58 protein-coding genes (2 of these 58 cut by a window edge) are annotated in these 57,671 nt (G+C 46.5%); 29 read left to right on the forward strand and 29 right to left on the reverse strand.

From position 1 onward, the window contains the following. A protein-coding gene (locus NXS09_RS02590; RefSeq protein WP_259291000.1) for a BCCT family transporter crosses the window boundary here: on the reverse strand, positions 1-683 show its 5' end (the start). The gene continues 1,141 nt to the left of window position 1, outside the view; 683 of the gene's 1,824 nt are visible here — the first part of the coding sequence; the start codon lies at positions 681-683; its stop codon lies beyond the left edge, outside the window. Between the two features lie 391 nt (positions 684-1,074). Between NXS09_RS02590 and NXS09_RS02595 the strand changes: the two genes are divergently transcribed. Both NXS09_RS02595 and NXS09_RS02600 read left to right on the forward strand, forming a co-directional pair. Continuing rightward, positions 1,075-1,875: an NUDIX domain-containing protein gene (locus NXS09_RS02595; protein ID WP_259291001.1), complete on the forward strand. Its 801-nt coding sequence runs from the start codon at positions 1,075-1,077 to the stop codon at positions 1,873-1,875. Beyond that, positions 1,876-2,319: a hypothetical protein gene (locus NXS09_RS02600; RefSeq protein WP_259291002.1), complete on the forward strand. Its 444-nt coding sequence runs from the start codon at positions 1,876-1,878 to the stop codon at positions 2,317-2,319. It begins immediately after the preceding gene. A gap of 107 nt (positions 2,320-2,426) precedes the next feature. On the opposite strand, the gene tfpZ is transcribed toward NXS09_RS02600, so the two are convergent. The 3 genes from tfpZ to NXS09_RS02620 all read right to left on the reverse strand — a co-directional run bounded on the left by tfpZ (position 2,427) and on the right by NXS09_RS02620 (position 4,423). Then, positions 2,427-3,167, reverse strand: a complete 741-nt coding sequence (gene tfpZ / locus NXS09_RS02605; RefSeq protein WP_259291003.1) for a TfpX/TfpZ family type IV pilin accessory protein — start codon at positions 3,165-3,167, stop codon at positions 2,427-2,429. 79 nt (positions 3,168-3,246) lie between these two features. Further along, positions 3,247-3,735: a pilin gene (locus NXS09_RS02610; RefSeq protein WP_353617867.1), complete on the reverse strand. Its 489-nt coding sequence runs from the start codon at positions 3,733-3,735 to the stop codon at positions 3,247-3,249. Between the two features lie 169 nt (positions 3,736-3,904). After that, positions 3,905-4,423, reverse strand: coding sequence for a pilin (locus NXS09_RS02620; RefSeq protein ID WP_289623061.1), 519 nt, complete (start codon positions 4,421-4,423; stop codon positions 3,905-3,907). A 358-nt stretch (positions 4,424-4,781) separates the two neighbouring features. Between NXS09_RS02620 and NXS09_RS02625 the strand changes: the two genes are divergently transcribed. The 4 genes from NXS09_RS02625 (at position 4,782) to NXS09_RS02640 (ending at position 5,699) form a co-directional block, all read left to right on the forward strand. Beyond that, positions 4,782-4,991 (forward strand): hypothetical protein, encoded by a 210-nt coding sequence (locus NXS09_RS02625; RefSeq protein WP_259291004.1) that lies wholly within the window; start codon positions 4,782-4,784, stop codon positions 4,989-4,991. 7 nt (positions 4,992-4,998) lie between these two features. Then, positions 4,999-5,121, forward strand: coding sequence for a hypothetical protein (locus NXS09_RS02630; RefSeq protein WP_259291005.1), 123 nt, complete (start codon positions 4,999-5,001; stop codon positions 5,119-5,121). Positions 5,122-5,240: 119 nt separating this feature from the next. Then, a complete protein-coding gene (locus NXS09_RS02635; RefSeq protein WP_259291006.1) occupies positions 5,241-5,447 on the forward strand; it encodes a hypothetical protein in 207 nt (68 codons plus the stop codon). A gap of 84 nt (positions 5,448-5,531) precedes the next feature. Continuing rightward, positions 5,532-5,699, forward strand: a complete 168-nt coding sequence (locus tag NXS09_RS02640; protein ID WP_259291007.1) for a hypothetical protein — start codon at positions 5,532-5,534, stop codon at positions 5,697-5,699. A 442-nt stretch (positions 5,700-6,141) separates the two neighbouring features. Here the strand turns inward: NXS09_RS02640 and NXS09_RS02645 are convergent, their stop codons facing one another. Next, positions 6,142-7,560: a tetratricopeptide repeat protein gene (locus tag NXS09_RS02645; RefSeq protein ID WP_259291008.1), complete on the reverse strand. Its 1,419-nt coding sequence runs from the start codon at positions 7,558-7,560 to the stop codon at positions 6,142-6,144. A 274-nt stretch (positions 7,561-7,834) separates the two neighbouring features. Between NXS09_RS02645 and NXS09_RS02650 the strand changes: the two genes are divergently transcribed. Both NXS09_RS02650 and NXS09_RS02655 read left to right on the forward strand, forming a co-directional pair. Next, on the forward strand, positions 7,835-7,960 hold the full coding sequence (locus NXS09_RS02650) for a hypothetical protein (RefSeq protein WP_259291009.1): 126 nt from the start codon (positions 7,835-7,837) through the stop codon (positions 7,958-7,960). A gap of 292 nt (positions 7,961-8,252) precedes the next feature. Beyond that, a complete protein-coding gene (locus tag NXS09_RS02655; RefSeq protein WP_259291010.1) occupies positions 8,253-9,071 on the forward strand; it encodes an arylamine N-acetyltransferase family protein in 819 nt (272 codons plus the stop codon). Between the two features lie 94 nt (positions 9,072-9,165). On the opposite strand, the gene NXS09_RS02660 is transcribed toward NXS09_RS02655, so the two are convergent. Next, the gene (locus NXS09_RS02660) at positions 9,166-9,312 is read right to left on the reverse strand and encodes a hypothetical protein (RefSeq protein WP_259291011.1); all 147 of its coding nucleotides are present in this window, start codon (positions 9,310-9,312) and stop codon (positions 9,166-9,168) included. A gap of 1 nt (position 9,313) precedes the next feature. On the opposite strand from NXS09_RS02660, the gene NXS09_RS02665 reads away from it, so the two are divergent. After that, entirely contained in the window at positions 9,314-10,621 is a 1,308-nt protein-coding gene (locus NXS09_RS02665) for a short-chain fatty acid transporter (RefSeq protein WP_259291012.1), read from the forward strand. A gap of 69 nt (positions 10,622-10,690) precedes the next feature. Next, complete coding sequence (locus tag NXS09_RS02670; RefSeq protein ID WP_259291013.1) at positions 10,691-11,701, forward strand: LysR family transcriptional regulator; 1,011 nt, start codon at positions 10,691-10,693, stop codon at positions 11,699-11,701. Here NXS09_RS02670 and pcaF read toward each other — a convergent pair. From pcaF to NXS09_RS02685, 3 genes are read right to left on the reverse strand one after another with little or no spacing between them, the layout of a single operon-like run. Continuing rightward, positions 11,621-12,835, reverse strand: a complete 1,215-nt coding sequence (pcaF, locus tag NXS09_RS02675; protein WP_259291014.1) for a 3-oxoadipyl-CoA thiolase — start codon at positions 12,833-12,835, stop codon at positions 11,621-11,623. The two genes, NXS09_RS02670 and pcaF, sit on opposite strands and share 81 nt — an antisense overlap. Beyond that, on the reverse strand, positions 12,832-13,494 hold the full coding sequence (locus tag NXS09_RS02680) for a 3-oxoacid CoA-transferase subunit B (RefSeq protein WP_259291015.1): 663 nt from the start codon (positions 13,492-13,494) through the stop codon (positions 12,832-12,834). The genes pcaF and NXS09_RS02680 overlap by 4 nt, the downstream gene beginning before the upstream one ends. Further along, a complete protein-coding gene (locus NXS09_RS02685) occupies positions 13,491-14,168 on the reverse strand; it encodes a 3-oxoacid CoA-transferase subunit A (RefSeq protein ID WP_259291016.1) in 678 nt (225 codons plus the stop codon). Before NXS09_RS02685 ends, NXS09_RS02680 begins: the two co-directional genes overlap by 4 nt. 193 nt (positions 14,169-14,361) lie before the next feature. On the opposite strand from NXS09_RS02685, the gene NXS09_RS02690 reads away from it, so the two are divergent. The 3 genes from NXS09_RS02690 to NXS09_RS02700 all read left to right on the forward strand — a co-directional run bounded on the left by NXS09_RS02690 (position 14,362) and on the right by NXS09_RS02700 (position 17,670). Then, complete coding sequence (locus tag NXS09_RS02690) at positions 14,362-14,757, forward strand: nuclear transport factor 2 family protein (protein WP_259291017.1); 396 nt, start codon at positions 14,362-14,364, stop codon at positions 14,755-14,757. A 125-nt stretch (positions 14,758-14,882) separates the two neighbouring features. Then, on the forward strand, positions 14,883-15,911 hold the full coding sequence (locus tag NXS09_RS02695) for a YeiH family protein (protein WP_259291018.1): 1,029 nt from the start codon (positions 14,883-14,885) through the stop codon (positions 15,909-15,911). A gap of 223 nt (positions 15,912-16,134) precedes the next feature. After that, positions 16,135-17,670: a phospholipase D family protein gene (locus NXS09_RS02700; RefSeq protein WP_259291019.1), complete on the forward strand. Its 1,536-nt coding sequence runs from the start codon at positions 16,135-16,137 to the stop codon at positions 17,668-17,670. A gap of 105 nt (positions 17,671-17,775) precedes the next feature. On the opposite strand, the gene NXS09_RS02705 is transcribed toward NXS09_RS02700, so the two are convergent. Then, positions 17,776-18,558 (reverse strand): 1-acylglycerol-3-phosphate O-acyltransferase, encoded by a 783-nt coding sequence (locus tag NXS09_RS02705; protein ID WP_259291020.1) that lies wholly within the window; start codon positions 18,556-18,558, stop codon positions 17,776-17,778. A gap of 280 nt (positions 18,559-18,838) precedes the next feature. Beyond that, entirely contained in the window at positions 18,839-20,701 is a 1,863-nt protein-coding gene (gene ilvD, locus NXS09_RS02710) for a dihydroxy-acid dehydratase (protein WP_259291021.1), read from the reverse strand. Positions 20,702-21,486: 785 nt separating this feature from the next. Here ilvD and NXS09_RS02715 point away from each other — a divergent pair. The 9 genes from NXS09_RS02715 to NXS09_RS02755 all read left to right on the forward strand — a co-directional run bounded on the left by NXS09_RS02715 (position 21,487) and on the right by NXS09_RS02755 (position 28,584). Then, positions 21,487-21,750 carry a DUF4212 domain-containing protein gene (locus tag NXS09_RS02715; RefSeq protein WP_151052611.1) on the forward strand — a complete coding sequence of 88 codons (264 nt, stop codon included), beginning with the start codon at positions 21,487-21,489 and terminating at the stop codon, positions 21,748-21,750. A gap of 3 nt (positions 21,751-21,753) precedes the next feature. Continuing rightward, positions 21,754-23,523 (forward strand): sodium:solute symporter family protein, encoded by a 1,770-nt coding sequence (locus NXS09_RS02720; RefSeq protein WP_259291022.1) that lies wholly within the window; start codon positions 21,754-21,756, stop codon positions 23,521-23,523. A 142-nt stretch (positions 23,524-23,665) separates the two neighbouring features. After that, positions 23,666-24,157, forward strand: a complete 492-nt coding sequence (locus NXS09_RS02725) for a hypothetical protein (protein WP_259291023.1) — start codon at positions 23,666-23,668, stop codon at positions 24,155-24,157. Between the two features lie 143 nt (positions 24,158-24,300). After that, complete coding sequence (locus tag NXS09_RS02730; protein WP_259291024.1) at positions 24,301-25,497, forward strand: PIN domain-containing protein; 1,197 nt, start codon at positions 24,301-24,303, stop codon at positions 25,495-25,497. Positions 25,498-25,530: 33 nt separating this feature from the next. Further along, the gene (lpxK, locus tag NXS09_RS02735) at positions 25,531-26,556 is read left to right on the forward strand and encodes a tetraacyldisaccharide 4'-kinase (RefSeq protein WP_259291025.1); all 1,026 of its coding nucleotides are present in this window, start codon (positions 25,531-25,533) and stop codon (positions 26,554-26,556) included. Beyond that, positions 26,556-27,110, forward strand: coding sequence for a DUF2059 domain-containing protein (locus NXS09_RS02740; RefSeq protein ID WP_259291026.1), 555 nt, complete (start codon positions 26,556-26,558; stop codon positions 27,108-27,110). Before lpxK ends, NXS09_RS02740 begins: the two co-directional genes overlap by 1 nt. Before the next feature lie 5 nt (positions 27,111-27,115). Beyond that, entirely contained in the window at positions 27,116-27,298 is a 183-nt protein-coding gene (locus NXS09_RS02745; protein ID WP_151052601.1) for a Trm112 family protein, read from the forward strand. Next, a complete protein-coding gene (kdsB, locus tag NXS09_RS02750; protein ID WP_259291027.1) occupies positions 27,295-28,068 on the forward strand; it encodes a 3-deoxy-manno-octulosonate cytidylyltransferase in 774 nt (257 codons plus the stop codon). Before NXS09_RS02745 ends, kdsB begins: the two co-directional genes overlap by 4 nt. 195 nt (positions 28,069-28,263) lie before the next feature. Further along, on the forward strand, positions 28,264-28,584 hold the full coding sequence (locus tag NXS09_RS02755; protein ID WP_259291028.1) for a rhodanese-like domain-containing protein: 321 nt from the start codon (positions 28,264-28,266) through the stop codon (positions 28,582-28,584). Positions 28,585-28,627: 43 nt separating this feature from the next. On the opposite strand, the gene NXS09_RS10860 is transcribed toward NXS09_RS02755, so the two are convergent. From NXS09_RS10860 to NXS09_RS02800, 10 genes are all read right to left on the reverse strand, one after another. After that, positions 28,628-28,810: a zf-HC2 domain-containing protein gene (locus tag NXS09_RS10860; protein WP_491904497.1), complete on the reverse strand. Its 183-nt coding sequence runs from the start codon at positions 28,808-28,810 to the stop codon at positions 28,628-28,630. Between the two features lie 27 nt (positions 28,811-28,837). Further along, positions 28,838-29,413 carry a sigma-70 family RNA polymerase sigma factor gene (locus NXS09_RS02760; protein WP_259291029.1) on the reverse strand — a complete coding sequence of 192 codons (576 nt, stop codon included), beginning with the start codon at positions 29,411-29,413 and terminating at the stop codon, positions 28,838-28,840. A gap of 62 nt (positions 29,414-29,475) precedes the next feature. Then, positions 29,476-30,234, reverse strand: a complete 759-nt coding sequence (locus tag NXS09_RS02765; protein WP_259291030.1) for an HvfC family RiPP maturation protein — start codon at positions 30,232-30,234, stop codon at positions 29,476-29,478. Next, entirely contained in the window at positions 30,221-31,072 is an 852-nt protein-coding gene (locus tag NXS09_RS02770) for an HvfB family MNIO-type RiPP peptide maturase (RefSeq protein WP_259291312.1), read from the reverse strand. Before NXS09_RS02770 ends, NXS09_RS02765 begins: the two co-directional genes overlap by 14 nt. Positions 31,073-31,223: 151 nt before the next feature. Then, positions 31,224-31,514 carry an HvfA family oxazolone/thioamide-modified RiPP metallophore gene (locus NXS09_RS02775; RefSeq protein WP_259291031.1) on the reverse strand — a complete coding sequence of 97 codons (291 nt, stop codon included), beginning with the start codon at positions 31,512-31,514 and terminating at the stop codon, positions 31,224-31,226. A gap of 86 nt (positions 31,515-31,600) precedes the next feature. Further along, positions 31,601-31,888: an HvfA family oxazolone/thioamide-modified RiPP metallophore gene (locus NXS09_RS02780; protein WP_259291032.1), complete on the reverse strand. Its 288-nt coding sequence runs from the start codon at positions 31,886-31,888 to the stop codon at positions 31,601-31,603. A gap of 74 nt (positions 31,889-31,962) precedes the next feature. Beyond that, positions 31,963-32,433, reverse strand: a complete 471-nt coding sequence (locus NXS09_RS02785; RefSeq protein ID WP_259291033.1) for an HvfX family Cu-binding RiPP maturation protein — start codon at positions 32,431-32,433, stop codon at positions 31,963-31,965. 247 nt (positions 32,434-32,680) lie between these two features. Further along, complete coding sequence (locus tag NXS09_RS02790) at positions 32,681-34,105, reverse strand: efflux transporter outer membrane subunit (RefSeq protein ID WP_259291034.1); 1,425 nt, start codon at positions 34,103-34,105, stop codon at positions 32,681-32,683. A gap of 2 nt (positions 34,106-34,107) precedes the next feature. Continuing rightward, the gene (locus NXS09_RS02795) at positions 34,108-37,305 is read right to left on the reverse strand and encodes an efflux RND transporter permease subunit (RefSeq protein WP_259291035.1); all 3,198 of its coding nucleotides are present in this window, start codon (positions 37,303-37,305) and stop codon (positions 34,108-34,110) included. Positions 37,306-37,314: 9 nt separating this feature from the next. Then, positions 37,315-38,580: an efflux RND transporter periplasmic adaptor subunit gene (locus NXS09_RS02800; protein ID WP_259291036.1), complete on the reverse strand. Its 1,266-nt coding sequence runs from the start codon at positions 38,578-38,580 to the stop codon at positions 37,315-37,317. Positions 38,581-38,747: 167 nt separating this feature from the next. Here NXS09_RS02800 and NXS09_RS02805 point away from each other — a divergent pair, with 167 nt between their 5' ends. The 3 genes from NXS09_RS02805 to NXS09_RS02815 all read left to right on the forward strand — a co-directional run bounded on the left by NXS09_RS02805 (position 38,748) and on the right by NXS09_RS02815 (position 42,241). After that, positions 38,748-39,404, forward strand: a complete 657-nt coding sequence (locus NXS09_RS02805) for a TetR family transcriptional regulator (protein ID WP_259291037.1) — start codon at positions 38,748-38,750, stop codon at positions 39,402-39,404. Between the two features lie 169 nt (positions 39,405-39,573). Next, positions 39,574-41,481 (forward strand): arginine decarboxylase, encoded by a 1,908-nt coding sequence (gene speA / locus NXS09_RS02810; RefSeq protein ID WP_259291038.1) that lies wholly within the window; start codon positions 39,574-39,576, stop codon positions 41,479-41,481. Positions 41,482-41,551: 70 nt separating this feature from the next. Further along, positions 41,552-42,241, forward strand: coding sequence for an aspartate/glutamate racemase family protein (locus NXS09_RS02815; protein ID WP_259291039.1), 690 nt, complete (start codon positions 41,552-41,554; stop codon positions 42,239-42,241). A 213-nt stretch (positions 42,242-42,454) separates the two neighbouring features. On the opposite strand, the gene NXS09_RS02820 is transcribed toward NXS09_RS02815, so the two are convergent. Next, positions 42,455-43,192, reverse strand: coding sequence for a pirin family protein (locus tag NXS09_RS02820; RefSeq protein WP_259291040.1), 738 nt, complete (start codon positions 43,190-43,192; stop codon positions 42,455-42,457). 325 nt (positions 43,193-43,517) lie between these two features. Here NXS09_RS02820 and fghA point away from each other — a divergent pair, with 325 nt between their 5' ends. Together fghA and dapD are read left to right on the forward strand one after the other, a co-directional pair. Further along, positions 43,518-44,357: an S-formylglutathione hydrolase gene (gene fghA / locus NXS09_RS02825; protein ID WP_259291041.1), complete on the forward strand. Its 840-nt coding sequence runs from the start codon at positions 43,518-43,520 to the stop codon at positions 44,355-44,357. Positions 44,358-44,666: 309 nt separating this feature from the next. Continuing rightward, on the forward strand, positions 44,667-45,488 hold the full coding sequence (gene dapD / locus NXS09_RS02830; protein WP_259291042.1) for a 2,3,4,5-tetrahydropyridine-2,6-dicarboxylate N-succinyltransferase: 822 nt from the start codon (positions 44,667-44,669) through the stop codon (positions 45,486-45,488). A gap of 107 nt (positions 45,489-45,595) precedes the next feature. Here dapD and NXS09_RS02835 read toward each other — a convergent pair whose 3' ends face one another. Then, positions 45,596-47,047, reverse strand: coding sequence for a dihydrolipoyl dehydrogenase (locus NXS09_RS02835; RefSeq protein WP_259291043.1), 1,452 nt, complete (start codon positions 47,045-47,047; stop codon positions 45,596-45,598). Positions 47,048-47,356: 309 nt separating this feature from the next. Beyond that, positions 47,357-48,088 (reverse strand): glutathione peroxidase, encoded by a 732-nt coding sequence (locus tag NXS09_RS02840; protein WP_259291044.1) that lies wholly within the window; start codon positions 48,086-48,088, stop codon positions 47,357-47,359. Positions 48,089-48,439: 351 nt separating this feature from the next. On the opposite strand from NXS09_RS02840, the gene NXS09_RS02845 reads away from it, so the two are divergent. After that, the gene (locus NXS09_RS02845; RefSeq protein WP_259291045.1) at positions 48,440-48,976 is read left to right on the forward strand and encodes a C40 family peptidase; all 537 of its coding nucleotides are present in this window, start codon (positions 48,440-48,442) and stop codon (positions 48,974-48,976) included. A 75-nt stretch (positions 48,977-49,051) separates the two neighbouring features. Here the strand turns inward: NXS09_RS02845 and trpS are convergent, their stop codons facing one another. Then, entirely contained in the window at positions 49,052-50,062 is a 1,011-nt protein-coding gene (gene trpS / locus NXS09_RS02850; RefSeq protein WP_259291046.1) for a tryptophan--tRNA ligase, read from the reverse strand. Positions 50,063-50,378: 316 nt separating this feature from the next. Between trpS and clpB the strand changes: the two genes are divergently transcribed. Continuing rightward, positions 50,379-52,949 (forward strand): ATP-dependent chaperone ClpB, encoded by a 2,571-nt coding sequence (gene clpB, locus NXS09_RS02855; RefSeq protein WP_259291047.1) that lies wholly within the window; start codon positions 50,379-50,381, stop codon positions 52,947-52,949. A 63-nt stretch (positions 52,950-53,012) separates the two neighbouring features. On the opposite strand, the gene NXS09_RS02860 is transcribed toward clpB, so the two are convergent. The 4 genes from NXS09_RS02860 to NXS09_RS02875 form a co-directional block, all read right to left on the reverse strand. Continuing rightward, positions 53,013-53,657, reverse strand: a complete 645-nt coding sequence (locus tag NXS09_RS02860; protein WP_259291048.1) for an esterase/lipase family protein — start codon at positions 53,655-53,657, stop codon at positions 53,013-53,015. Positions 53,658-53,799: 142 nt separating this feature from the next. Continuing rightward, on the reverse strand, positions 53,800-54,582 hold the full coding sequence (locus NXS09_RS02865) for a DUF3726 domain-containing protein (protein ID WP_259291049.1): 783 nt from the start codon (positions 54,580-54,582) through the stop codon (positions 53,800-53,802). After that, entirely contained in the window at positions 54,579-56,279 is a 1,701-nt protein-coding gene (locus NXS09_RS10845; protein WP_259291050.1) for a hypothetical protein, read from the reverse strand. Before NXS09_RS10845 ends, NXS09_RS02865 begins: the two co-directional genes overlap by 4 nt. 12 nt (positions 56,280-56,291) lie before the next feature. Continuing rightward, on the reverse strand, positions 56,292-57,671 hold the 3' portion of the coding sequence (locus NXS09_RS02875; RefSeq protein WP_259291051.1) for a BCCT family transporter. The gene runs 255 nt beyond the window's last position; 1,380 of the gene's 1,635 nt are visible here — the last part of the coding sequence; its start codon lies off the right edge, out of view — the gene reads right to left on this strand; it ends in the stop codon at positions 56,292-56,294.

Below are 57,671 nucleotides of genomic sequence, written 5' to 3' on the forward strand. Positions count from 1 at the left end.
CTTTTGGCAAATTTTTCACCGGTAAGCGGCATTAGGCTTTGGCTCACCTTTAATACGGGCGAATTACGAACGTGGGCAAAATAGGCAATGGCAATGGCCGGTACCAGATAAATCGCCCATGCAATCGGCCCCCAGTGGAACAGTCCGTAAGTGCTGGCCCAACGGATTGCCGCTCTAGAACCGGGTTCGAGAGCAAAAGGCGGGCCTTGATAATAATAAACCCACTCTAAAATACCCCAATAAAGAATACTGGCACCGATACCGCCGCAAAACATCATGGCAGCCCAAGAGCCGGTTTTAAATTCTATTTCATCTTCCGGTTTGCCTAGCTTGATGCTGCCGATATCTGAAAAAGAGATATATATCACGAAAATAAAGGCAAGCACGCCGAATGCCAGGTAACCGACACCGAAATTATCGGTAACAAAGGTTTTCGTGGCGGCTACCCATTCCGCACCTTGTTCGGGAAAAGCAACCAGCGGCAGAGTGACAGCAAATAAAATGATTAATACGCCGAAAAAAGTAAATTTATCAATACGGGTATCCGGTGTATCTGAAACGCTGTGGGGCTGGAAGTTTTTATCGGCATCAAACATGCCCAAGTGGCGGTATGAGCGCCGGTTTTGGGCAGGTTTATAGCGGAAGCTGATTGTTTTTTTATCAGGTTGTTTTGGATTGGACAAAATAAAACTCCTTGAATAAATTTTTTGTGTTTTATGAAATTTTTATTGTGTTTTGTCAGATAGTGTCAAATAAAAAAGTTAAATTGTAATTAAAAATAAACATCGGGCATTATATCACAATTATATGCTTATGATTATTAACAAAAAATATTTTTATGACTCATGTAATGAAATTTATTTTCAGACGGCCTGAGTGTTTGGCCGGTTAACTTTGCTAGTCTATTTGGGCTTAGGCGGGGAAGCTTTATTATTTAAGTTAGGCATCGATAAGATATATAATTCCGGTCTTCAAAATATATTTGTTTTTTGAATATAAATCGGTTTGTATAGAAGTGACGGTAACGGCTCGTTTCGGTATATTCGGGCTAACAAAAATCAGAGAGCCAATACGATGGATGTTTCACGACCTTTAGTTCGCGTGGTAGCGGGCGTGGTTTTAGATGTGCAAGGCCGTTATCTGCTTAGTTCGCGGCCGGAGGGCAAGCCCTATGCAGGCTATTGGGAATTTGCCGGCGGCAAGGTAGAAGCAGGGGAAACCGAATTTCAGGCCTTGCAACGCGAGTTTGAAGAAGAATTGGGCATTCACATACACCGCGCCCGCCCGTGGCTGACCAAAATCCATGATTACGAACACGCCCGCGTACATTTAAGGTTTTACCGTGTCGAAGCAGAGGATTGGTCGGGCGAGCTTCAGGCACGGGAAGGGCAGGCTTGGTCTTGGCAGCGGGCGGGTGATTTCGATGTATCACCGATGTTGCCTGCCAACGGTGCGCTATTGGCCGCATTAGCCGTACCGACTACATTACAAGGCCGTCTGAAAACAGGGTTTTACGGTGAAAACAATATGGGCGAATACCGTGTTGTGCCGTTTGAATTGGCCGAGCCGCAGCATCAAAATGTTTTGATTAGCGAAGAAGCCTTGGCTAAACGCGGTAAAATGCCCGAAGCTAAAAGCGTGTGGGTGGTGATTTCCGATGCCGCCCAATGGCCGCGCGTTCAGGATGCCGATGTGGTGGTTTGGCAGGTTGGGCATCAGGCCGCTGCCGAAGCCGTGTGTGCATTATTGGAAAAAGGCGTTGCCGTGCCGCTGGTGGTGTTGGCCGATAGCGGTTTGGTGCGGCAATATCAAAAACTATGGCTGGCAGCAGGTGCGCATGCCGTATTGATGGATGATGAAACGGAGGCCGTCTGAATGGCTGTTAACCTTGGTTCAAACAAACAAAAAATTTTGATTGCCGTTTTATTACTGCTTTTTGCCGCAGTGAAAGTCGGCGGGCTATTGTGGTGGAAAAACAGCCAACCCGATGTCCGTGTAATGGCAGAATCGGAGTGTAATGTTCAAAAAGGCTGCCATCTGCCAAATGGTGCAGATGTGGCGTTTATCGGGCAGGTTTCGATACAAACCCCGTTTGATATTGTGATTCACAATGTGCCGTCTGAAACGCAAGAGGTTTATGTCAGTTTTTCCATGCGCGATATGGATATGGGCTTTAACCGCTATAAATTGGTGCGCCAAGAAGGTGGAAAATGGGCGGCCAACCAGATCCGCCTGCCGATATGCACGGAAGACCGCCATGATTATTTAGCCGATATTCATATCGGCGGGGAAGTGTTTCAGATGGTTGTGATGGCGTGAGATACAGAAGCTAGTTTGTAGGGGCGGATTGTATATCCGCCCGTTTGTTTAAATCCGGTTAATGTAATAGATATGGTTGGGCATTCAATCTATATTGAAAATATGATTTACCACGGATTCAAATCTACAATTCGATACCATTCCGGCTGCTTGTTGCTCAAAAGCACAACCATGTCTTTTCCACTTGATTTTAAAGGCATAAAAGTATCTGCTAACGGGAATTCAACCGTTAATGCATCTATATTGGTTGCAGTATTAAATTTTTTTAGATTATTAATGGGCTGTTTTTTATTGAGAATATTTTCTTTTCCTATATCAAGAGGTTGATAGAATATTGGCGATTGGGCTATAGAATACATACCGCCGCTTAACCCTTCTTCAAATAACACTTGATTTTGTGTTTCAATACTTTGGCTGTCGGGCATAACCTTAACCCATTTCGGGCCGCTCCAAGGGGCGGTTTGATATTCGGGCAATGCTTTATCTATATTCCGATTATCAATTTCATTAATACGGATTAACTCGAACCGATCTTTATTAAACACAATCCAAGCGGGTCGGCCTTCGGCAATGCTGTAAAAACCATACGAAAAAGCGGCGAATTGAATAAATATAATAACGGTTAAATCAAATAATAATGTTTTTTTGCCTTCTTTATAAACCAATAAAGAGAATAGAGGCCCGATTAATACATCAAGTGAGAGCATCATAAAGAAAATTTTGGCTAATCCCGCTGCCTTAAATAAAGGTGCCGGATACCACACTTGCGTTACCAATAAAGTGGTTAGAATGGCTAAAATAAAAGAAACAGCCAAATGGCTTAAAAAATAGCGAATACGTTTAGACATAATTATTAATATAATGGTTTCTAATGTTAATCAATTATTTCATGCTAAATATTTGTATGAAACAGTGAAATTTCAGTATTTAACGGCAGCTTGCCGGTAGATATAAGGCACGGATGCCATTTATTTCAGGGGCGGAACATTTCCATGCCCGAATTTCTTTTGCCGTTGCGCGAATAAAGTCTGCTGATATTGCCGGTTTGGTCATATCGGCATCGGTGTAAGGGATTAATTCAATTTTATTTGAGGGGCCTAATTCAGGGATATTATGCAGTGTGGCCGTAATCTTGCCATTGCTATCGGTATCTACATTGAATGTATATGCTGTTGAAGCATTATTGCCGCAACTGAAGCCATTTTCAGCTTTTGGGGCCTCAACAAAGCCAGACATAGATGCCTCTGTAACCGCTTCACGGCAATTGGCCAAGGCCATAATGCCTTCCGCCACTTTAGAGCGGATAGTGTAGGTTTGGTATATTGGTAATGAGATGGCGGCCAGTATGCCTATAATGGCAACCACCACCATAAGCTCGATTAAAGTAAACCCTCTATTATTAGTTTTATAATTCACTTCAGCCCCCTTTTTTATAATTAATGGCTAGCTATTTAAATGATTTCAAATAATATGGGATACTTTTCATTTTAGATAGCATGTTTGAATGTTATATATTGATTGCTATTTGATTATATAAAACCCTGCTTTTGAGCAGGGTTTGTTTATTTTAATGATAAATAATCAATTAACGGCATGATGAAGGCAGATATTTAGCTTCAATACCATTAGAGGCACCAGTTTCACATTTCCAACCGCGAACACCGCCTTGAATGAGGGAGGCACGATTGTAGTTTGCAGCTGTCATTTTTGTTTTTAGTCCATCATCGGCATAAGGAACCAATTGTAAATTGGTTTTATTACCCAATTGGCTAATATTTTGTGCTACTACGGTAATTGTGCCGTTATCTGCAGTATTAACAGATTTTACATATTGAGAATGAGCACCTGATGCGCCAGCGTTTCCTGTTCCGGCAACTGTTTCATCACACCCAAAACCATTTGCTGTTGCATTGCCGGCAAAACCGGTTTGAGAAGCTTCGGTAACGGCAGTACGGCATTGTGATGCAGCCAATACTACTTCAGATACTTTGGCGCGGGCAGTGTAATCTTGGTAAGCCGGCAGGGCGATGGCTGCCAAAATACCGATAATCGCTACCACGATCATCAACTCGATTAATGTAAAACCTTTTTGCATTGCTTTCATGTTTAAAACTCCAGTTAAAAAATTTAAAAAGTATTATGTTTATATTATGTAAACCGTAATGTGCTTGGCACGTTGTTGTTGCTACTGCTTTAATCAAAAGAAGAGGAATACTGCTTACCGTTTTCAGCGCTGCTGCTGCGTTGCCTGCTGCGGTTGCTAAGTATTAAGCAATGCTCGTGCCATTTTGTTAAATTTTGTGATTATTGTTTTTATTTTGTTGTTTTTATTCATTTTAAATTTTATGAAAAAAGAATTTAAATGATATTAGCGTTATGCTGATGAAATTTTTTTATGCAAAATGTGACATTTTTTGTCGGTTATGTGACTTTCTGCGCGGCATGAGGTTTATTTTTTTGTCATGCGACGTTTTTTGTCAGTTATGGTTGATTTTTGTTGGTATGGTTGGGATTGGGGATTTTGGACGGGTATGGTTTTGGTTGATGTGGTTGGTGATGTGGGCGCGGGCGGATATTTAATCCGCCCCTACGGTGGGGATCGTTTTGGATTGTGTTGTGGAATGAATATATTTTCAGACGGCCTGTGTCGGGTAGGCCGGATGGTTTGGTAGGGGCGGATTGTATATCCGCCCGTTTGTTTGGATTAGGGTGATGGTTGGGTTTTTATTGGGATGGTTGGGGTTTTGGCGGGTATGGTTTTGGTTGGTATGGTTGGGGAGTTTGGCGCGGGCGGATATTTAATCCGCCCCTACGGTGTGGGTTGTTTTGGATTGTGTTGTGGAATGAATATATTTTCAGACGGCCTGTGTCGGGTAGGCCGGATGGTTTGGTAGGGGCGGATTGTATATCCGCCCGTTTGTTTGGATTGGGGTGATGGTTGGGTTTTTATTGTGATGGTTGGGGTTTGGGCGGGTGTGGGTTTGGTTGATGTGGTTGGTGATGTGGGCGCGGGCGGATATTTAATCCGCCCCTACGGTGGGGATTGTTTTGGATTGTGTTGTGGAATGAATATATTTTTCAGACGGCCTGTGTCGGGTAGGCCGGATGGTTTGGTAGGGGCGGATTAAATATCCGTCCGTTTGTTTGGATTGGGGTGATGGTTGGGTTTTTATTGGGATGGTTGGGGTTTGGACGGATGTGGGTTTTGGTTGATGTGGTTGGGAGGGTGGCGCGGGCGGATATTTAATCCGCCCCTACGGTGGGGGCTGTTGTGGATTGTGTTGTGGAATGAATATATTTTCAGACGGCCTGAGTTGGGTAGGCCGGATGGTTTGGTAGGGGCGGATTGTATATCCGCCCGTTTGTTTGGGTTGGGGTGATGGTTGGATTTTTATTGGGATGGTTGGGGTTTTGGACGTGATTGATTTTGGTTGATATGGTTGGGAGTGTGGGCGCGGGCGGATATTTAATCCGCCCCTACGGTGTGGGTTGTTTTGGATTGTGTTATGGAATGAATATATTTTTCAGACGGCCTGTGTCGGGTAGGCCGGATGGTTTGGTAGGGGCGGATTAAATATCCGTCCGTTTGTTTGGATTGGGGTGATGGTTGGGTTTTTATTGGGATGGTTGGGGTTTGGACGGATGTGGGTTTTGGTTGATGTGGTTGGGAGGGTGGCGCGGGCGGATATTTAATCCGCCCCTACGGTGGGGGATTGTTTTGGATTGTGTTGTGGAATGAATATATTTTTCAGACGGCCTGTGTCGGGTAGGCCGGATGGTTTGGTAGGGGCGGATTATATATCCGCCCTTTGGTTTGGGTGATTAGGCGGCGGGGGATTGTTTTTGCCATTGTGCCAGTAGCTGCCTGAGCTGGGCGGCGTGTTCGTGGCCGTTGTTGATGGCGGTTTGCAGCCAGTGGCAGGCGGTTTGGGTGTTGGGCATAACGCCGTATCCGTGGTAATACAGGCAGGCGAGGTTGTATTGGGCGATGGTGTCGCCTTGGTTGGCGGCCTGTTCAAACCAGTAGGCGGCTTGGTCGTGGTCGGTATCGACGCCTTGGCCGTTGTAATACATCATGCCGAGGTTGGTTTGGGCTTTGCTGTGGTGCAGTTCGGCGGCCTGAAGATAGAGTTTGCGGGCGAGCAGGTAGTCTTGCGGGCGGTTGAGGCCGTAGTGGCAGGCGAAAGCGGCTTGGTAGGCCTGATCGGCTTTTTGAAACATTAAGGCGGCTTGTTTGGCTTCTTCGTATTCTTCTTTGTGGCTGAGGGCGGTATTGGAAAGTAGTTTGTGGTGGGCGGCCATGTCGCCGAGTTCGGCGGCTTTTTGATATTGGTGCCGGGCTACGGTGGCGTCGGCTTCGATGCCTAGGCCGTAGCGGAAGATGTCGCCGAGTAGGCGCAGGGCTTTGGCGTTGCTGCGGCGGGCGGCGGCCGAGGCATATTTGCGGGCTTTGATGTAGTCGCGTTCTACATATTTTCCGGTGAGGTAGAGTTCGGCCATTGTGGCTTGGGCGTCGCAGTCGTTTTTCTCGGCGGATTTTTCCAGCCAGTTAACGGCTTCGCTGTTGTCGAGTTCGAGCAATACTTCGCCGAGTGCGGTTTGGGCGGGCTGGAAACCTGCTTGGGCGGCGGGGGTGAAGTGTTCGGCGGCTTTTTGCAGGTCTTTGCCGACGAATTGGCCGTAGCGGTATTGGTTGCCGAGCAGCCAGTGGGCGGCGGTGATGTTTTGTTCGGCAGCTTGGGTGAGCAGTTCGTGGGCGCGGGCGAGATCGGGTTCGGCGGCTTGTTGGTAGTATTTTGCGAGATAAACTTGTGCTTCGCCGTGGCCTTGGTCGGCGGCTTTTTCCGCCCAATAAACGGCTTTGGGGTCTTTATGGTCGGCGTAGTATTCGAGCAGGCGTAGTTGGGCTTGTAGAATGCCTTGTTCGGCTAAGTCGGTATAGGCGGGGATTTGTTGCTGAAAGGGTTCGCCGTTGGCGGCGCGCAGTTGCAGTAGGTTGTAGCGGGCGTATAGATGGCCTTGTTCGGCGGCTTTTTCCAGCCATCGGGTGGCGGCGGGGTAGTCGGGCTTTCTGCCGACTGATCCGCTCAGTAGGCATCCGGCCAGTTGAAAGGCGGCTTCGGTGTGTCCGCTTTCGGCGGCTTGAAGAAGAAAGGGTATGGCTTGGGCGGTATTATTGGGGTTGTGCAGTAGGATATCGTGCCCTTTTTGATATAGTGATTCTGGCGTATTCGGATTCATTGCGGGATATGAGAGATATGTTTGGAAAACCGTATTGTATAGCAAGAAGCAGCTAACATGCTATTTTTAAAACGTTATTAATAAACCAAATGATTATTTTTATGAGTGATTAGCTTGATTGTGCGGCGGGTGTGTGGCGCGGGCGGATATTTAATCCGCCCCTACGGTGGGGATTGTTTTGGATTGTATTGTGGAATGAATATATTTTTCAGACGGCCTGTGTCGGGTAGGCCGGATGGTTTGGTAGGGGCGGATTGTATATCCGCCCGTTTGTTTGGATTGGGGATATGGTTGGATTTTTATTGTGATGGTTGGGGTTTTGGCGGGTATGGTTTTGGTTGATGTGGTTGGTGATGTGGGCGCGGGCGGATATTTAATCCGCCCCTACGGTGGGGGTTGATTTCAGACGGCCTATTGTTTGGAGGCCGTCTGAAAGGATTCGGCAGGCTTGTTTTATGGGGTGTGATTTTATAGTATCTGTATTGATATCGGATAAGGCGCTATTGAAACGCTATAAAAAAATTTGATATCTAAAACAAGAAGTCATCATAATTTAATAAATGCTTGGCTTTGGTTTTAGATAGTGCTAAAAAATGATTTCCAATCTCTGTAAATTTTCATGCTGTGTAAGTTTGATACTTTGGCTATATGGATAATGTGTAAATTCTAAAAGATAACAACTAGGAAATATGATGGATATTCAAAAAATTGCTGAAGGTTATTTAAAAGCTTTGAACATCACCGATGATATTAAAACGTTAGAAGATGTTTGCCGGTTGATGCGGGCACATCTAAAAGCTTTCTGTTTTGGCAATGCTAAAATTTTAGTGGGTGAAACGGTGCCGATTGATATTGAATCGGTCTATGAAAATTTAGTGGTGAAAAAAAGAGGGGGTTATTGCTTTGAACAAAACAAACTCATATACGAAGTGCTAAAAGCAAAAGGGTTTGAAGTCAGCCAACATTTAGCGCGAATAGTGAATAATGAAAAACCTAGAATTCCCCTGACTCACCGGGTAACGCTATTATATTATCAAGGCGACACTTATGTAATCGATGTCGGCGTTGGTTTTCGCAGCCCCTGTGTTGCACTCAAGCTTAATGCACCGCAGCCTACGATGAGCCACTTGGGTATTCAATATCATGCGCTTCCCGTGGATGAGCAAAAAGGCATTTATATGCTGCAAATGATTCAAAAAGGAGAGAAATTTAATATTAATCAGTTTGATTTAATTGAAAATATTGATTCAGACTTTGAAGTGAGCAACTTTTATTGCTACATGAATCCTAAAACCATATGGCGTAATCATTTGATTATATCCCGCTTGGGTGACGATGTTATTTATTCTCTGCGTGATAACCGTTATTTTAAAATTTACGACACGCATACGGAGCGGATGGAAATCAAAGAATTCAATCAATTTGCCAATATTATGGAAAAAGAATTAAACGCTGATTATACCCAAGACGAGCTAACGATATTATTCGATAACTATATTAAAGGCGATTAAATTGCCCAAATGATATGGCGCCTTTGCAAAACCCATGTAGGTCGGATACTCGAATCCGACACGGATACTGTTTTGTCGGATACAAGTATCAGACCTATGCTTGCTTGGTGGCGGCGTTCTCGTATGGATTGGAGGTTTGGGGTAATGGTAATACGCCGTTGCCTGATGAAACGGAATAAACAATAAACGGTGCGGTGCTGCCGGAATAAAAAATCAACAACCCGAAATAGAGGAGAATCATTATGATTGCTAATTTTTTAAGCAAAATAATGCAGCGCTATCTGCCCGATTCTTTCCTGCTGGCTATTCTGCTGACGGTGGTTATCTTTTTGGCGGGCATAATAGAGGCAGGGCACGGCCCTTTGGAAATGGCGGTTTTTTGGGGGCAGGGTTTTTCCAAGTTGTTTACTTTCGGTATGCAGATGGTGCTGGTGCTGTTGATGGGCTATGTGTTGGCGCTAACGCCGGCTGTGCACGGTATTTTGGATAAGCTGACCAATTTGGCGAAAACGCCGCGGCAGGCTTTATTGCTAACGGCAACGATTTCTTTTGCCGCCTGCTATTTGAATTGGGGCTTCGGCTTGGTGGTCGGTGCAATGGTGGCTAAAGAGATGGGCAGGAAAGTGGCCGGATTGCATTTTCCATTGGTTGTGGCGGCGGCTTATAGTGCCGAGTTGATACGCGGCCCTTCATCGGCGATTCCGCTGGTGGTGGCGACACCGCAGCATTTCCTGCATGAGCAGATAGGGCTGATACCGGTATCGGAAACGCTTTATTCTTCTTGGAATCTGATGTTGTCGGCCGGTGTGTTGGTGCTGCTGTTGCTGATGTATGCTTTTGTATCGCCGCCGGAAAACCCTGTTTCGCTTTCCGGTTCGGAAGCGGTAGAACAGAATAGGCCGTCTGAAACAAATCATCCTGCTACCTTTTCTGAAAAGCTGGAACAACATTATTTGTTTAATATAGTGTTGGCGGTGCTGCCCGTTTTGTATGTAGGCGGGCATTTTGCGGATAAAGGCTTCAATGTTAATCTGAATGTGGTGATTATGCTGTTTTTGGCGGCGGCTTTGTTGTTGCACCGTTCACCGGCGGCATTTATCGGGGCGACGAAAACGGCGATTACGTCCACGCAGGGCATTATTGTGCAGTTTCCGCTGTATGCAGGTATTGCGGGCATGATGACGGATTCCGGATTGGTGAATCTTACTGCCGAGTGGTTTGTATCGGTATCGAATACGGCCAATTTTCCGGCGATGACGTTTTTATCGGCGGGCTTGGTGAATATTTTTATTCCTTCCGGCGGCGGGCAATGGGCGATTCAGGGGCCTGTGGTGATTGAAGCGGCGAAAGAGCTGGGTGCGAATCTGCCGCAAACCATTATGGCATTTGCCTGGGGTGATGCGTGGACGAATCAGATTCAGCCGTTTTGGGCGCTGCCTTTATTGGGCGTGGCCGGATTGTCGGCGCGCGATATTATGGGCTATTGCGTGATGTGGTTGGTGTTGTCGGGCGTTTGGGTTATCGGGGTGTTTACATTCTTGGCAATGTAGCGGATGGGTTTGAGTGGTTACCGGTGTGTCGTATCGTTTTAGAAGAAGATTAGAAGAGGAGAAAAGCGGATGGATAAGCTGCAATGCATGGAAGCTTTTGTGCGAGTGGCGCAAAGCGGGAGTTTTATCCAAGCTGCGGAACAGCTCGGGGTGGCGCGTTCGGTGGTGAGTACGCGTATTCAGCAGTTGGAAAAGTTTGTCGACGCGCCGCTGTTTCACCGTAATACGCGCTCGGTGCGTTTATCGGATATCGGTGCGAAGTATTATGATGAATGTGTAGATTTGCTGAAACGTTTTGATGTTTTGGTGAATGCGATGGCGTTGGCGAAAAACGATTTAACAGGCAAGTTGCGCATTCATTTGGTGCCCGGCTTCGGCTTGGGCTATTTCAGCAAGAAATTATCGTTGTTTACCCATGCCTATACCGATATCGAGCTGGATTTGGTGGTGAGCGATAAGGTGGTTGATCCGGTTTCGGCCGGATTCGATGTGGCGTTTCAGATTTTTCCGCCTAAAGGCGAAAGTTTGGTCGACCGCAAGATTTTCCATGTGAACAGGGTATTTTGTGCTTCACCGGAATTTATTGAAAAATACGGCAAACCGGATACGCCTTATCAGTTGTCGCAATTTGAAATCGGCTATTACTCGGATTATCCCGAACGCAATAGGCTGAAGTTTCTGATTGACGGTAAATTGCAGGAAATTCCGGTTTCGGCACGCATTCAATCCACTTCCATCCATCTTCTGCATGATTTTGCTGAAACCGGCGGCGGTATTGTCTGCCTGCCGACCATTGTGGCAAAAGAAAGCCTGCTTGAAGGCAGGCTGGTGTCGGTATTGACCGATTATCCTTTACCGGCATACAGCCTGCGGGCGGTGTTTCCGCCTAATTCGAAAAATATCAAAAAGGTTCGGCGTATTATTGATTTTTTATCGAAAAACATCAGCAGGCAGCCGGAATGGGATGAAGAATTGATTGCCAAAGGCTGTTTATCGCCTTTAGTCGCATCGCTCAATGAGTACCGCAATCCCCTGCCCAACGCCGATACACATCGAGCAGACGGCATAACGACCGCCTGAAACTTCGAGCTGGTTGAGTGCGGTGGTGAGTATGCGTGCGCCGGATGCACCTAAGGGGTGACCGATGGCAATCGCGCCGCCGTTGGGGTTAACGCGCGGATCATCGTCGGCCAAACCCAAATCGCGGGTGCAGGCCAATGCTTGGGCGGCAAAAGCTTCATTCAATTCGATTACATCGATATCGGCCAGTGCGATGCCGGTTTTGGCGAGCAGTTTTTTTATGGCGGGGGCGGGGGCGAAACCCATAATACGCGGTTCGATGCCGACGGTAGTACCGCCGATAATGCGGGCGCGCGGTTTCAAGCCGTATTCTTTCACGGCGTTGCCCGAAGCCATTAATACGGCCGCCGCGCCGTCGTTAATGCCCGATGCATTGCCTGCGGTAACCGTGCCGCCTTCAAATACAATCGGTTTTAATTTGGTCAACCCCTCGATGGTGGTATCGGGGCGGGGATGTTCGTCGGTATCAACCCTTATGCTGCCGCCTTTGCGTTGGGGAATTTCTACCGCTGTGATTTCATTGGCAAAGAAGCCGCGTGCCTGTGCTGCGGCGGCTTTTTGCTGGCTGGCTAGCGCGAAAAGGTCTTGGTCGGCACGGCTGACGGAAAATTGTTCGGCAACGTTTTCTGCGGTTTGCGGCATGGTTTCGACACCGTATTGGGCTTTCATGGCGGGATTGATAAAACGCCAGCCCATAGTGGTGTCTTCGATTTTCTGATTACGGCCGAATGCCTGTTCGGCTTTCCCCATCACATAAGGCGAGCGCGACATATTCTCTACGCCGCCGGCTATTAATAAGTCGGCATCGCCGGTTTTTAAGGTACGGCTGCCGGTTAAGACGGTTTCCAAAGAAGAGCCGCATAAGCGGTTGATGGTGCAGGCGGGCACTTCGACCGGCATGCCGGCCAATAATGCCGACATTCTGGCGACATTGCGGTTGTCTTCGCCGGCCTGATTGGCGCAGCCGTATAGGATGTCGTCGACTTTATGCCACGGTAAATCAGGGTGGCGCTGCATCAGCGCCCGAATGGGTACGGCGCCCAAATCATCGGTGCGCACGGCGGAAAGGCTGCCGCCGTAGCGTCCGAAAGGGGTACGCAGGGCATCAATAATATAAGCATCGTGGTTGTTCATGATACGGCTCCTGAAGTGGCGTCAATTAAAGGGGCGGCGGTGAGGTTTTGCAGTTCGGCAAAATCCAGGCCGTCGATTTTTTCGATAACCCGCAAACTGTTCCCATCGAGATCAATCACGCATAAATCGGTATAAATACGGTCGACGCAACGTAAACCTGTTGCCGGATAGGTCAGATTGCCGACGATTTTGGGGTCGCCGTGTTTGCTGGTGTGTTCCATGGTAACCCATACTTTTTTGGCACCGACGGCCAAATCCATCGCGCCGCCGACCGCCGGAATGGCATCGGGCGCGCCGGTGTGCCAGTTGGCAAGGTCGCCGCGGGCGGATACTTGAAACGCGCCTAAAACGCAAATATCCAGATGGCCGCCGCGCATCATGGCAAACGAATCGCCGTGATGAAAATAGCAGCCGCCGGTTTTTAAGGTCACATATTCTTTGCCGGCATTAATCAGTTCGGGATCTTCTTCACCGGGCGGCGGTGGCGGGCCGAATGCCAATAGGCCGTTTTCGGAGTGCAGGAAAATATCTTTGTTTGCCGGCAGATAGGTTGCGATTTTGGTCGGCAGGCCGATGCCGAGATTTACATAAGCCCCTTCGGGAATATCGCGGGCAACACGTTGGGCAATTTGTTCGCGATTGAGTTTTTGGTAGTTCACGCTCGACCCTCCTCTTTGATTTGAACGACGTGTTGGACGAAAATGCCCGGTGTGATAATGTTTTCCGGATCCAGTCCGCCCAGTTCGACAACTTCCGATACTTCGGCAATGGTGATGTCGGCGGCAGTGGCCATAATCGGCCCGAAGTTACGGGCGGCTTTGCGATACACCAAGTTGCCCCAACGGTCGCCTTTATGGGCTTTGATTAAGGCGAAATCGGCTTTGATCGGGTATTCCAACACATAATCTTTACCGTCTATATTGCGGGTTTCTTTGCCTTCGGCCAATAAAGTACCGAATCCGGTGGGGGTGAATACCGCCCCCAAACCCATGCCGGCGGCCTGAATGCGGCAGGCAAGGTTGCCTTGCGGCACCAGTTCGAGTTCGATTTTGCCGGCACGGTAGAGTTCGTCGAATACCCATGAGTCGGATTGGCGCGGAAACGAACAGATGATTTTACGGACGGCACCGGTTTTCAGCAGTTTGGCTAAGCCGTGATCGCCGTTGCCGGCATTGTTATTGATGATCACCAAATCTTTAACACCTCTTTCAATCAGGCCGTCAATCAGGCCGGCCGGTTGCCCCGCCGTGCCGAAGCCGCCTATCATGATACGGGCGCCGTCGGATATTTGTGCTAACACTTCTTCTAAGGAATGTGCGGTCTTATCTATCATAATGGTTCGCCTTCTCGGTAGGTTGAATATAGGGCTCTCTTTGATTTTAGTCTGTTTTGGGGTATTGTGTATTGATATTGTCGGCAAATACAATGTTTTGAAAAACAGAACAATCTTTGTGGTAATTTAGAATGATAATAACGGCTATACGTTATTTGAGTGTTACGATTAGATATAAAAGGAAAGGATAAATATGGAATCGGCTAAAGATTGGGCGGCGATGGCCCGTGAAGCAGAGCAAAAAAGAATAGACTATATGGTTGCGGGGCAATTTGAAAAGTTTGCGGCGATGTGTAGCCCCAATCTACGTTATGTACATAGCGGCGGATCGGTAGACGGGTTGTCTTCTTTTATGGAAAAGGTGCAGTCCGGCCTTTATGATTATCAGCGGATTGATTTTCCGATTCATGAAGTCCGTGTTTTGGGCGGTTGCGTGTTGGTATTCGCCGAGTTTAATGCGGATGTTTTGGTTGGCGGCCAATTAAAAAAACTGGACAATCATGCCGTATCGGTATGGGAAATAGATGGTGAGGATTTGAAGTTTGCGTTTTATCAGGCAACGCCGAAGGCGAAGCAGGAGGGTAAGTAAAACGGTAACGGTATTATAGTGGGAAAGGCCGTCTGAAAATAAATAATTCAGACGGCCTTTTGTTATGTGAGTTATTATATAAAGTATTTGATGCTATTGTCGGTAAAGAATAAAGGAGGAATGTCGTGTCGTCCCGCTTTTTATGGTTAGGCCAGTTGCTGCCGCTATTGGGCGTTTCTATTATCTGTATATGGTTGTCGGATTTGGCGATATTTTCCGCATGGGGCATTAGTCCTCTTACGTTGGCTATTGTGATAGGTATTGTAGCGGGTAATACTTTGTTTGCACGGTTTCCTGAGTTGTGGTTGGAGGGGATTGCTTTCAGTAAAGGGCATTTGCTGCGGATCGGCATTATGTTGTACGGCTTCAAGCTGACATTGGCTCAAGTGGCTTATGTGGGTTGGCCGGCATTTTTTACCGATGTGGTGATTGTGGCGGTAACGATGGTGTTGGCAGTGAAGTTGGGGCGGCGTTTTCATGTGAATGATAAAACGGCGGCATTGGTGGGCGCCGGCAGTGCGGTGTGCGGTGCGGCGGCGGTGTTGGCGGCGCAACCGGTATTGAAAGCGCAAGACCATGATGTCGGAGTGGCGGTGGCGACGGTGGTGGTGTTCGGTACGCTGGCGATGTTTGTTTATCCGTTGTTGGCGGTTTGGATTCTACCGTCCGATGCTTCTTCGGGCGCATGGTTTGCTTGGGGGATTTATACCGGATCAAGTGTGCATGAAGTGGCCCAAGTGGCGGCGGCCGGTGCGGCGGTGAATGATACGGTGGCCGATGTGGCGGTGATTACCAAAATGATTCGGGTGATGCTGCTGGCGCCGTTGTTGATGGCGTTATCTTGGTTGGTGGCTGGCAAAAACGGGCAAAACAGTGGTAGGCGGCAGATTGCCATACCGTGGTTCGTACCGGCTTTTTTGGCGATGGTGGCGGTGAATAGTGTGATTGAGTTACCGTCGTCTTTACATTCGGCCATATTAAATATAGATACCTTGTTGTTGACTATGGCGATGTTGGCGTTGGGATTGACTACGCGTTGGGAGGCTGTGCGGGCGGCCGGTATCCGGCCATTGATATTGGCAGGCATTCTGGCGGTATGGCTGATGATTGGCGGTGGGGTGTTGTCTTGCGCGGGGTATTGGTTGTTTCGATAATTAAGCCGGTTGCTTTTTTATGTTCATAATATGGCGGTAGGGTGTTTCAGACGGCCGGATACCGATAATATGCCTTTAATGTCATATTTATGACAAGTTAATATGAAAATACGGTTACAATATAGCCGATTCGTACGATTTTCAGACGGCCTGTCTCTTGAAAAAATGGTGTTTATGTGTTTTATTTTGGAGGGAGGCCGTCTGAAACGTGATATATAACTATATGAAACCAATCTATCTTATTTGCCTGATGTTTTCATTTTTACTGAGTGGCTGTTTGAGTTTGCCTTCGTTGGAAAACCGGACAGTCAGCACTTATTTGGACATACCGCCTTCTTCGAAGTTGGTTGATACACTGAAGCCTTTATCTCCTGAGAAAGACGGGTTGGAAGCCGGTATGTCCGGCATATATATGCTGGATGATGCACATGATGCTTTTGTTGCACGGGCAACATTGATTGATTCGGCCGAATATACGTTGGATTTACAATATTATATTTGGCATAACGATGTATCGGGCAAAATCCTGTTTAATATGCTTCACCGTGCCGCAGAGCGCGGTGTACGCGTTCGCCTGCTGTTAGACGACAATAATACCAACGGTTTGGATAATGTATTGGCAGCGCTCGACAGCCATCCCAATATCGAAGTGCGCCTGTTTAATCCGTTTCTTAACCGCTACTGGCGTTCGCTCGGTTATCTAGCTGATTTTTCAAGATTAAACCGCCGTATGCATAATAAATCGTTAACGGCTGATAATCAGGCAACGATTTTGGGCGGGCGCAATATCGGTGACGAATATTTCAATATCAGTACCGATACATCGTTTTCCGATTTGGATATTCTCGCCACCGGAAGCGTGGTGACGGAAGTTTCCCAAGATTTCGACCGCTATTGGGCAAGCGATTCGGCTTATCCGTTCGACCGTATTGTACGTCACGGCAATGTGGATAAGGGCTTTGCTGAATTGGTGATTGACGATAATGAGAAAAATACCGTATTGGCACGTTATTATAACGACTTGGAAGACTCTAAGCTGTTTAAAGCCATCAACAATAAGCAGGTGGACTGGCGGTATGTGAAAGCCACATTGGTGAGCGATGATCCGGCTAAAGCACTCGGTCGGGCACGCGATAAGCCGCAAATCAGTGAAAAACTAGATGAGGCGCTCGGCTCGCCCGAACGGGAAATTTATCTGGTTTCACCTTATTTTGTGCCGACCAAAGAGGGCACGCAGGCGATGGCCGAGTTGGTTGAAGAGGGGGTGGGGATAACCGTGTTAACCAATTCATTGCAGGCCACCGATGTTGCCGCCGTGCATTCGGGATATGCCCGTTATCGCAAACCGCTGATTCGCGCGGGCGTGAATTTATATGAATTGAAAGCCAACCATGCCGTGCCGAGAAGTAGAGACCGCGGTTTAACGGGTAATTCGTCTACCAGCCTGCATGCCAAAACATTTATTGTGGATAAGCAGCGTGTTTTTGTCGGCTCGTTCAATCTCGATCCGCGTTCGGCACGGTTAAATACCGAGATGGGGGTGGTGATTGAAAGTCCCGCTTTGGCGGAAACCATGCAACAGAGTTTGGAAAGAACCACACCGCAATATGCTTATAAAGTGACGATGGATAAACACCATAAACTGCAATGGCAGGATCCGGAAGACGGGGAAGTTTCTAATAAAGAACCTGAAGCAGGCTTTTGGAAGCGGTTAACGGTGAAGATTTTATCGGTATTGCCGATAGAAAAATTGTTGTAGATATTTTCATTAAAGATATTGGTTTTAATATGTTTTTAATATAAAAGAAGCCGTCTGAAACTTTTCAGACGGCTTCTTTATGTCGGATGATATCTATCAGGGTTTTTAAACCATGTCATTATTATCGGCATCTTCGCCAACTTTTTCCCGCACATAGGCTTCGGCCATTTCTTTGAGTTGGAAACGGTCGATATCCGGATGTTCGTGCGGATATATCGGTTTGGCAAAGTCCACCCGTATATGAAGCTGCGGCATGGAAACGACGCGCCAGAGTGATTTGATTAAGCTGGTATTGGCATAAGAAGGCAGTTGGGTACGGCGGCCTTCATGATCGTAATAACGCAGGGCGACGGTTTGAACCGGTGCGTTGCTGTCGATGGCAGATTGAAACAGCGCCGCTTTAAACGGCAGGGTATCTAAGCCGGGTGATGTACGCGCTTCCGGAAAAAAGCTGACATTCAGCCCGTTTCTTAAAGCTTCGGAAATGGCTTGATTAATCGGTTCGACATCTTTACGCGAATTGCGGTTAATAAATACCGTACCGGCATTACGCCCCATTTTACCCAATACCGGCCAATTGCTGATTTCCTGTTTCGAGATAAAGCTGCTTGGCAACAATGCGCTCATGGCAAAAATATCCAGCCATGAAACATGGTTGGAAACCAATAGTGTGCCGCTGATTTGAAAATGTTCCGGCGGTGTGGATACGTTGAGTTTGGCACCTACGGCCTGTAAGGCGGTGGTGCCTAAGGTAATCAGTGCCTGATTGCGTTCTTCGTCATGGGTACCGTCGATTTTGTTTAGGTTTCGGCCTGTTTGAAACAGCCAGACCACTAGTTTGCCCAAGCGTATCAGGCGTGTGGAAAAAGGGGCTTTTTGTCGGGACATATATTTTTCATTTTTTAAGTCGGTTGTGGATTATAACAAGCGGACTGATTTCTAGCGAATGGCGGAATAATCCGAAAGTTATATCAGATGCTGATGACTGTTTGTGTATGAAACTGTTGTGCGGGCTTGAATTGGCGTGGATAAGTTGATGGTCGATATTGTTTATTTGATGAACAAGGCCGTCTGAAAGGATGGAAACCTTCGGTATTTGAATAAACAGGGGTGGGGATGAACCGCCCCTGTTGTCGGTTTGCTTTCAGATTAGGCTTTCAGTTCGGCTTTACTTTCGTTCTAGCTGCGATACATCACGAACGGCACCGGTGTCGGCTGAAGTGGTCATGGCGGCATAAGCGCGCAATGCTTTAGAAACCACCCGATCGCGGCTTTCCGGCTTCCATGCTTTGGCACCGCGGCTGTTCATTTCGTCACGGCGTTGCGCCAGTTCTTCATCGCTCACGGCCAAACGGATGCTGCGGTTCGGAATGTCAATTTCAATGGTATCGCCCTCGCGTACCAAACCGATGGCGCCGCCTTCGGCGGCTTCGGGAGAAACGTGACCGATACTCAGGCCGGATGTGCCGCCGGAGAAGCGTCCGTCTGTTAAGAGGGCGCAGGCTTTGCCTAAACCTTTGGATTTCAAATAAGAAGTGGGATACAGCATTTCCTGCATGCCCGGCCCGCCTTTGGGGCCTTCGTAGCGGATAATCACGATATCGCCGGCCTCGATTTGATTGCCCAAAATGCCTTCAACCGAGCTTTCTTGGCTTTCAAACACACGGGCGCGGCCGCTAAAGGTAAGAATACTGTCGTCCACACCGGCGGTTTTTACCACGCAGCCGCGCTCGGCAATATTACCGAACAATATTGCCAAGCCGCCGTCTTGCGAATAGGCATGGGCTTTGTCGCGGATACAGCCGTTTTCACGGTCTAAATCCAGGCTCGGCCATTGGCGGTTTTGTGAGAATGCTTCGGTGGTACGGATACCGCCCGGTGCGGCTTTATAGCGTTCTCTTGCTTTTTCGTTGGCCTCGTTCATTACATCCCATTTATTCAGGGCGTCGGCCAGTGTTTTTTCGTGAACGGTGGAAACATCGGTGTTCAGGCAGCCGGCACGGTTTAATTCGGCCAGAATGCCCATCACGCCGCCGGCGCGGTGTACATCTTCCATATGGTATTTTTGCGTTGCCGGCGCGACTTTACACAAACAGGGCACATGGCGGCTGATGCGGTCGATATCGGCCATTTTGAAATCCACCTCGGCTTCACTGGCCGCGGCAAGCAGATGCAATACGGTATTGGTTGAGCCGCCCATGGCGACATCAAGGCTCATGGCATTTTCAAAAGCGGCTTTGGTGGCAATGCTGCGCGGTAATACCGAAGCATCGTCTTGTTCGTAGTAGCGTTTGGTAATCTCAACAATCAGACGGCCTGCTTCTAAAAACAGCTCTTTGCGGCCGGCATGAGTCGCCAGCAGCGAACCGTTACCCGGCAGGGATAAACCAAGTGCTTCGGTGAGACAGTTCATTGAGTTGGCGGTAAACATACCGGAGCACGAACCGCAGGTAGGGCAGGCGGAGCGTTCGACAGCGGCAACGGCTTCATCGGAAACCTGATCATTGGCGGCATCTACCATGGCATCGACTAAGTCGAGCTTGCGTTCGTCGGTAATATTGGCTACGCCGATTACCTTACCGGCTTCCATCGGGCCGCCTGAAACGAATACGGTCGGAATATTCAAGCGCATAGCCGCCATCAGCATGCCCGGAGTGATTTTGTCGCAGTTGGAAATACATACCAACGCATCGGCGCAGTGGGCATTCACCATATATTCCACCGAATCGGCAATCAGATCGCGGCTCGGCAGGCTGTACAACATGCCGCTATGTCCCATGGCAATACCGTCGTCTACGGCAATGGTATTGAATTCTTTGGCCAAACCGCCGGCTTTTTCAATTTCGCGGGCAACCAATTGCCCCATATTGTGCAAATGCACATGGCCGGGTACGAATTGGGTGAATGAGTTGGCAATCGCAATAATCGGTTTGCCGAAATCTTCATCGGATACGCCGGTAGCACGCCATAAAGCGCGTGCGCCGGCCATATTGCGGCCGTGGGTAGAGGTTTTGGAGCGGTAGGCTGGCATGGTGTGTTTCCTTTAGTTAATATCTTTTCAAAATAAAATGCGCCGTAAGCGGTTTATTTCAATATGAGGCCGTCTGAAAATGTGTTCAGACGGCCTAAAACATATATTGAACGCAGTAGTTAAGGCGGTATATGCCCGCCTATAGGGCTGCTGAATTTATGTTGAAAAGGCTTATATCTGTTGGGTTGCGGTTATTTCGGTTGATACCGATATTATCCGGCAGTGGTTCCGGCTGGAACCATCATAAAAATCTCTTTATTTTATACCAATTACAGTCAAAAAAAGAAGCATAACCTTACGCCACTTCATGTTGTTTACACATCATTATTTTATTTTCTTCTTAATGAATTGAATATTTCAGTGTGAGTGAGGCGTAGTTGTATCAATTAATATCATCATTTTTGATAGTAAGTATTGATTTATTTGTGCATTTTATTGGTAGATTGGCGTGTGGTGCCATTCAAATATTTGTTGGCTTCGATAATTTTTTTTTATGGAGTTTGATGCGGTAAACAAGGTGATAACTTTAATAAGTTAATAAATTTAAATATTATTTAATATAAAAATCAATATATTACTTGTTATGATGGCATGATTGTAAAGTAATGTATTGCAATAGATTTCATCTATGTTATTCTGAATGTAGTACTGCGTAATTGTTATTTAATTGTGCGGTTGGATGGAAATAGTGGATTTTATTCAAAGATAATGTTTTTTTAAGATAAAAAACGGCTATTTATAACAATATTTATTAAGCTACATAAGCGACAAAGGAGGATGCAATCATGTCTGCTGATAAACATAATGCGGCTGGTTATTGGAAAGCCAATGTACGGCTTATCCTAACCTGTCTGGTTGTTTGGGCGCTGTGCTCTTATGGCTTTGCCATTTGGTTTAGGCCGTTGCTTGCCGGAATTAAAGTGGGCGGTGCCGATTTGGGATTCTGGTTCGGACAACAAGGGTCGATTTTGACATTCATCGCTATTATTTTCTTCTATTCTTGGCGGATGAATAAGCTGGATGAACAGTTCGGCGTAGATGAGGAGTAAAGCATGAGCCAATTTGTAATTAACTTGATTTTTGTAGGGGCATCATTTGCGCTTTACTTCGGCATTGCCATTTGGGCGCGTGCCGGCTCTACTAAAGAGTTTTATGTTGCCGGCGGCGGTGTGCATCCGGTGTTGAATGGTATGGCAACCGGTGCCGACTGGATGAGTGCGGCATCGTTTATTTCGATGGCCGGCTTATTAGCTATGAACGGATACGGCGCTTCTGCTTATCTGATGGGCTGGACGGGCGGTTATGTATTGCTGGCGTTGTTGCTGGCACCTTATCTGCGTAAGTTCGGTAAGTTTACCGTTCCCGATTTTATCGGCGACCGTTTTTACAGCCGTACTGCACGTTTAGTGGCCGTAGCCTGTTTGATTATTGCTTCAACCACTTATGTTATCGGTCAGATGACAGGTGCGGGCGTGGCATTTTCGCGTTTCTTAGAAGTCAGTAATACGACAGGTTTGTTAATCGCTGCCGTTGTGGTGCTGTTTTATGCCGTTTTGGGTGGTATGAAAGGGATTACCTATACTCAGGTGGCACAATATGTGGTGTTGATTATCGCCTATACCATTCCGGCCGTATTCATTTCTTTCAATATCACCGGCAATCCGCTGCCCGCACTGGGTTTGTTTAGCACGGATACCGCTTCCGGTCTGCCGTTGCTGCAAAAATTGGATATGTTGGTAACGGATTTGGGCTTTAATGCTTATACCGCCGATGTGCCGAATAAATTGAATATGTTCCTATTTACGCTGTCGCTGATGATTGGTACGGCCGGTTTGCCGCATGTGATTATCCGCTTCTTTACCGTGCCTAAAGTATCCGATGCGCGTTCTTCCGCCGGTTGGGCATTGGTGTTTATCGCACTGCTGTATACAACCGCTCCGGCAGTAGGCTCTATGGCTCGTATGAATTTGATAGATACGATTTATCCGAATGGTTCGCAAGCCGAAGCCTTAAGCTACGAAGAGCGCCCGGAATGGATGAAAACTTGGGAAAACACAGGGTTGTTGAAGTTTGAAGATAAAAACGACGACGGCAGAATCCAATACTACAACGATAAATCGGCCGATTTTGATGTTACTGCTGCCGAACGTGGTTGGAAAGGCAACGAATTAACGGTTAACAATGATATTTTGGTATTGGCTAACCCTGAAATTGCCAATCTGCCAAGCTGGGTGATCGGTTTGATTGCTGCAGGTGGTTTGGCTGCCGCACTGTCTACTGCTGCCGGCCTGCTGTTAGCCATTTCTTCGGCCGTATCGCACGACTTGATTAAGAAAACATTAAAACCCGATATTTCTGAAAAAGGCGAATTGATGGCTGCGCGGATATCGATGACGGTTGCTATTGTTGTGGCGACTTGGTTGGGTATTAATCCGCCGGGCTTTGCAGCGCAAGTAGTTGCTCTGGCCTTCGGTATTGCCGCCGCCTCTATTTTCCCGGCTTTGATGATGGGTATTTTCTCGAAACGGATTAATAGTACGGGTGCCATTGCAGGTATGTTGGCCGGTTTGATTTCTACTTGTGTGTATATTTTCCTATACATGGGCTGGTTCTTTATCCCGGGTACCAATACCTTTGAAAATGTAGAAGCCAACTGGTTCTTCGGTATTTCTCCGCTATCATTCGGTGCGGTGGGTGCAATCATTAACTTTGTCGTAGCGTTTATTGTTTCAAGCTCAGGCAAAGCTCCGCCTCAAGACGTACAAGATTTGGTAGAAAGCGTGCGTTATCCGCGCGGTGCCGGTCAGGCAGTAGACCACTAAATCTTTCACATATCGGGCTTCCTTCGGGAAGCCCGATATTTTAAAGCAGTTGGATTGTCATTAGATATGAATCATGCCTTTTGCCGGGCATTTCGTATAATATTTAGGTTGTGCATGGATACAACCTTAGTAAGGAAATTGGATGATTTGGGAATGGATTGCCACAATTTTTGCAGGGCTGGGTGCCGCCGGCATTATGCTCGGCCTGCGTTTTGTTTTTAAAAAAATGCCGAAATGGCTGATACCTGCCGGTGCCGGTGCGGGTATGTTGTTTTTTCAAATATACAGTGAATACACTTGGTACGGGCATACCCGTTCGTTATTGCCGCAAGAAACGGTTGTGATTGCCGAGATTGCCGATACCGCGCCTTATAAACCGTGGACGTATGTGCAGCCGCAAATATTGAAGTTTGTTGCCGTTGATACGGCAAAAACCTTATCGTTTGATAATGTGGTTCAGGCCAATTTATATTTTTTCGAGCGCCGCATGAGTGCCCGTACATGGCCGGTTTTAATCGATTGTGATACACGTTTGCAGGCCAATATTAAAGGCACATCAAACAATGCCCCTGTTGCGGATAAGTGGTATGCCGGCGATTATACGGAAAAAATCGCCGATGCCGTTTGCCGCTAGGGTAAAATGAAGAATATGGAACCATACCCGCCAATCAATCATATTGGCGGGTGTTTCTTTTTAGGAATTTTTATGTAAATATAATATTTTAATTTCTTTGGGTAAATTTTTATTTAATATATTATTAAAGGGGATAATGTATTATGAAACATATATTAATTGATTTTGAAAATATACAGCCAAGCCCTGATCAGCTTTCTGCTTTGAGTCATGAAGACTGTCATATTTGGCTTTTTTTGGGGAAGTTACAACAAAAAACAATATCGTTGGAATTATGTGAAGCATTATGTCAATTTGGTAAGAATATTCATTTTATACGAGTAGCAAGAACTGGAAAAAATGCCTTAGATTTTTATCTTTCTTATTATCTCGGTAAGATTACCGAACAAGATAAGGATGCTTTAATATGTATTTTTTCAAAAGATGGAGGATTTGAAGTTTTAGTAGAACACCTGGAGCAAAACCATCTTTGTCAAGGAATAATACGTCTGGATGATTTAAGTAAATTAGATGTTCAGTTGCAGATAGCGATAGAAGAAAACGATAAAGATAATATCATCATCAATAATGTCATAGAAGAAGTACATTCCGATATTCCGCAATATCAAAATAGCCGGTTTATCGGGATGTGTTTACATAAAGTCGGGCAGTCTTTGTGCAAGAATGAAAAATGGCATTACCCTATATATAATGATTTAATTTCGGAAATTAAAAATAATATTTTAAATGAAGAGTTATATGAGTTTAATGATGATATTAAAAATGAGCTAGTAAATAATATTATAAATAAATTATTGGAAAAAGGATTTATCGAACAAGAATCTGATGGAATATTGTCTTATCATTTCATTTCTCATCAAGCATTATTAGATATACTTATTAATCATGTTGTTCTTTCTCGTGCAAAAACATTAACTGCTTTAAAAAATGTCGTCCGTACAAAGGCCTCTTCTGTGTTTTATGATTTACAAGATGATGAAATAGATACTTTGGTTCTTTATCTTGAACGAAATGAGATATTGAAAATACTGAATAATAAAATTAAATATCCTCCTTTTACAGAGTTGCAAGCAGATTTAAGACTGAAGCAGTCTCAAAATCAACAACTAATTATTATTAATCCAGAAGAAGATATAAAAATTATGCAAACTGTAGGTAAGTTTTTTAATAAACATGCTAAAAATAAACCCAGCACCAAAAAAGCGTTGCTCAATGCTTTTAAATCTTTTTTAAAATTACAGGATAAGCAGGTCGAAACTTTAATTCAGATATTGATTGCTCAAAGTAAGCTAACAGTTGGAGAAACAGGAAAAATCGTTTATAAAAAGCTGTCTTTTTAGCAGCTTATCATATATTAAATAAAGGCCATCTGAATGCCGAAACTCCATCAAATTATCGAACAGCACTGGCAGCGCCCCAATCTGATACTGGGTATATTGCTGTGGCCGTTTTCGCGTTTGTTTCAGGCGGTGGCGGCTGTCCGTCGTAAGCTGTATATGAGCGGCCGTCTGAAAAGCGAACCATTACCGGTGCCTGTGGTGGTGGTCGGGAATATTCACGTCGGCGGGGCGGGGAAAACGCCGGTAGTAGCGGCATTGGTTCGAGGTTTGCAGGCATCCGGGATTCGGGTGGGGGTGATTAGCCGTGGTTACGGGCGTTCGGAAAACGGTGTGCATGTTTTGCATCCGCAAAGTCGGGCGGAAGAAGCGGGCGATGAGCCGTTGATGCTTTATCGCCAAACCGGTGCACCGACGGCGGTCGGCAGCAATCGGGTGGCGGCTGGAAAAGCTTTGTTGGCAGCGCATCCCGATATCGAATTAATCATTGCCGATGACGGTTTACAGCATTATGCCTTACGGCGCGATATGGAAATTGTGGTTTTCCCAGCTGCCGATTCGGATCGAAAGCATTTGGACTTATTGCCAAACGGGGGGCTGAGAGAACCCATGTCGCGCCTGCGTACGGTAGATGCGGTGGTGGTAAGCGGCAGTCGTGGCCATGCTGCGGATTATCGGCATTTGCATACGCATATTTTTTCTAGCCGTTTAGAAATTAAACCGATTTACCGCATCGGGAAACCGGATGAATATTTGGATATAGGCCGTCTGAAACAATTGAAAGTAGCTGCCGTGGCCGGAATCGCAAAGCCGGAGCGTTTTTTTGATACTTTGCGCAGTATGGGCATTGCTTTGGCCGAAACGCGGGCATTGCCCGATCATGCAGCTTTGCGTGTTGCCGACCTGCCTGTTGCCGATGTGGTGGTGATTACCGAGAAAGATGCCGTGAAACTTTCAGACGGCCTACCGCAAAATGTGTGGGTGCTGCCGGTTTGTGCGATAATCGAACCCGATTTGGCGGCATTTGTTGCCCGCCGTTTGAATATGTTTCGGGGAAAATAATGATGAAAAAATTACATTGTCTCGCAGCTATCATATTGGGCATGGCGGTTGCGACTGTTCAGGCCGCACCGGCCAGCCGGGATTCGGTAGAAAAATTATTGCAAATACAAAACTTTGACAGGGCTTTGGATGATCAGTTGAAAACCTTGCCTGCAACGGTTAGGAATGAGTTGCGCTATGCGCCGCTGAAGGAAATACCTGCCGACAAACAGGCGCAGGTGGATGCGGTTTTAGACCGTTATGTGGATGAGTTGGTGGCCTATACCGATAATCCGACAGTCCGCGCTGCAACGCACTACCTTTCCGTACAAAATGTGCAACGTATTTATACGCAGGAAGAGGTGGATGCGTTGATTCAATTTTATAATACGCCGGTAGGCAAAAAAATTGTTGAAAAAATGCCACGCTATATAACGGCCACGATGGTGGTGTCGATGAATACAGTGAAAGACCGAATGATAGATTTCCAGCGACAAAGAAGACGTGCCTTTGAAGGTGAATTGCGTCAGATTCTTTGTGGCGGTGATGATGATTGCCAGCTTAGTAGAAAGTAAAAACCATGGATAAAAAATTTTTAGATATTCTTGTGTGCCCCGTTAGCAAAGGAAAACTGGAATATCACCAAGACAAACAAGAGTTATGGTGCCGCCAAAGCAAATTGGCCTATCCGATTAAAGACGGCATTCCCTATATGTTGGAATCCGAAGCGCGTACATTGAGCGAAGAAGAGTTACACGCATGAGCCAGTTTACCGTATTGATTCCCGCCCGCTTGTCTTCATCACGCCTACCGTCTAAAGCGCTTGCCGATATACATGGTAAGCCGATGGTGGTACGGGTGGCGGAGCAGGCTGCCAAGAGTCGGGCGGAACGTATTATTGTGGCGACCGATCATCCCGATATTCAGACGGCCTGCCGTGATTTCGGCATTGAAACCGTAATGACGGCGGATACGCATGAAAGCGGCACAACCCGCCTGGCTGAAGCCGTGGATATCCTGGGCTTGGCGGAAGACACTGTTATCGTGAACGTTCAGGGTGACGAACCCTTGATTGACCCGGAATTGATTAACCGTACGGCTGCGCTATTGGTGAAAAACCAAGTGCCGATGGCCACTGCGGCACACCCGATTGACGATTGGGATGAATTCCTGAATACCAATTGCGTTAAAGTGGTGTTGAATCGGGAAAGCAATGCCTTGTATTTCAGCCGTGCGCCGATTCCCTATCCGCGTGATGCGATGGCTGCGGATAAAGCCGGAAAACTGCCGGAAAGTCTGCATCCTTTACGCCATATCGGTTTATATGCTTACCGTGCCGGTTTCTTGCGGCAATATGCCGAGATGGATGTTTCCCCGCAGGAAACCGCCGAATCGCTGGAACAACTCCGTGTGTTATGGCATGGTTTTCCCATCGCGGTAGAAATCACGTCAACCGCACCGGCTGCCGGTGTGGATACGCCGGAAGATTTGGCACGGGTGCGGGCGGTATTTGAAAAGATGGCCGGAAAGTAAACGTATTGTGATTTTAAGGCCGTCTGAAAAATATCCGGATAAAACTTGATTAAAAGTGTTGCAGTTCGGACGGCCAAAGTGGTCAAGGCCGTCTGAAAGATTGGCTATTTTAGGCTAGGCTATTGATACCGATAGTAAAGCTTTAGCGATTTTGTATTTGCACGGATTTAATGCCGTGCTTCAGAAAGAGAAAAGATGATTCCACAATTAACGCCGCTTGAATTGCAGCAATGGTTGGCAGAAGGAAAGCCGCTGACCCTGCTGGATGTGCGTACGGATGAAGAAGTGGCGATATGCCGATTGCCGGGATATGTGCATATTCCGATGAATCTGATTCCGCTTCGGCACAACGAGCTGCCAGATGATGTTCCGATTGTGGTGTATTGCCATCACGGTATCCGCAGCTTGAATACGGCTATGTATTTGGCAGAAGCGGGATTCGAATCGCTCTATAACCTTCAGGGCGGTATAGATGCTTGGTCGATACAGGTTGATGATAGTGTGCCGCGCTATTAAATCATCACGGCTTATATGGCTATTTGAGTGATGTGGCAAGATATTATCGTTTGATATTGTCTTGCCATTGTTGCATATTTTCCCGTATGAATATCAGTTGCTTCCGATAACGTCGGCAATGGGGGCATAAAGCCAAATGTATCCATAACGATATATTTTCGGCGAAGGTTAATTTTCTATCCTGTCGTTCCGAGAGTAAGACACAGGCTTCTTTACATTTCAACATTTCTTTTTGTTCCTCGATAGCGTGGTATCAGTCGCTCAGGTCAAACCAACGGTGTTGCAGGCATTTTCTTAAACCGTTGCGGGCGCGGTGCAATATCACATAGCAATTTTCTTTACTGATATCGAAATCGTTGCATATTTCTTCTACGTCCATCCCCATCACTTCGCGCAGGTAAAAAATTTGTGCGGTATCTTCGGGTAAGTCTTGCATACAGTTTTCTAAAGCACGGAAAAACGCTTGCCGGTGTGAAAACTCTTCGGGTGTCGCTCCCCAATGATTCGGGCTGGCCGAGCTCAGCCAATGGTCGTTTTCATCAAAACATTGGTTATATTGAGCATCGATAGCGGCGTTTTCTTCCTGAAGCTCATCCAGGCTGGAAAGATTTTTTCTGCCACGAAAATAATCGGTAATTTTATTTTTTAATATGGTTATTATCCATGTTTTCAAGACGGCATCACCGCGGAACTGCTGGAATTTATCAATGGCAGTGGTGAGTGTGTCTTGAACCATATCTTCGGCAAGAGCGTCGTCTCTCAGCTGGATTTTGGCAAAACGTAAAATATCCGGCCTGAGTGCGATTAGCATCTTTTTAAAGTTTTCCATAGTGCGAATCGTTTTTTCAAAAAGCGGAGCATTTTAAAGGATTGGCAGTTGAAGTGCAGCTGTTATATGCTTTTTTCCTGATTTATTTCAGGAAATAATACACCTGCCTTTATCCAACTATCTATGCTTTCGCGCAACCATATTTCAATATCTTGGCTTTGCCCGCCCGTCATTTCTTGTAGACTTTGTAAAATGTGTTCAAACGTGTCTTTGTGCTGGCTGAAATGTTCCAATAAAAATACATCCGTACCGCTTACTGCACGGTAATAAACTTCGTTATCCCGATTGCGCCAAGTCAGTATGGTACTGGGGGTCGGTTCGATGGCGGTTAGATTGCTGTCGACAAAATTATAATCATAGTGGGTTAATTTGGCTGCGGGCTGCCATGATAATGTGGTGTTGCTATCCCAAAGGCCGTCTGAAATGGGTTGAATGGCTATTTCGGCATGGAGTAGGGCAGTTTCAAAATCCATCATGGCCAATATACCGTCCGGCAGTTTTTCTTCCGATTCGCGGCTGCGGGCATAGTTTAAAAATTGAGCCGGAATATCATTGAAAAACGGCGATTCGGGGCGTGCTTCAATCAGAAAACGGTTTTGTAGGTGTTGCCATAATTCACGGTCGGCCAGCTCGCTGCTGTCGCTGAAGCATAAATCTAAAAAGCTGCGCAGATTGTTGCGAACGAGGCGGGTATATACGGCCAAGCGTTCCGGTTCGATACCTTCGGGTGAGGGCTTGGATGGGTCGCGTACATGGTCGGCCAGCATGGCTTGAAAATCGGCACTGCTGTTTTTTTCAGGCGTTGTTTTATGCGGCTGCATGGCGTTGTTCCTCTGCTTGTTGTTGGATAGCGGCAATGCGGGCAACTTCGGCTTCCAGTTCTTCAAAGGGTGGGAGGTTGCTGTCGCGTTCGAGCAGAGTGGGCACATTGTGCGGCAGCTTGGTGCAGGTATAGGCAAATAAATCCCACACATCGGCGCAAACGGGCTGCCCGTGGGTGTCGATTAATAGATTGGCATGCTCTTCATCATGGCCGGCCATGTGGATATAGTTAACACGGACAATGTCTATACGGTCGATATAATCTTGTGGTTTTACGATACCGTGATTGACGGCATTCACATAAACGTTGTTGATATCCAGATGAATAGCACAATCCGCTTCGCGGGCAACGGCATTGAGAAAATCGACTTCGTCCATTTCGGCTATGGGGCTGTGGGCATAATAGGATGTGTTTTCAACGGCAATACGCTGTTCCAAAATATCTTGCACGGTACGGATGCGCGCGGCGGTATGCTGAACAGACTCTTCGGTAAACGGCAGCGGGAGCAGGTCGTAAACATGGCCGTGATGGCTGCAATAGCTTAAATGTTCTGAAAAGAAACGGATATGGTATTGCTGCATAAAGGCTTTGATTTGTTTTAAAAAATCAATTTGTAGCGGGTCTTGTCCGCCTAGCGAAAGGGATAAGCCGTGACAGGCGATTGGAAAACGTTCGGCAACGGTATCGAATTTCAAGCGGGCCGCACCGCCCATTCTCAGCCAGTTTTCAGGTGCGATTTCGATAAATTTAATCACACCGGTTTCAGGCGTGCGCGCCATAAAATCTGCGGCCATACTGCGTTTATAGCCTAAACCGGCACCGTATAAAGTATTCATCATGATTTTCCTTTTAAGAGAGATAGCGCTGTATCAATCTGCTTATCTGTTTAAACATACTGATAAAGAGCAACCTTATTTTATGAGGGGCCGTCTGAAAGGGTTCGGACGGCCTTTCTCAAAGGTATTTGAAAATATTGGATTTTACGGATTAGCTACCGCATTTGCCCTCGCCACATTTACCTTCGCCGGCTTTAGCGGCTGTTTTTTTGTGGGCACCGGCACCACACTTACCTTCACCGCATTTACCTTCGGCAGATTTCGTAGCAGCTTTTGAAGTGGCGCCACATTTGCCTTCGCCGCATGTACCTTCTTGTACTTTCTTAGCAGCGGCTGTTTTCACTATATGGGTAGCGGCTGGTTTGCTGTCTGCCAGAGCAGATTGAGTGCCTAAAACGGCTAAAGCACCGGCCAATGCAACTAAAGATGATGTTTTTTTCATGATTGATTCCTTAAAGTTTAAGTTTGTTGAGGGGGATGTATTGGAGCCGTCTGAAAAATAGTCTGAAGATTCAGACGCCTAAAATATTATTTACTGCCGCATTTGCCTTCGCCGCATTTGCCTTCGGCAGATTTATTGACGGCTTGTGAAGCAGCACCGCATTTGCCTTCGCCGCACTTACCTTCGGCAGATTTGCTGCCAGCTTGAGAAGCGGCGCCACATTTACCTTCACCGCATTTGCCTTCTTCTGCTTTGGATGTAGATGAGCTGGTAGCAGAAGTGGTTTGGACAGGTTCGCTATGGCTTTGTCCTTGGCAGCCTGCTAATGCCAATAAACCTGCTAAAGCGATGAGGGAAGAAGATGTTTTAGTCATTTAAATACTCCAGACAGTGTTAAAAATAGGTGTTAACAAGTGATTGTTTATTTACATGCCGTTATATTGATAATTCAGACGGCCTGTTCTGAAAGGCGATTGTTTTTCTTGCCAAACAAAACATAATCGAGTGAAAAACGGCCTACGCCTTGCAATACCAGTGGTAACAATGCCACCAAATAAATCAATGCCATTTTGTATCCGTTGTTACAGACGTTGTAGCCGTTGCCGCTGTGTACCGCATACCAGGCAACGCCGGTAATCACCATTAAGATCAGCGCGCCCCAGCGACCAAATAAACCGACAATCAATAGGGCGGGAATAATCAATTCTGCACCCATGGCCACTGTCCAGTTAAAGTCGGCGGAAAACAGATTGAATGGGAAAGGGAATAAATCCTGAATATCGGCAAACCAATTTTGGCCGCTCCATTTTTCTAATCCGGCTTCTAGAAATTCATAGGCAAGGAAAAAACGTAAACCTAATAAAGCGATATCTTTGCCCCAAGTTTCTGAGAATCGGGCCAGATTGTTATTTTTGTTCATAAATCATTCCTGAAAAATTAAGCTTGTACCGAGTAGACGGGGAGGGTGTCGATTTCTTACAGATTTTTTTAGATATATAGGTTTTTATTTTTAATATTTTGATTTATTTGATTATTTTTTTTGTTAAAAATAAACAGGGCGAAATGAGGGATAGATGGAAACCGCATGATTTGTTAGGGTAGAAATAAAAATTAGGCCGTCTGAATATTTCAGACGGCCTATTGTTTGAAATTAAATAATAAAATATTTAAGAAGGGTCTTCAGTGTAGCGTTTCAAACCGCCACCTAATGCTTTATATAAATCCGCCAGATTTTCCAAACGGGTAAGCTCGATATTTAAGAGTGCCGTATCTGCGCCATAGCTATTGCGTTCGGCATCCAGCAGATCCAGTGCGTTGGATACGCCGTGTTGATAACGTAAACGTACCAGCCGTAAAGAATCGGCGAATGCTTGCCGTTGCCTCATGGTTGCATCATAACGCTCATCAAGCTGTTCGCGGGCAACCAGTGCGTCGGAAACATCTCTGAATGCATTTTGAACGGCGGCTTCATAGCGGACAATCTGAATTTGTTTGCGGATATTGGCTAAATCCAAATTAGCCCGGTTGCGTCCCCAATTGAAAATCGGCAGATTGATGGTGGGCATAAACGACCAAGTACGGTTTCTGCCTTCAAATAAGCCGCTTAATTCAGTGGAACCGGTACCGATAGTGCCGGTTAGGCTGATGCTGGGGAAGAATGCGGCGCGAGCCGCACCGATATTGGCATTGGCAGCGCGTAAGTCATATTCGGCGGCGCGGATATCGGGGCGGTTGAGTAAAACTTCCGATGATAAACCGGCAGGCAGCTTGCTGATTTTAAACTGCTCTTCTAGCGATAAACCTTGTGGCAGGTCATTAGGGAGCGGTTGATTAATCAGCATAGATAAAGCATTTTGCGCCTGTTCCCTGCTTTGTACTGCAGCGGCATAATCGGCTTTGGCTGCCTCAATCAAGGCTTCTTGTTGGCGTAGATCAAGTGCGGAAACCACACCTGCCCTATGTTTTAATTGGGTCAGTTCATAGGTTCGTTCGCGCGTTTTGAGTACGTTTTGCGCCAATACCATAGCTTCTTCGGCATGAAGTTGGTTGAAATAGGCTTTGGCCACCGTCGCAATCAGAGTCAGATGGGCGGCATCACGGGCCGCAGCACTGCTGAAATAAGTTTGCTTGGCGGCTTCCGCTTGGCTGCGCACCCTACCGAATAAATCAAGCTCATAAGCGGTAATGCCCAAACCGACACTATAGGATTCCGAAACCATAGCATTGCCACCGCTTAAGTCAGCCGCCCTGCGTCCGCGTTGGCCGTTGCCGCTGGCGTTGATGCCGGGCAATAAGTCGGCACGGGAAATCATATATTGACGGCGTACGGCTTCGGCATTTAAGGCTGCTTCCTGTAAGTCGGTATTATTGTTTAAAGCCAATTCGATTAAACGGTGCAGACGGGGGTCGGCAAAATAATCCTGCCAACCCAATGAGGCCGCCTGAATACCGGTTTCGGGCTGGGTATCGTGCCTGAATGTTTCCGGTACATTAACTTGCGGCTGCTCGTATCTCGGCATCATGGTACAGGCTGAAAGAGCCGTTGCAACCGTTAAAACGCTTAAGGTAGGTTTAAAAGAGAATACAGTCATGTTTAATCCTTATCAGCGTATTCGTTTCCAACCGAATCGGACAAGGCTGCCGCCGTGGCCGGTGTTCCGTTGGATTTATCTTTGAAGAGTTTGCGTATCAGTACATAAAACAGCGGTACGAGGAATACTGCCAAAATGGTACCCACTAACATACCCCATAACACGGTTGTACCGATACCGCGTTGGCTGGCCGAGCTGGCACCCGAAGCAAGATAAAGCGGCACGACACCTAAAATAAAGGCAAACGATGTCATGATAATCGGGCGGAAGCGTAAATGGGCGGCTTCTAAAGCAGCTTCAATCGCATTTTTACCTTGTGCTTGCAGGTCTTTGGCAAACTCAATAATCAAAATCGCATTTTTGGCACTCAAACCGATGACCGTAATCAGGCCGACTTGGAAGTAAATATCGTTCAGATAAGAAGGAGGATTACCAAATAATGCACCTATCAGGTTACGTCCGTTTACGCCCAATACCACACCTAAGAAGCCGAGCGGTACCACCAAAATCACCGCAAAAGGAATCGACCAGCTTTCATATAGTGCGGCCAATACCAAGAACACGGCAATAATCGCAAATGCGTATAAAGTGGTGGTTTGAGAGCTACCTTTGATTTCCTCACGAGATTGTCCGCTCCATTCCAAGCTGTAGCCGTCCATTTCGTCTACCATGCGCTGTACTTCGGCCATCACTTCGCCTGAAGAATAGCCTTCGGCCGCACCGCCACTGATTTGCATGGCAGGATAACCATTAAAGCGGACGCTTTGTTCGATGCCGTTTTGCCACGATACGGTGGCAACGGTAGAAAGCGGAACGGCAATACCCTGACTATTCAGTACGGTTAATGCCAGAATATCGGAAGGCTGCATACGGGCTTGGGCATCGGCCTGTACGATAACACGTTGCAAACGGCCTTTATTGGGGAAGTCGTTGATATAGGATGAACCCAACCCCGTTGCCAATACCGAGCGGATACTTTCAAAGCTGATACCTTGTGCAGCAGCAGCTTCACGGTCGATATCGATTTTTAGTTGCGGTGCGTCTTCCAAGCCGGACGGACGCACGCTGGAAGGATCGAACATCGGATTTTGGCGCATCTTGTCGACAAGCTCGTTGCGTTTGGCCAACAATGCGGCATGCCCGCTGTTATTACGATCTTGCAGATACATTTCAAAGCCGGCGTTGTTACCCAGTTCCATAATGGCAGGCGGGTTTAAGATAATCGTATAACCGTCTCGAACTTCACTCATCAATGCACCGGTCAACTTTCCGGCCAGTGCGGCCGCACTTGTCTCAGGTGTAGTACGTTCCGTCCAATCTTTCAGTGTAATAAATCCCATACCGGTATTTTGTGCCGAGCCTGAAAAGCTGAAGCCGGAAATGCCGATCATACTTTCTACTTCCGGTTGCGCCATAATGACATTGGTGGCTGTGGCTAAAGTGGCATCGGTCCGCTCTTTGGTTGCACCTGAAGGAAGCTGCATAATCATCATCAGGCTGCCTTGGTCTTCATTGGGCAGGAAAGAGGTGGGAATGCGGACAAACAAAAATCCGGCTGCTACAGTTAAGATGACATAGATAATCACCATACGGAAAGACTTATTTAGGATTTTGGCTACCCAACCTTCATAACGGTGTGTGCCGCTTGAGAATTTGCGGTTAAACCAACCGAAGAAGCCTTTTTTCTGCTCGTGATGGCCTTTGGGGATTTGTTTGAGCAAGGTGCCGCACAAGGCCGGGGTGAGTGATAAAGCAAAGAATGCCGAAAATGCAATGGCAATCGCCATCGTTACCGCAAACTGACGGTAAATATTACCGGTGGCACCGCTGAACATGGCCAGTGGGATAAATACCGAAATCAATACGGCGGTAATACCGATAACGGCACCGGAAATTTGGCCCATCGCTTTTTTCGTGGCATCGATAGGGGTAAGCCCTTCTTCAACCATAATCCTTTCGACGTTTTCCACCACCACAATCGCATCATCGACCACAATACCGATCACCAATACCATGGCAAACATGGTCAGCACATTGATCGACATACCTAAATACCAAATGGACGCAAACGAGCCCAATAAGGAAATCGGTACTACAATCGTCGGAATCAGTGTATAGCGGATATTTTGCAGGAAAATATACATCACGATAAACACCAATACGATGGCTTCTATCAGGGTATGAACCACTTTTTCGATGGAAATGCCAACGAATTTGGATGTGTCGTAAGGAGCATCCCATTTCAAATCTTGCGGGAAGAAATGCTCTAATTCGGCCATTTTTTCGCGTACGGCAGCAGCAGTGGCCATGGCATTACCGGTATTGGATAACATCACTGCCATACCTACTGAAGGCTTACCGTTCAAGCGGGTGCTTGCGCCATAGTTTTGGCTACCGAGTTCGATACGGGCGACATCTTTCAAATAGACATTGGCACCATCGGTATTGGAACGCAGGATAATGTTGCCGAATTCTTCCGGTGTGGAAAGTTGGCCTTGCGCCATAATGGTGGCCGTGATGGCTTGTCCGGCAGGTGAGGGGAGGGCGCCGAGACTACCGGCGGAAAGTTGAACGTTTTGTCCGCTTAGTGCGGTAGATATATCGGCAAAAGAAAGGTTGTAGTTTTGTAGTTTTTTCGGGTCGGCCCAAATACGCATCGCCCGTTGCGAACCGAATAAGTTTACATCGCCGACACCTTCGATACGTTGTATTTCGGGGCTGATATTACGTTCTACATAGTCGCCGATTTCTTCCGTATTCATCGTTTCGGATGACATCATTAATACCATCAGAAAGTTGGAGCGTGCTTTGGCAACGGTAATACCGTTTTGCTGTACAGGAGCAGGCAATACCCTTGTGATTTGGGAAAGTTTATTTTGCACATCAACTTGTGCCAGATTTTCATCGGTTTCGGGGGTAAACACCAGTCTGACCGTACCCCTACCATTAGAGGTGGCATTGGTGGTCATATAGTCCAACCCTTCCACGCCATTCATATTGCGTTCGATAACGGCCAATACGCTGTCTTCCATCACTTGAGCGGATGCGCCCGGATAGCTGGCGGAAAGAGTAATGGTTGGTGCGGCAACGGAAGGGTATTGTGAAACCGGCAGATTACGGATGCCGACAATACCGGCAAGAATAACAAATATTGCAATCACCCACGCAAAAATAGGGCGGTCAATAAAAAATTTAGCCATGACTGCTCCTTATTGTGCGGCTGAAGCTGCTTGATCGGCAGAAGTGGTTTCGGCATCTGAGGCCGTATTGCTTACATCGGCAGGGGCCGAAGCTGTACTATTGGGAGCAGTCCATTCTTTCGGCGTTACTTTTTTCGCACCCGACATACCGACAATCGATAAACCGTTCACAACCACTTTATCACCGGCTTGGAGGCCGTCTGAAATAATCCAGTTATTGCCTTGTTGCTGTATGACATTAACTTGGCGTGGTTCCAAAGTATTTTCTGCCGTCACAATCATAACGGTATTGGATTCGCCACGGGTGACTGCCTGTTGCGGTACGGCAAACGCGTTGGGAATATCTGCTTGAGGCAGAACAACGCGCACATATAAACCGGGCAATAAGATATTGTCCGGATTCGGTACTTCTGCGCGTAAAGTCACTTGGCCTGTTGTTTGGTCGACAGTCGGGTCGGCAAACAGCAGGCGGCCTTTTCTCGGATAAATCGTGCCATTTTCTAATTTAATATCGATTTCGATACCGCCGTTGACTGCTTGCATTTTGCCATCGGCAATATCTTGGCGCAGCTGCATGACTTCGGCTGCCGATTGGGTCACATTGACATACATCGGGTCGGTTTGTTGAATGGTCGCTAATTTGGAAGGGCCGCCGGGGCTGACCAATGTACCTTCCGAAACAAACGATTGGCCGATGTAGCCGGAAATCGGTGCGGTAATACGGGAATAGTTCACATTGATTTGCGCCGCATTAATACCGGCACGCGCCGCTTTAACACTGGCATCGGCCGAACGCTTGGCTGCAACGGCGGCATCATATTCCTGTTTGCTGATGGCATCGGCTTCAACCAATGGTTTGTAACGCGATAAATCGGCATTGGCTTTGGCCAGTTCCGATTGCGCCGAAGCCAATTGGGCGCGTGCGTTTTCTAATGCCGTGGTGTAGACGGCATCATCAATTTGATAAAGGGGTTGTCCGGCACGGACATAACTGCCTTCTTGAAACAGGCGTTTTTTTATAATACCGCCGACTTGCGGCAAAATATCGGCGATACGGCGCGATTCCAAACGACCGGGAAGTTCGGTGCTCAGCGTGATATTTTGCGGTTGCACGGTAACGACACCGACAACGGGCGCCGGTGCTTCTTGTTCCGTACCTTGTTCGGCAGATGCATCGTCTCCTCCTTGACTACAGGCAGATAAAGCGAGCATCGTGGCAGCTGCCAGAGCCGCCAGTTTCAGTGTGTTTGTTGTGTTGGGTATAAAGTATGACATTGTTTTATTTTCTTTCTTGAAATCTTTATTGAAAACCTTTTATTTAAACCTTAACGGAAAATAGCCTGAGAAATTTTTTTGCAATTATACATACACTGTTGCATGTTTAAAAGTTGTTTCTTATAATGAGCTAAATTTTTTACGAAAAATAACTCAATAAAGTTACTATGAGACGAACCAAAGCAGAAGCACTTGAAACACGCCAAAATTTATTGATGGCAGCATTGGAAACCTTTTATCATAAAGGTACATCTCGCGCATCATTAAATGAAATCGCCCGTGCGGCAGGTGTCACGCGCGGTGCATTATATTGGCATTTTAAAAACAAAGAAGATTTATTTGATGCCCTGTTCGGGCAGCTATGGGAAGATGCCGAAAACCAGCTGAGAAACGATTTGGCAGACGGTGCCGCCGATATGCTTGAAAGCCTTTATAACAGCTTGTTGGCCATGTTTGACCGCTTAGCCAATGATCCGCTTTATTACAAGTTTTATAGTGTTTTATTTTTAAAATGTGAATATGTTACCGAAAATCAGGCGATAGTTGATGTTATCGTTAAATATGAAAAGATGTGGTATGAGTTGCTGACAGCAGTGTTTCAACAATGTGTGAAACAGAAATCTTTGCCGGAGAATTTGGATATTGATGCTGCTGTTTTTTATTTTCAATCCGCTATAACCGGATCGATTTATCAAAATTTGGTGAACCCTGTGCGGGCGGATATAAAAAGAGATATGCTGCTGGTTTTTGTGAAAAGCATTATTGGTGGTCTTCAATATTGCCCGACATTACGCAGCCCTGAAGATAATCCTGTATCTGAGTAACCAATTAATTATCTATGCTGATAGGCCGTCTGAAATGTTTTCAGACGGCCTAAGTTATTCATAGGTGGTCGGTGCATAATATCGGGTATGTTATGATTTAGGTAGTTTCAGTGTTGTGATCCATAATGGATTAGACACTTCTTTTTATTTTATAGATAAGGATAAAGCAATGACTTGGTCGGTAGCAGACAGCATTTCTCTTTACGGTATCCGCCATTGGGGCGATCGTTATTTTTCCGTAGGGGAAAACGGCCGTGTTATGGTGCGACCCAATGACAATAGCCCGGTGGAAGTGGATTTATATGATTTGGTATCGCAACTGAACGAACGCGGGCAGGATTTGCCGATGCTGTTTCGCTTCCCAGATATCTTGCAAGACCGTGTGGCGCGTTTGTGTGCGGCGTTTAACCGCTCTATCCGTAAAAACGAATATCAGGGGCGTTATACGGCGATTTATCCGATTAAGGTGAACCAACAGGAATCGGTGGTTAAAAATATTATCGTGCCGAAAAACGAACAGGTATCTATTGGCTTAGAAGCCGGTTCCAAGCCCGAACTGATGATTGTGCTGGCGTTTGCACCTAAAAACGGCACGATTGTGTGCAACGGCTATAAAGACCGCGACTTTATCCGTTTGGCGCTGATTGGCCAGCGACTCGGCCATCAGGTGTTTATCGTGATTGAAAAAGAATCCGAAGTGGATTTGGTGATTGAAGAATCGCGCAATCTCGGTATCCGTGCCAATATCGGCCTGCGTGTGCGGTTGTCGTCGCTGTCTTCGAGTAAGTGGGCGGATACCGGCGGTGAGAAAGGCAAATTCGGTTTATCGGCCGCACAATTGATTTCGGCAGTTGAAAAACTGACCGCTGCCGGTTTGGGCGATACGGTTAAATTAATGCATTTCCATATGGGTTCGCAAATTTCCAATATTGCCGACTACCGTATAGGCTTTAAAGAAGCCGTGCGTTATTTTGCCGAGTTGCGCAGCTTAGGGCTGCCGATTGAATATGTGGACGTGGGCGGCGGTTTGGGCGTTGATTACGACGGTACCCACTCGCGCAATGCCAGCTCGATTAATTATGATATAGGCGAATATTCGCATGTGATTGTGTCGATGTTGGCCGAATATTGTAATACCCACAATGTGCCGCATCCGCATATCTTTTCGGAATCGGGCCGCGCTATGACGGCACACCATGCGGTTTTGGTGATGAATGTGACCGATGTGGAAACCCTGCCCGAACAGATTCCCGATATTGCCGACCCTGAAACGCTTTCGTTTGCTACGCAAAAGCTGATTGCCTATTTGGATATTAACGACAGCGAAATGGTTACCGAAACCTATTACCGTATCGGCCATTACCTCACCGAAGTAACCGAGCTTTATCTGGAAGGCAAAGTGCCGTTAAAAGAAAAAGCACTGGCCGAACAGCTTCATGCGGTATTGTGCCGCCGTCTGAAAACGCAATTGCAGGCGGGTAGGCGTTCGCAGCGTCAGGTTTATGATGATTTAAACGACAAACTGGCCGACAAATATTTCTGCAATTTTTCCGTGTTCCAAAGCTTGCCGGATACATGGGCGATCGGGCAGGTATTGCCGATTATGCCGCTACACCGTTTGGACGAACGCCCGACCCGCCGTGCGGTTTTGCAAGACTTGACCTGTGATTCCGACGGCAAAATCAGCCAATATGTTGACCAGCAGAGTATAGAATCCAGCATGCGCGTGCATGCCTTGAACTCCGGCGAACCGTATATGCTCGGTGTGTTTATGGTGGGGGCTTATCAGGAAATTCTCGGCGATATGCATAATCTGTTCGGCGATACCGATTCGGTGAACGTTTATGTGCGCGACAACGGCAATATCGAATTCGGCGGTATGGAAGAACACGATACCATTGAAGATATGCTGCATTATGTGCACCTTTCTACCAACGAAGTGATTAACCGTTTTGAAGAAAAAACCCGCTGGGCACAATTGAAAGCGACCGAGCGCAAACTTTATACCGCCGAATTTCTACATGCGTTGAAACAAAGCAGCTATTTGAGCACCGAAGCGGAAGACGAGCAGGAATAACCGTTTCAGACGGCCAAAAGTTTTTATGGCTTGTGACGCCGCTTTTTTTATCTTTATAAAAGGGAACTATATGAAAACCTTAGGCATGATTGGCGGCATGAGCCCTGAGAGCACCGTTTCTTATTACCACATTATCAACCGCGAAGTGAACCGCCGTTTGGGTGGCAATCATAGTGCCGAAATATTGCTATACAGCATTGATTTTGAAACCATTGCCGCCATGCAACGGGCAGAGGATTGGCGGCAGGCGGGCGAAGTGTTGGCCGCTGCCGCAGTTAAGTTGGCTGCAATGGGGGCGCAAGCTGTGGTATTGGCAACCAATACCATGCACAAAGTCGCTTCTGCTATTGAGCAGGCGGTGGATATTCCTTTGATTCATGTGGTTGATGTGACCGCCGAAGCAGTTAAACGGCAGGGTTTGAATAAGGTCGGCCTGTTGGGAACGCGTTTTACAATGAACGATGATTTTTATATTGAACGTGCTAAGGCATCGGGCATAGAAACCATAGTGCCTTCCGAACCGGATCAAGAAGAAATCCATCGGATTATTTTTGAAGAATTGTGCCTGAACCGTTTTACCGATTCTGCCAAAGCTTATTATCTCGGCGTGATGGAATGGCTGGCGGAGCAGGGGGCGCAAGGTATTATATTCGGTTGTACGGAAATCGGGTTGCTGTTGTCACCGCAGGAATGCCCGTTGCCGGTTTTCGACAGTGCTCAGATTCATGCTTTGGCAGCGGTGGAATTTGTTTTGTCGTAAAACAAGGTTTTAGGCCGTCTGAAAGATTTAAAGCGATATCGGATAATACTGCTTTCGGTTGTGGTGATGGATTTTGCAGATAAAAAGATGCCCCGTTGTCATTTATCCGCCAGGCGGGTAAATGTATACGGGGCAAAGTTCTTACTTTCGGGCTTGTGGTACTACTTAAACTTTAAAACTTCAAAAAAACTAAACTAAAAATCTTTCTTTTTCTTAATGGCGTTGGTTGATATTGGCTTCGATATCCATCGGCACATCCATCAACAGGATTTCGGCATCGCCTAGGGCTTCTACATCGAACCCGTCGGTTTCCCATAAACCCAAACCGTCGCGTTCGTTGAGTTCAATCCCGCCGACTTTGGCTTTGCCTTTGATTACAAACGCATAAACACCGTTACCTGCACGTTTGACGTTGTAATGTTTTTTATTGCCGTCTGAAAACTTAGCCAGCGAGAACCATGCGTTTTGGTGAATCCAAACACCGTCGTCATCCATATTCGGGGATACGATTTGTTGGAAATCGTTGGGCTTGGCTTCCGTTGCAATATTCACTTGCTGATAGCGCGGTTTCACACGGTTTTTGCGTGGCAATACCCAAATTTGTAAAAATTTTACGGCTTGGTCGTGGTTTGCGTTCATTTCGCTATGAACAACGCCTGTTCCGGCAGACATCGCCTGCACATCGCCGTTTCTAATAATGCTGCCGTTGCCCATGCTGTCTTTGTGGGCCAAGTCGCCGCTTAGGGGTACGGAAATAATTTCCATATCGCGATGGGGGTGGGTACCGAAACCCATACCGGCTTCTACAAAGTCGTCATTGATAACGCGCAGCACACCGAAACCCATACGCTCGGGGTTATAATAATTAGCAAAGCTGAAAGTATGTGCGCTTTTTAACCAGCCATGGTTAGCAAAACCGCGTGAACCTGCTGCGTGGTAAACTGTTTGCATGATGATGTTCCTTATTTTGTTATTAGGACTTGTTGGCTTCTCAAGCGATGGGTGAATTATACGAGTGCCCGAAGCGGTGAAAAAGCAGCCAATACGAAAAGAACTGTTTACTATATGGATACAATAATATTTTTATAACCTTGATTGTTTACTCTAAAGAATGTCAAAAAATATAAAATATTCAAAAGAATGATGGCCTTTGAGCGGTTTTTAATTTATAAAACAGATGAAAAAAAATAATCGGTAGCACGTTATGTTTGCTTGTTAAGATACAAAAAGGCAGCTGTTCCACGTTATATTTTTATCAAGAATATTGAGGATAAGTATGAGCGAATTAACTTTAATAGAGCGTCACAAAATGTTTAACGGCCATCAAGAGCGTTATCGGCATGCTTCCAAAACCAATAATTGCGAAATGACCTTCAGCATTTATTTGCCGCCGATGGCTTTGCAAGGCTATAAAGTGCCGGTTTTGTATTGGCTTTCCGGTATTACCGCAACCGATGAAAACTTTACTTTGAAAGCCGGGGCGCAACGTTTTGCCGCACAATGGGGCATGGCATTGGTGATGGCGGATACTTCGCCGCGTGGCGAAGGGGTGGCCGACCGTGATGAGCTGGGCGTGGGATTGGGTGCCGGCTTTTATGTGAATGCCACCGAAATGCCGTGGGCGAAGCATTATCAGATGTATGATTATATTGTGCACGAATTGCCTGAATTGGTGGAAAGCCATTTTCCGGTAACAGATAAGCGCAGTATTGCCGGCCATAGCATGGGCGGGCATGGTGCGTTAATGATCGCCTTGAAAAATCCGGGCCGTTATGCTTCCGTTTCTGCTTTTGCCCCGATAGCGAATCCTTCGGAAACACCGTTATGGCAAAAAGCATTAACCGCTTATTTGGGTGAAGATCGCAGTGCTTGGTTGCCATACGACAGCACCGAGTTGGTTAAAAATGCTACGCAGACCTTGCCGATATGGGTGGATCAGGGCGATAGCGATGAATATTATCAAGAATTGCGGCCGGAAGCGTTTATCAATGCCGCCCGTGGCAAAGGTTTCAATGTGCAATTCAGTATGCGCAAAGGCTATGATCATAGTTACTTTTTCGTCGGCAGCTTTATTGATGCGCATATTGAGTTTCACGCCGATGCTTTAGGCTTATAAAATCAAAGCCGTGTAACGGTTTGAAGCGGCAATCAAGTCATTGCCATAGGCCGTCTGAAAATGTTTTCAGACGGCCTGATATCAGGGAATCATGGCTATCGGCGTATTTTCAGTTAAAATAGCACGAAATCGTTTTAAAGCCGAGGTTTATGTTTTTAGCATAAAGTGTTATTTTTATCTATATATGCCAGCCTTTTGCCGTTTTTAACTGATTTAAAAAGAATCCCGTTTGAATAGGCCGTCTGAAAGCATAATAGGGTTTCAGACGGCCTACGCCCGATTAATTAGAGCCTTTTTAGGAAAGAAAACATGTCATTACAAAATATTATCGAAACAGCGTTTGAAAACCGTGCGGAAATCAGCCCGGCAACGGTAACGCCCGAAGTAAAAGAAGCGGTAGAGGAAACCCTGCGTCAGTTGGATTCGGGCGCATTGCGCGTTGCCGAACGCCTAGGTGTCGGTCAATGGCAAGTCAACGAATGGGCGAAAAAAGCCGTATTGTTGTCATTCCGTATTCAAGACAACGGTGTATCGGACGACGGTGTGAATAAATATTTCGATAAAGTGCCGACCAAATTCGCCGATTGGGACGAACAAACCTTTAAATCTGCCGGTTTCCGCGCCGTTCCCGGTGCCGTTGCCCGCCGTGGTAGCTTCGTCGCGAAAAATGTGGTGCTGATGCCGTCTTATGTGAATATCGGTGCTTATGTGGATGAAGGTGCGATGGTGGATACTTGGGCAACCGTCGGCTCTTGTGCGCAAATCGGTAAAAACGTTCATTTGAGCGGTGGTGTGGGTATTGGCGGGGTGTTGGAACCGTTGCAAGCCAACCCGACCATTATTGAAGACAACTGCTTTATCGGCGCCCGCTCTGAAATCGTGGAAGGGGTGATTGTCGAAGAGGGCAGTGTGATTTCTATGGGGGTGTATATCGGCCAATCAACCAAAATCTACGACCGTGAAACCGGCGAAATCCATTATGGCCGCGTACCTGCCGGTTCGGTGGTGGTATCGGGCAACCTGCCGTCTGCCGATGGTAAATACAGCCTGTATTGCGCGGTGATTGTGAAAAAAGTAGATGCGCAAACCCGCTCGAAAACCAGCGTGAACGATTTATTACGCGGGGTTTAAACTTTTGTTTAAACAGTCATCGAGGCCGTCTGAATCATATTAAACCGTAATAAAAAACAAAGCCGTCTGAAAAGTTTCAGACGGCTTTGATCATTATAGATTATGTTTTATACACCCGGGCATTCGGAACATTCGTCGCTTTGTAGGCCGAGTCTGAGCTGTTTGTTGACATCACGCAATGCGGTGCGTAAACCTTCTTCGATAACGGGATGGTAGAACGGCATATCCAGCATTTGCGGAATGGTCATTTTTTGTTGGTGTGCCCATGCTAACAAGTGTGCCAAGTGTTCGACAGCCGGGCCGACCATTTCCGCACCGACAAACAAACCGGTACCTTGTTCGGCATAAATGCGCATGTGGCCTTTATTGACCAACATCACACGGCTACGCCCCTGATTTCTGAAGGAAACTTCGCCGATAACCAAGCATTCGGGATTTTTAAAGCGCTCCATAACCTGATTATATTTTAAGCCGACAAAGGCGATTTGCGGATTGGTAAAGACCACACCCATCGGGCTGCGGCGCAAACCGTTTTCAATATTGGGGTAAAGGCCGGCATTATCACCGGCAATTTTGCCCTGATCACTGGCTTCATGTAGCAGCGGTATTTGGTTGGATGCGTCGCCGGCAATAAAAATATGGGGAATGCTGGTTTGCATGGTCAGCGGATGGGCTTTCGGTACGCCTTTGTTATCTAATTCGATATCAAGGTTTTCCAAGCCGAGTTTATCTACATTCGGATGGCGGCCGATGGCGGCCAATAGATAATCGGCAACGTATACACCGCGCGATCCGTCTTTACTATTCCAGTTTACTTCTACTTTACCTTGTTCGTTGAGTGTGATTTCGGTGCTGCAATCTAAGTGCAACGGTATTTCTTCGCTGAAAATGCGGGTGGCTTCTTCTGAAACGACAGGATCATTAATGGCGGCAATTCTATGGCCGGCAGCGAAGATTTCTACGTTCACGCCCAAGCGGTGTAAAGCCTGGCCTAATTCCAAACCGATGACACCGGGGCCGAAAACGGCAACGCTTTCCGGCAGGGTGTCCCATGAGAAAACATCATCGTTAACAATGAGTTTGTCGCCCAGCTCGGTTCGCCAGCCGGGTAATACAACAGGATGTGAACCGGTAGCAATCACAATGCGGTCTGCTTTGATGAGGGTGTGATCGTCAACTTGGATGGTGTGTTCGTCGACAAATTTAGCCGAGCCCATAATGCGTTTTTCTTCAGGCCATGCTTCTACATCTTCCAAAACAAAACCGACAAAACGGTCGCGTTCGGATTTTACCCGATTCATGACTTCTTCACCGTTCACATTTACGCTGTCTTTATCCAAATGGATGCCGAACGGATCGGTGTGCAAAGCGTGATGGCGTGCTTCTGCGGCGGCAATCAGCAGTTTGGACGGCATACAGCCGACGCGGGCACAAGTTGTACCGAATACGTTGTTTTCAATCAGATAAACATTATCTGTATGTTTCAGTGCGCTACGGAATGCGCCCATGCCGGCAGTTCCGCCGCCGATAACGACAACGTCAGCTTGAATTTGTTTCATATTATTTCCTTTTATGTGGGAAAGCCGTTTGCGGCTGCTATTTTTTAAATCTTGATACTGAAAAGAGGGTTAAACCAATTCAATCTTATGAAAACAGAATAATTTTAAAGGGGATACGGCTTTCATAAGATAACTGTTTATGGGTATGGATAGTTTTCTGAAATCAGCATTTTTAAATAGTAAATAATCCAAACGTGCCATTATGAAATGAAATCATAACGACACGCTTGAATAAAGAAGCAGTGTTGTCTATCAGCATTGCTTCAATTATCAGGCTGGCTGGCCAACCTGATTAGATATAAAAGCGGATTAGGCTAAGTAAGCTTCTAAATCTTCGCTGCCGCCGATATATTTACCACCGATAAATACTTGCGGTGCAGATGTTTTACCGGTAATTGCGCGTACGGATACGATGCTGGCATCTTTACCCAATACAATTTCTTCGTAAGCCAAGCCTTTGCTTTCCAACAATTTTTTGGCTTTGCTGCAGAATGGGCAGCCGGGTTTGGTAAAGATGGCAACAGATTCTTGAGCTTTCCAGTTCGGAGCAAGATATTTCAGCATGGTGTCGGCATCGGAAACTTCAAAGGGGTCGCCTTCTTTTTCCGGCTCGATAAACATTTTTTCGATGGTGCCGTCGTTCACCACCATAGAATAACGCCAAGAACGTTGGCCGAAACCTAAATCGTCTTTTTCAACCAACATGCCCATGCCTTTGGTGAATTCGCCGTTACCATCCGGAACCATAATAATGTTTTCAGATTCTTCTTCTGCGGCCCATGCATTCATTACGAAAGTATCGTTTACAGACACGCACAAAATGCTGTCGATACCGTTTTGTTTGAATGCTTTAGCCAATTCGTTATAGCGTGGCAAGTGAGATGAGGAGCAGGTCGGTGTGAAAGCGCCGGGCAAAGAGAATACGATAACTTTTTTACCTTTGAACAAGTCATCAGTAGATACATCTTTCCAAGAATCGCCTACGCGAGTGTGGAATACGACATTGGGGACTTTTTGTCCGGTGCGGTCTTCAAAAGCCATTTTGATACTCCTTTTAGTATATTAAACAAACGGTATAAAAAGATAGATAAGGAATGATTAGAAATCAGTGCTGTTATTCTAGCCCGAAATCTAAATTTGCATAATTTATAGTTCTAATAGTATTAATAATAGAAATTTATATAAACAAAAATTCTTTCTAAATTCTTTATCGTTATAAATATAAGGCTGATAGCTCATAAAGCCAGTTTGATTTACATGAATTTACGGCGCTTAATCAGAATGAGTCAGGCTTTATTGGTCAAGCATATTTTGATAAAGGCGTCTTTGCAACTGTCGGGTGATTGCTTAAAATAAAACCATCTTATGCCCATTATGATGTAGGTGACGATGATGAATACATCAAAAAAAATACTGTTATTATGCGTGCCTTTTTTACTGGCCGCTTGCGGTAGTACGCCCAAGCATAGGGCGGAAGTGAGCAGTAAACCCAAGCAGGTGGCGCGTTCTTCTGCTTCGCAAGTGCATATTACCCATATTGACCGCGATCAGGCGGCACAAGAATTGATGTTGCACGGAATGAGCTTGATTGGCACGCCGTATCGTTATGGCGGCTCGGATACTGCGACAGGTTTTGATTGCAGCGGCATGATTCAATTTGTTTATCAAAACGCATTGGGTGTGTCGCTGCCGCGTACGGCGCGTGATATGGCGGCGGCTTCGCGCCGGATTGACCCGAGCCGTCTGAAAACGGGTGATTTGGTATTTTTTAATACCGGCGGTTCGAGTAAGTATTCGCATGTGGGGTTGTATATCGGCAATGGCGAATTTATTCATGCGCCTTCAAGCAAAGGGGTGATTCGCACGGAAAAAATGTCTAATCCCTATTTTGCGAAAAGGTTTGTCGGGGCGCATACGTTTTTTAATTAATATTATCCGTGATATAAAATAACAGGCCGTCTGAATAATGATTTCAGACGGCCTGTTATTTTATGGCGATGGCCTTTATTTCAATGCACGAATCCCGACGGCATCACGCGCTTGGTCGAGCAATATACGCGCTTCTTTGCGGGCTTTTTGTGCGCCTGCTTGTAAAACCGCTTCGATTTTTTCAGGGTGTGCGTTTAATTCGGCATAGCGTTCGCGCGGTTCGGCTAATTCGGCATTGATTTTTGCGGCCAGTAATTTTTTGGCTTCGCCCCAAGCCAAGCCGTCTGCCAGCATTTGCGTGAATTCGGCGGTTTCAGACGGCGTGGCAAAGGCTTTGTAAATTTCAAACAAGGGGCTTTCGTCCGGTTGTTTCGGTTCGCCCGGCTCTTTGAGGTTGGTGATGATTTTGTTCACGGCTTTTTGGGTTTTTTTGTCCGTATCAAACAGCGGAATGGTGTTGCCGTAACTTTTCGACATTTTTCTGCCGTCCAAGCCGACCAATAATTCTACATTGTCATCAATTTTCACTTCGGGCAGGGTAAAGATTTCTTTAAAGCGGTGATTGAAGCGGCCGGCAATATCGCGCGCCATCTCAACGTGTTGGATTTGGTCGCGGCCTACGGGCACTTCTTGGGCTTTAAACATCAAAATATCGGCTGTCATCAAAATCGGATAGCTGTATAAGCCCATTTCGATTTGGTGGTCTTGGTCTTCCTGGCCTTTATCGAGATTATCTTGCACGGCTGCTTTATAGGCATGGGCACGGTTCATCAGCCCTTTGGCGGTGATACAGGTCAGAATCCAGTTTAATTCCATAATTTCGGGAATATCGCTTTGGCGGTAAAACGTGGTTTTTTCAGGGTCTAAACCGCAGGCCAGCCAGGTGGCGGCGATGGCGCGGGTGGATTCGTGGATAATTTCGGGATCGTGGCATTTGATAATGCCGTGATAATCGGCCAAAAACAAAAATGATTCGGTATCGGGTAAGTGAGAAGCGGTAATGGCGGGGCGGATGGCGCCGACATAATTGCCCAAATGCGGAATGCCGGTAGTGGTGACGCCGGTTAAAACACGTTTTTTATTCATATCACTGCTTTCTGTATGCGGTATAGAGGTTTCAGACGGCCGTCTGAAAACGGGTAATATTGATTAAGAAGCGGATGATTATACATCAAACACGTTGCCGATTCTGGCTTTCAGACGACCTAATCATAATGTTATCCGATATGGCCGATTTTGCTTTTAAAACTTATCCACAATTAGGTTTTATTTTAATTCAATCGGTTATATTATATTTTAATAAAATATCGGCTTTCTATATTGACTTACCCACAGGCAGACCCATATGGCTGTTATCTGAAGGAAACAATAAAACTTCCCATTATATTAAGAAAGCATAAATATGAGATTTGACAAACTGACAGCAAAATTCCAACAAGCATTGGCCGATGCCCAAAGTTTGGCTTTGGCTGCCGACAACGGCTATCTTGAAGCCGGTCATGTTTTAAAAGCATTGCTCGATAACGACGGCGGTACGGCTGCCATGCTTGCCCATGCCGGTATTAATGTACCGCAAGTAAAACAACAGCTGGATCAATCGCTCAACAGCCTGCCGAAAGTATCCGGCAACGGAGGCGAAATCCTGCCCAGTCGCGAATTACAGGCCGTGTTGAACCTGATGGATAAAGCTGCTACCAAACGCGGCGATGCCTATATTGCCAGCGAACTGTTTCCGCTGGCGTTGGTACAGCAAAATGATGCAACCGGAAAAATTCTGAAAAACGCCGGTGCAACCGAACAAAATATCAACGCCGCCATTGACGCGGTGCGCGGTGGTGCGGCGGTAGACAGCCAAAATGCCGAAGACCAACGCGATGCCTTGAAAAAATATACATTGGATTTAACCCAACGTGCCCGTGAAGGCAAACTGGATCCGGTTATCGGCCGCGATGATGAAATCCGCCGTGCCATTCAGGTATTGCAACGCCGTACCAAAAACAATCCGGTGTTAATCGGTGAGCCCGGTGTCGGTAAAACCGCTATTGTAGAAGGCTTGGCACAACGTATCGTAGATGGTGAAGTGCCTGATTCGCTGCGCAACAAACGCCTGCTGGTGTTGGATTTGGCCGCGTTGATTGCCGGTGCCAAATACCGTGGCGAATTTGAAGAACGCTTGAAAGGTGTTTTGAACGATTTGGCCAAAGACGACGGCAATACCCTGATTTTTATTGATGAAATCCATACCTTGGTTGGCGCGGGTAAAACTGACGGTGCGATGGATGCGGGCAATATGCTCAAACCCGCATTGGCACGCGGCGAATTGCACTGCTTAGGTGCCACGACTCTAGACGAATACCGCCAATACATCGAAAAAGATGCCGCTTTGGAGCGCCGTTTCCAAAAAGTGATGGTGGGCGAGCCGAGTGTGGAAGATACCATTGCCATTTTGCGCGGTTTGCAGGAACGCTATGAAATCCATCACGGTATCGACATTACCGACCCGGCGATTGTGGCGGCTGCCGAATTGAGCAACCGTTATATTACCGACCGCTTTTTACCCGATAAAGCCATCGATTTGATTGACGAAGCCGCCAGCCGTATCAAAATGGAGCTCGACAGCAAACCGGAAAAAATGGACAAACTCGACCGCCGCATTATCCAACTCAAAATGGAAAGAATGCACGTTGAGAAAGAAAGCGACGATGCCAGCAAAAAACGCTTGGAATTAATCGACGAAGAAATTACCGAGTTGGAAAAAGAATATGCCGATTTGGACGAAATCTGGAAAGCCGAAAAAGCCGCATCTGCCGGCACGGCCGATATTAAAAAACAAATCGACGATGTGAAAGTTAAAATCGAGCAGGCCAAACGGCAGGGTGATTTTGCCCGTGCTTCCGAGTTGGAATATGGCGAATTGCCGAAGCTGACCCAACAGTTGGCATCGGTGGAAAACAACCCCGAAGTGCAACAGGTTAATAAATTGTTCCGTACCAAAGTAGGCGCAGACGAAGTAGCGGAAATCGTTTCCCGCATGACCGGTATTCCGGTGAGCAAAATGATGGAAGGCGAACGGGAAAAACTGCTGAAAATGGAAGAGGTGCTGCATAACCGCGTAGTCGGACAAGACGAAGCGGTAGGTGCCGTTTCCAATGCCATCCGCCGTTCGCGTTCCGGTTTGGCCGACCCCAACAAACCTTACGGCAGCTTCCTGTTCTTAGGCCCGACCGGGGTGGGTAAAACCGAATTGTGTAAAGCATTGGCAAACTTCCTGTTTGACAGTGAAGACCATTTAATCCGCATTGATATGTCGGAATATATGGAAAAACATGCCGTTGCCCGATTAATCGGTGCGCCTCCGGGCTATGTCGGCTATGAAGAGGGCGGTTATCTGACCGAACAAGTCCGCCGCAAACCGTATAGCGTGATTTTGCTCGACGAGGTGGAAAAAGCGCATCCCGATGTGTTCAATATCTTATTGCAAGTATTGGATGACGGCCGCTTAACCGACGGACAAGGCCGTACGGTAGACTTTAAAAACACCGTGGTTGTGATGACATCCAATATTGGTAGCCAGCATATCCAAAGCATGGGTACGTCGGATTACGATGCGGTGAAAGAAGTGGTGATGGAAGATGTGAAAGAACACTTCCGTCCGGAAATGATTAACCGTATCGACGAAGTGGTGGTATTCCACGGTTTGGATCAGGCACATATCCGCACCATTGCCAAAATCCAACTGCAAAGCTTGGAAAAACGCTTGGCCGCACAAAGCCTACATTTGGAAGTGGAAGACAGTGCATTGGATTTGGTGGCCAAAGCCGGGTTCGACCCGATTTACGGTGCCCGTCCGCTCAAACGTGCGATTCAGTCCGACATTGAAAACCCGCTTGCGATGGCATTGTTGGAAAGCAAATATCCGCCGGAAAGCGTTATTCATGTACGCGCCCAAGGTGATGAGCTGGTTTTTGATTAATTTGGTTTTGAATCGTTAGTGATGAATAAAGGCCGTCTGAAAATTTTTCAGACGGCTTTTTATTTATTGATTATTTTGAGGACGGATAAAATGGCCGTAATGTAAAAATACCGATATTTGGTTTGCAACATCCTGATTAAATAACATACCTGTATGCGTTACCGGCAATACAATATGATCCTGCATGCCGTTGCAATATGTTTCTTCCACTGCGACCGTGCCGTCGTTACATCCGGCGATATGAAATATTTTCCCCAACCCTACGCCATGATTGCCTGCGAGGCTGCCCAATTCTATGCCTTGCGGCAAAGCGGGCAGCTTGCCGTCTAGCGCATGGCGGTAAGTTTGCCCTAAAACACGGGATAATAATGCCGAATGATATAAACGTCCGGCTACGGCACTCCCTTGATGCGGCGTGCCTATGGTCACGATTCTGCCTTTTATCAAATCAGGCCGCATCGCCGCAAGATGACGCAAAACCAAACCGCCCAAACTATGGGCGACAAAGTGTAACCTATCGATTTTGTTATCATACAACCGCTCCAGCTCATGAGCTAATGCCGCGGCATGTTCGGGTAATGTTTGCCGAGTGCTGCGATAGCCGAATAGATGCGTTGTAAATCCTTGCTGCTTCAACCGGAAAGCAAGCGGCTGCATAATCCAATTGCCGGTATAGAGGCCGTGAAGCAATAAAATAGATGTTGTCATAATGGCAGTTGTATCGGTTTGAATAATACTTCTTATATCATATTATTAATAAAAACCGATAAGCATTTCAGACTTATCGGTTTTATCGGGTAGCCGTCTTCGATGAGGTTGTCGGCAATCATCATAATATTTCTAAGATTCACTAAATACCGCCGGCACCTCTCATAGAGTTTTCACTTTCCTCTACTAAAATACGGGCAGCCGTTTGTTTGAGTTTTTCCCATTCTTTCTCATCCACTTCAATGCCGTACTGCCAAGATTTCTGATGGAGGTCGATAATATTATCTGCGCCAATGTGTTTAACGTAGCCTTGATTATGTTCTTGCAAGATAAAATTATCTGTTGAAAGTTCAATAGTCATATTTTGAGTATCATGATATTCCCTTAGGGTTTGATCAAAAAAATACACTTCGGGGTAGCTGTGGCCGAGGTTAAGGATAAAAAGGATATGTTTGGGATCGGAACCATTATTCCATCGGGCAGAACAGGCAATGCCTTTTGCTGCCAACTTAACCAGTTCCCCGTAGGCCAACCAGCGGTTATGGCAGTTGGTTAGCTTCAGGGTTAGTTTGGGGGAAGTTGCCATTTGTTCTAAAGCATAATCCAATATTGCCGGTAGATAGTAAGTAATACTATTGCCATGACAGTCAAATGCAATGGTATGGGTTGGGGCGTTGCCACTATCGTTATGCTTAATGGGTTCCGCCATATTTTCAATGGCTTCGCTATCTATGATGGATAGTGGTTGGTCTTGTTCGTTGAGAAAATAATCGCTCGCATTATTAAAATGGTGGATACCGCCGAATCCGGCCATCTGAAGCTCTGCTACGGTATTGGCAACTAGGTCGGCTTCTCCGCATTCACGGTTCATGCTTAAAAATGCTTTTTGAACCAAAGTAATAATTTCATTATGAGAAACAATCATGATGATGCTCCCTGTTTGAGTTCGGCCGTGGTGGGCAGTAATGGGAACAGCCATTCATCGGCATTGATATGGTGAAATAATGGTGCGCCTTGAAATAAGGTGACCCGTACCCATCGATCGGAACGCGGATCAAATTTGGTTGCTCCGAACATAGAAAGCTTGCAGCGTAAAAGGTGTATGGGCAGGACGTTTTTTTGCAAAACATTCATTTGGATATCACCCATGGGTTTATGTCCCATTGTCCAAACACGTCGTGCTATCGAACGGAATTTAGGATTGTTTAAGATAAAGGAAGCAATCGTTTGTTTCGGATCGTTTTGTTTGACGGCCCTATATAAGCGGTTAACTTGCCGGCCGATATCTAATGGCAGTTCTTTCTCTACCCCCGTATCTTGATTTCGTATGCCTAATCGGGGTTCCTCTTTATCTTCCGAGCGGTACCAAAACCAATAAATGTTATCAGGGTTTTCAAAGTCGGTTTGAATCGCCCATTGATAGCGTTTTTCCAATAGTGAGAGTAAATCGGCTAATGGTTTTCCTTGAGGCAGATCCATCGTGGTGTCTGCATTCATGGAGTAGGCAAATTGATCGGTTTCTTCCGGATATAATTCCATCAAACAAGAAATAATTATCTCTTGAGCTTCAAAACTTAAATGCGCGCAGCTTTGTAAAAACGCCCGCCATGTATCGTGTTCGATGGGCATATTGACTATGGTTTTCAATTCTTCGGATGCTGTCGTATTCAGTTGCTGCTGCAGTTCGTCAATGGTGACGACTTCATGTAAATGCAAAATGGCACGGGCAACAAGATTTTTAAATATGTTTAATTTTTCAGGATGGATGGGGTGTCGCAATACCGTGGCCAAAGCTTTTTCCCGCATACTCAACCATTGATCTACGATACAGGGATGGTTGATAAGGTAGGGCGCCATGCCGAGACCGGTGGCATTGCCGACACCAAGATAGCGTTGTAGTTTCGGATGCAGCGGCACGGCTCTGTTGCCGCCTCGTTGTCGTGCCAAATAATCTACCCAATCCAAGCTAAACTGCTTAAGCAGATAAACCGCACACATTTGCGCACTGAATGATTGGTTGAAGTCGGGGTTGTTTTCCAAAGATTTAAAATCTTGAATACCGAATTTACCATTACCATAAACGGCGGTTGTACGCAGAATGTAGCCTACTTGGGCAAGCACTTGAGGATCGGGTTGTTCGCCGGCTGCCAAACGCTCGATAATATGTTCAAAAACGCGAACGCTTTTATTCGCCCTAGCCAGCACAAGCACTTTATTGGGCTGCCTCCCGGCTTCTTGTAGTGGCACGCTGCTTTTTAAACGGGCGATAAATGTATCATCCACTTCACCGGAAACCAGGCAAAAAGTCACATCCCATTTTTGTGCGATAACACGGTCGTTGCGTTCTTCATCCGCAATTTCATCACAAAAGATAACCAAATGGTAAACATGGCTCGGTGTGGTGAGCTTGTAAACGGCATGGCCGTATCCTTCAGGTGAGAGTGACCATATATCTTGTTTTAGTGTCCATTTTTCATCCGTAATTTTACGAAGTAGCGTACGGGCAAAACTCAAGCGGGTTTGATGCATTGCCCCCAGTCTTTCAGGTTTCATCACATCTTCGGGCAGACGCAAGATTAAATTGCGGCCAACTTTGTTGTCGTGGTATGTGTTTGTGTTCATTGTTTAGCCCTCCTATTCTGAATCCGTTGGTTCTAAATCCGTTGGTTTGGTGCTTTCCCGATATTTTTGTTCTATCAGGTTGGGGCGGTACAAATCCTGTTCGTTTGCCATAATCTTGGCAATTTGCGGGCCGTTCCATAGAGAGGGCAGTAAAATAAACGATACGGGCACGGCGGTGATCACAATAAAGGATTGCAAGGCTGTTACACCGCCGGATCCTAGCGAAATCAGTACGATAGCAGTCACCCCCATCATGACGCCCCAGAAAGAACGGATAAGCGAATTGGGTTCGGCCTCGCCGCTAATCACTACACTGATGGCATAGGTCATCGAGTCGCCGGTTGTGACAATAAATATCGTTGTTAAAATAATAAACAATACGGAAATGAGTAGGGGAAACGGTAATTGGTTGGTAACGGCCAATAGTGCGCCGGGTAGGTTAAAACCTTCAAACGCATTGCTGATACTGCCGACATTGGCAATTTCAAAGGCTAAGCCGGAACCGCCTACAATAGTGAACCAAAAACACGTTACGATTGGTGCGATAATGCTGACGGTTATGATTAACTCGCGGATTGTGCGGCCTCTTGAGATTCTTGCAATAAAAATAGCCATCATGGGGCCATAACCCAAGAACCAACCCCAGAAAAATACCGTCCACCAGCTCAGCCAATCTTCATCGCCACGGAATGTGGCCATCGGGATAAAGTTGTTCAGCATGGTTCCCATGCCTTGGATATAGCCGTTGATAATAAAGTCGGTCGGGCCGAAAACCAAAATATAGATCATCAAACCGCAGGCCAATATCACGTTAAAACGGCTTAATAGCTGCATGCCTTTATCTAAGCCGCTGATGGCGGAAAGTGTGTAGAGTACGATTGCAAATACAACAATGATCAGCTGCGTTGTAAAGTTATCGGGAATGCCGAATAAAGCATTCAGAGCATAACTGACCTGCAGTCCCAAGAATCCAATCGGGCCGATGGTGCCGGCAGCCACGGCAATAATGCAGCAGGCATCAATAACCGCACCTAACTGTCCTGTTAGAACGCGCTCGCCAAACACGGGATAAAGCAGTGTGCGGGGTTTGAGCGGAAGCCCCTTTTGATAGTGCAAATACATAATAACAATCGAAGTCAGACTACCCACAATCGCCCATGCCAAAAAACCCCAATGCATAAATGACTGAGCCAAAGCGTTGATGGCTATCTGCTGGGGGTCGCTGGTCTGATCGTATATCGGCGGTGCAGAAACAAAATGGGCGATAGGCTCGGCAGCGGCCCAAAATACCCCGCCTCCGGCCAGTAAGGTACAAAATAGAATGGACATCCATTTGAATCTGTCCATTTCGGGAACAGGTAAATTGCCCAAAATGACCCGGCCGGTTCGTGC

The organism is Neisseria montereyensis (assembly GCF_024834045.1).
GTDB classification, from domain to species: Bacteria; Pseudomonadota; Gammaproteobacteria; order Burkholderiales; family Neisseriaceae; genus Neisseria; species Neisseria montereyensis.

Bases quoted from the DNA above. Each gene is read 5' to 3' on its own strand.
- NXS09_RS02840 (WP_259291044.1), bottom strand. From the start codon at position 48,088: ATGGCTTTTGAAGACCGCACCGGACAAAAAGTCCCCAATGTCGTATTC.
- NXS09_RS02815 (WP_259291039.1), top strand. From the start codon at position 41,552: ATGAAAACCTTAGGCATGATTGGCGGCATGAGCCCTGAGAGCACCGTT.
- lpxK (WP_259291025.1), top strand. From the start codon at position 25,531: ATGCCGAAACTCCATCAAATTATCGAACAGCACTGGCAGCGCCCCAAT.
- NXS09_RS02620 (WP_289623061.1), bottom strand. From the start codon at position 4,423: ATGAAAGCAATGCAAAAAGGTTTTACATTAATCGAGTTGATGATCGTG.
- NXS09_RS02790 (WP_259291034.1), bottom strand. From the start codon at position 34,105: ATGACTGTATTCTCTTTTAAACCTACCTTAAGCGTTTTAACGGTTGCA.
- trpS (WP_259291046.1), bottom strand. From the start codon at position 50,062: ATGAATAAAAAACGTGTTTTAACCGGCGTCACCACTACCGGCATTCCG.
- NXS09_RS02685 (WP_259291016.1), bottom strand. From the start codon at position 14,168: ATGATAGATAAGACCGCACATTCCTTAGAAGAAGTGTTAGCACAAATA.
- fghA (WP_259291041.1), top strand. From the start codon at position 43,518: ATGAGCGAATTAACTTTAATAGAGCGTCACAAAATGTTTAACGGCCAT.
- NXS09_RS02835 (WP_259291043.1), bottom strand. From the start codon at position 47,047: ATGAAACAAATTCAAGCTGACGTTGTCGTTATCGGCGGCGGAACTGCC.
- NXS09_RS02730 (WP_259291024.1), top strand. From the start codon at position 24,301: ATGAAACATATATTAATTGATTTTGAAAATATACAGCCAAGCCCTGAT.
- NXS09_RS02800 (WP_259291036.1), bottom strand. From the start codon at position 38,580: ATGTCATACTTTATACCCAACACAACAAACACACTGAAACTGGCGGCT.
- NXS09_RS02755 (WP_259291028.1), top strand. From the start codon at position 28,264: ATGATTCCACAATTAACGCCGCTTGAATTGCAGCAATGGTTGGCAGAA.
- ilvD (WP_259291021.1), bottom strand. From the start codon at position 20,701: ATGCCAGCCTACCGCTCCAAAACCTCTACCCACGGCCGCAATATGGCC.
- pcaF (WP_259291014.1), bottom strand. From the start codon at position 12,835: ATGAACAACCACGATGCTTATATTATTGATGCCCTGCGTACCCCTTTC.
- tfpZ (WP_259291003.1), bottom strand. From the start codon at position 3,167: ATGTCTAAACGTATTCGCTATTTTTTAAGCCATTTGGCTGTTTCTTTT.
- NXS09_RS02795 (WP_259291035.1), bottom strand. From the start codon at position 37,305: ATGGCTAAATTTTTTATTGACCGCCCTATTTTTGCGTGGGTGATTGCA.
- clpB (WP_259291047.1), top strand. From the start codon at position 50,379: ATGAGATTTGACAAACTGACAGCAAAATTCCAACAAGCATTGGCCGAT.
- NXS09_RS02820 (WP_259291040.1), bottom strand. From the start codon at position 43,192: ATGCAAACAGTTTACCACGCAGCAGGTTCACGCGGTTTTGCTAACCAT.
- NXS09_RS10845 (WP_259291050.1), bottom strand. From the start codon at position 56,279: ATGAACACAAACACATACCACGACAACAAAGTTGGCCGCAATTTAATC.
- NXS09_RS02670 (WP_259291013.1), top strand. From the start codon at position 10,691: ATGGATAAGCTGCAATGCATGGAAGCTTTTGTGCGAGTGGCGCAAAGC.
- dapD (WP_259291042.1), top strand. From the start codon at position 44,667: ATGTCATTACAAAATATTATCGAAACAGCGTTTGAAAACCGTGCGGAA.
- NXS09_RS02700 (WP_259291019.1), top strand. From the start codon at position 16,135: ATGAAACCAATCTATCTTATTTGCCTGATGTTTTCATTTTTACTGAGT.
- NXS09_RS02770 (WP_259291312.1), bottom strand. From the start codon at position 31,072: ATGAATACTTTATACGGTGCCGGTTTAGGCTATAAACGCAGTATGGCC.
- NXS09_RS02595 (WP_259291001.1), top strand. From the start codon at position 1,075: ATGGATGTTTCACGACCTTTAGTTCGCGTGGTAGCGGGCGTGGTTTTA.
- NXS09_RS10860 (WP_491904497.1), bottom strand. From the start codon at position 28,810: ATGTTGAAATGTAAAGAAGCCTGTGTCTTACTCTCGGAACGACAGGAT.
- NXS09_RS02715 (WP_151052611.1), top strand. From the start codon at position 21,487: ATGTCTGCTGATAAACATAATGCGGCTGGTTATTGGAAAGCCAATGTA.
- NXS09_RS02780 (WP_259291032.1), bottom strand. From the start codon at position 31,888: ATGACTAAAACATCTTCTTCCCTCATCGCTTTAGCAGGTTTATTGGCA.
- NXS09_RS02805 (WP_259291037.1), top strand. From the start codon at position 38,748: ATGAGACGAACCAAAGCAGAAGCACTTGAAACACGCCAAAATTTATTG.
- NXS09_RS02645 (WP_259291008.1), bottom strand. From the start codon at position 7,560: ATGAATCCGAATACGCCAGAATCACTATATCAAAAAGGGCACGATATC.
- NXS09_RS02785 (WP_259291033.1), bottom strand. From the start codon at position 32,433: ATGAACAAAAATAACAATCTGGCCCGATTCTCAGAAACTTGGGGCAAA.
- NXS09_RS02745 (WP_151052601.1), top strand. From the start codon at position 27,116: ATGGATAAAAAATTTTTAGATATTCTTGTGTGCCCCGTTAGCAAAGGA.
- NXS09_RS02660 (WP_259291011.1), bottom strand. From the start codon at position 9,312: ATGATTCTCCTCTATTTCGGGTTGTTGATTTTTTATTCCGGCAGCACC.
- NXS09_RS02600 (WP_259291002.1), top strand. From the start codon at position 1,876: ATGGCTGTTAACCTTGGTTCAAACAAACAAAAAATTTTGATTGCCGTT.
- NXS09_RS02865 (WP_259291049.1), bottom strand. From the start codon at position 54,582: ATGATTGTTTCTCATAATGAAATTATTACTTTGGTTCAAAAAGCATTT.
- NXS09_RS02740 (WP_259291026.1), top strand. From the start codon at position 26,556: ATGATGAAAAAATTACATTGTCTCGCAGCTATCATATTGGGCATGGCG.
- kdsB (WP_259291027.1), top strand. From the start codon at position 27,295: ATGAGCCAGTTTACCGTATTGATTCCCGCCCGCTTGTCTTCATCACGC.
- NXS09_RS02640 (WP_259291007.1), top strand. From the start codon at position 5,532: ATGTGGTTGGGAGGGTGGCGCGGGCGGATATTTAATCCGCCCCTACGG.
- NXS09_RS02725 (WP_259291023.1), top strand. From the start codon at position 23,666: ATGATTTGGGAATGGATTGCCACAATTTTTGCAGGGCTGGGTGCCGCC.
- NXS09_RS02775 (WP_259291031.1), bottom strand. From the start codon at position 31,514: ATGAAAAAAACATCATCTTTAGTTGCATTGGCCGGTGCTTTAGCCGTT.
- NXS09_RS02765 (WP_259291030.1), bottom strand. From the start codon at position 30,234: ATGCAGCCGCATAAAACAACGCCTGAAAAAAACAGCAGTGCCGATTTT.
- speA (WP_259291038.1), top strand. From the start codon at position 39,574: ATGACTTGGTCGGTAGCAGACAGCATTTCTCTTTACGGTATCCGCCAT.
- NXS09_RS02655 (WP_259291010.1), top strand. From the start codon at position 8,253: ATGGATATTCAAAAAATTGCTGAAGGTTATTTAAAAGCTTTGAACATC.
- NXS09_RS02860 (WP_259291048.1), bottom strand. From the start codon at position 53,657: ATGACAACATCTATTTTATTGCTTCACGGCCTCTATACCGGCAATTGG.
- NXS09_RS02720 (WP_259291022.1), top strand. From the start codon at position 21,754: ATGAGCCAATTTGTAATTAACTTGATTTTTGTAGGGGCATCATTTGCG.
- NXS09_RS02690 (WP_259291017.1), top strand. From the start codon at position 14,362: ATGGAATCGGCTAAAGATTGGGCGGCGATGGCCCGTGAAGCAGAGCAA.
- NXS09_RS02625 (WP_259291004.1), top strand. From the start codon at position 4,782: ATGCGACGTTTTTTGTCAGTTATGGTTGATTTTTGTTGGTATGGTTGG.
- NXS09_RS02845 (WP_259291045.1), top strand. From the start codon at position 48,440: ATGAATACATCAAAAAAAATACTGTTATTATGCGTGCCTTTTTTACTG.
- NXS09_RS02665 (WP_259291012.1), top strand. From the start codon at position 9,314: ATGATTGCTAATTTTTTAAGCAAAATAATGCAGCGCTATCTGCCCGAT.
- NXS09_RS02705 (WP_259291020.1), bottom strand. From the start codon at position 18,558: ATGTCCCGACAAAAAGCCCCTTTTTCCACACGCCTGATACGCTTGGGC.
- NXS09_RS02760 (WP_259291029.1), bottom strand. From the start codon at position 29,413: ATGGAAAACTTTAAAAAGATGCTAATCGCACTCAGGCCGGATATTTTA.